A 57,671-nucleotide genomic window follows, 5' to 3' on the forward strand; every position below is an offset into this window, starting at 1 on the left:
AGCATGTTCATGCCTTTAAAATCGGGCTCCGCATCCTGCAGATCCGACTCAGGCACGCCTGTGTTGATATCGCCACCAGACAGTAACAGGCTGGTGCCGCCTTCTTCTGTCACGGTTTCTCTCAGGTCATCCAGCAAGGTCTTGCGGGCAGCCATACCGTATTCACCGTCACGGTTGTGCCAGAAACGGCCATGATGATCATTGGTATGAAGAATTGTCAGCTTGTAGGTCTGGTCTGATTGCCAGGTGTCGGCTTGTTCCTGGCTCGCACAGCCAGCCAATACCATTAGCAATCCCGCTGACAAGGCAGTGCGGGTAAACATTTTATTTTTCATTTCATCACCTTACACAGTCAACTCTCATGGCTCACCTCCTTTCCTTGGCGGTGGTTGTGGCCAAAAACAGTGCTCAGTGTAAAGTAATCAAATGCCAGGTGGCAGGCGATTTCACCATAGTGTTAATTGGATCACTATGCAATCGATATCATTTTTATTTTTGAATGGCATACACCAGGTTCATATCAGAAAACGCGACTTTCAGTATCTGACCCAAACACTGGAATCGAGATAACATACAGAACCCGGCATCATGACGTTACAGGATTGCTGATAAATACCTCCTATCTAAGGAAACATGCCCACCTCTCCAAAAAACACAAGCTTCCATACATCATGCCCCTAAATAAAACGAAAATGTTTGAACCGCTTTTTATTCACCAAACAGGCCATCAACCAAGATAATTAATCACATATTTATCATTTAAGCTTTCCCGGCAAACTTTTAACCCAAAAAAACGGTAATATTAGTTACACCTAATATTTAAGTTTATGGATATGGCCGTCGTTTAAAGATATTGAATTCAAATGTTGTTTCCCTGCCCCATCTTTCACATTTATATGCAACATAATGAAAGATCATGGTGATCAGATTCTGTTCCATCCATTGAGACCACTCATGAAACTAACCCTAAAACAAAAACTCATAGCCGCTAGCTTATCTGCCGTTGTTGTTATGGCTACCGCTCTGACCTGGCTGGCTGCAAGCCAACTTCATGAACAAACCCAAAACAGCATTTTTGACCGGGCTGACAGCCTGAGCAAAACAGCAACCAAAGGGATCAGCGACTGGATTAATATTCGACGTGATATTACCAGTGCCGTCAAACCTTATGTAACCGTTGCAGAACCTGTCCCTTACCTGCAACAGGCCCGAGATGCCGGCAGCTTTGATTTAACCTACTTCGGTACGCCAGCCGGAGACATGGTTCGTTCTAATCCGGAGCGCAACCGCGCTGGCTATGATCCCCGCGTCCGCCCTTGGTACACGGATGCTCAAAAAGCAGATCAACCGATCATTACCACGGCCTATCTGGATGCGATTACCAATGCGCCTATGGTGACACTGGCTGAGCCTGTGAAGCAAAATGGGCAGTTGGTTGCTGTCATCGGCTCTGATGTCCTGATTGATCAGATGATTTCAGATGTGATCAGCATGGATGCCGGTGATAATGCTTATGCAATGCTGCTCAATACTCAGGACAACACATTTTTAGCACACCCAAACAAAACGCTACTGCTTAAATCCATCAACAAATACGATTCGGCATTAAGCATGAGCATCATTCATCAAGCGGTCAGCACCCGAACCCTTGTCAATGAAACCATCAAAGGGAAGGAGAAGCTGCTCTACTTTACCGAAGTCCCTGGTACACCGTGGATTTTAGGTCTGGAACTGGACAAAGCGACGGAAGAAGCCAGCCAGAGCGAGCTGCTGACCCGGCTGATCCTTGCTTCAATCGTGATTACGCTGGCTGTGCTGGCGGCTGTGGCCTGGCTGGTCGGTTACCTGTTTCGTGATCTAGGCCGGGTGTCTGAAGCACTGGCTGAAATTGCGACGGGTGAAGGCGATCTGACCCAGCGTCTGGAGCCACGCAGCGATGACGAAGTCGGCCAGCTGGCCCATAATTTCAACCGTTTTGTCGGCAACATGCACGGCATGGTAATGCGCCTGCGGGATGTCTCTCAGTCACTGAACTCTCAGGCACATCAGACGGCTTCTCAGGCGGAAGAGCGCAGCACCCGCATTCGCCACCAGCAGGATGAAATCAACATGGTTGCGACCGCCATAAACGAAATGGCTGCAGCCACACAGGAAATCGCCGGCAATGCTGATAATACGGCCAAAACATCGGCAGAGACCGTTGAGGCTGCACAGCATGGTGCCGAGCAAGTCGATCAGAGTCAGAGTTCAACTACCAGTCTGGCCAGCGAAGTAGAAACGGCAACAGAGGTCATTAGTGAACTGAATCATCACTCGCAGAGCATCACCACGATTCTGTCAACCATTCAAAACATTGCTGAACAAACAAACCTGCTGGCACTGAATGCCGCGATTGAAGCCGCCCGTGCCGGCGAACAAGGTCGTGGTTTTGCTGTGGTTGCCGATGAAGTGCGCGTGCTGAGCCAGCGTACACATGCCTCGACACAGGAAATTCAGCAAATGATTGAAACTCTGCAAAAAACAACAGGCAGTGCCGTCGGTATTATGAGTGACAGTCGCCGTCTGGCGGAAACCAGTGTGGATGACGCTAATTCCGCTTCAGCCAGCCTGGCACAGATAATTTCTGCGATTACCAATATCAGTGATATGGCAACACAGATTGCATCGGCTGCGGAAGAGCAATCCTCTGTGACATCAGAAATCACCCGGAATACTGAAAGTATCCGGGACGTTTCTAACGATCTGGCTCAGGAAGCGAGTGTCGCAGCACAACAGGCCGCGCAGTTGTCTGAACTGTCGCATGAGCTACAACAGGAAATCAGCCGCTTTAAGCTGTAGTCTGCGACTCAGTTGCTTTCCAAAAAAACACCCCGAATCGGGGTGTTTTTATTTGAGGATACGCCTGCGTTTAGGCGGTTACGGCCTGGCGCTGCTGATGCTTCACAAACACTGCGATCAGCGCACTGGCAGCCAGAAAGAAACAATAATAGGAATGGCTGACAACCGCTAATGGCGACAGCCCAAAGACAGAACCCAGCAACAGCGCCTGCGCACCATAAGGCAGCACACCCTGAATAACGCATGAGAATATATCCAGCAAGCTGGCAGAGCGACGTGGCGTCACTGCATTTTGTTCTGCCAGTTCACGGGCAACGCCGCCTGCGACGATAATAGCCACAGTGTTGTTGGCCGTGCAGACATTGGTCAGGCTGACCAGCCCCGCAATGCCCATTTCGCTCGCTCTTTGCGACTGATCACCGCCTGATTTTTTACTGAAACCGCCGATCAGTTTACTGACTAACAGTGTCAGAAATGCCAGCCCTCCCTGACGACGCATCAGTTCGCTCATACCGCCAATCAGCAGAGATAACAGGAAGATTTCCTGCATGTTGCCAAACCCGGTATAGATATCTTTGCTCCAGCTAGCCAGACTGTAATCAGACACTGACAATAAACCCACACCGCCAGCCAGAATAATGCCCAGGCTCAGTACAACAAAAACATTAACACCGGACACAGCAAGTACCAGAATCGTGATATAGGGCAAGACCTTGAGCCATTCTATGCTGGTGACAGTCGGTGCTTCAGACGGTGAGGAGTGGAAAAGAAACAGCAAGATGGCCGCCAGCGCCGCTGGCAGCGCAATCGCGATGTTCTCGCGGAACTTATCGCGCATCGCACAGCCCTGAGAGCGGGTTGCGGCGATAGTGGTATCAGAGATAATCGACAAATTATCGCCGAACATGGCACCACTGAGCACCACACCGGCTGTCAGAGCGATATCCAGATCGGCCGTATCTGCAATACCCAACGCCACAGGCGCCACCGCTGCAATCGTGCCCATAGAGGTTCCCATTGCCGTGGCAATAAAGGCCGCGATGACAAAAATACCCGGCAATATCAGGCTGGGTGGCAATAAAGATAAACCGAGATTGACGGTAGCATCAACCCCACCCGTTGCTTTAGCCACTGCTGCAAACGCGCCGGCCAGCAAATAAATCATACACATGGCTATGATATCGCTGTGACCCACACCACGCATGAAATCTTCAATGGTTTTATTGAGCGCCTCTTTGCTCAACACAATAGCAATCAGTATTGCAGGCAAAGCCGCAACAGGGGCCGGTAACTGATAGAAGGCAAAATCAACACCCTGCCAGGTCAGGTAGCTGCCTACACCAATAAAGAGAGACAGAAAAACAGCCAAAGGCAGCAGTGCCAGAGCAGAAGGAGACGGTGAGTCTGAAAGTGTGTGTGGTTTGGCGTGCGACATTATCTCTACAGGGTATTATTCCGAATTGGTCGCATAGCCTAAAACTTACATCCAAACGTGTCAACATCCAGACGTCTAAACATCTATATGCAATTAATAGTCAGAATATTTATCCTGCCCCCTGTCACCTGTGCCTTGCCCGTCTAGCTAGCATTCTCGTCCTATGCCTTACATTCATTAAACCACTGATAACAATCAGCAATAAACCAAGATGAGCAAACAGACTGAGCTTTGGTCTGCGATGAGATAGCCAATCACCGCTATGGAAAAGGTGTCGGCTGCATCAGGCCTGCCCCAGATAATGTCCTTTACTTATCATGGTTATCCTCATCGAGGATTAACCTGAGTGACTGATAAAACAACTCAGAAAAATCAACACTGTGGTGTCTGTCATCCGTCATGTGGTTGACTGAAATACGAAGGCGATCGGTGTTTTTTATCGGCTGACATGAAAAAAATGCAGCCAGCTTCTGCCTTAATACTGCCGACTGGCACTCAATCACGACCATGTGGCTGTTATCGGAAGAAATCACTGTTACACCGTTCAGATTGAGCAGGGCCTGGATTCTGGGTGAGATATGGATAAAAGCCTTATTGAAACATTGCGGCGGAGCGGAGGACAGCCGCTTTTCCAGCGCGATTAAATCCAGCAATGAACGAGCTCCTGAGCTGGCTGTTTCCAGCGTACTGCTGAGAACCTGATTTAACGGATGGGAACGTTTAATACCTATCAAAGCAATACCAATATGTAACCCGGCATGCTTATGAAGAGGTGCAAAGAAGACATCAGAGTGTTTAATAAGATCGCTATGGTGCACGGTAGCAAATGTCTGCGCACCATCTACTGCCAGTATTGAATGACCATTCAACTGACTTAAATCCAGAAGATTGCCTGTCACTGGCGACAGATGCGTCACCAGCTGTATCTCAGGACACTCACTGCTCGTATTCATTTCAGAGAACAATTGAAATAAATGATGGTATTGCGGATAGTGCTGCTCACCCTTAGTATCAATATTGATCCCAAGATTATTTAACTGGCAAGCAAATAACAAATTGACCAGACACTCCGTTGTATTGGTAAACATGAATACATCATGCTCAGGGCAATATATGTTTTTCAGTTTTTCCTTAACATCCAATTTCAGTTGGTAATACGTTTTATAGTATGCTTTTCCTTTCAGATCCGCTCTAAACGATTTGACGAGATCCGGGTGTACAGACGAGGAGTCTGACAACATGATTGTCTCAGTCACTTTATTTATGCCCTTCTAAGCGCTGACTGATAATATCAATAATTAGGTCATCATTTCGGCTCAAACGTGACACGTTCATGCTGTTTTCTAATCCAACCAGCTCATCGCCTATGACATAACCTTCAGAAGCATTCGATAACAAAGTAAAATCATTGTCATCATTGCCGAAACAGATAAGGTTAGAGTGCTCGATTCCGCTGACTAAACTCAGTGCTTTGTATTTATCTGTAAAGTAGCAATTCAGCTCTGCGGTATCATCACCATGAAAGTTAAATGCGACCCCATCTCTGATATCTTTATACAGTGGCATGATTTTTTTCTGAATATTCGCTGAGCGACAAGATATTTTTATCACCCCCTGATCCCACCACGGGCTCTCTTTGTCCAGCGTCAGTTTATCTTCATAGGCAAGCATTTCCGGATACAATGACTCGTCACCATGAATCGCAAACTTATCCCCGTACTCCAGAAAGTAGCTCACACCATTTTCTTCCAGGAACTGAACAATGGTATTCACGTCTTGTTGCGACAAACCGGACACAAAAGTCTGCTTCTGTGTTTCATCTAATATGATAGAACCATTACAGCAGATAACAGGGACTTCACTGATCAGATCGCCTAATGCTTTTCTGGCTCCTCTGGGAGCACGGGATGTAGCAAATGCCAAACGGGATGACGGATCTTGTTTGATTTTTTGGAGCGCTGCTTTCATTTTGTTACTGACGACTCCGCCGTCGGCAATCGTGCCGTCAATATCAAACACCAGCATGTTGGGAAGTGCCTTATTGATTTTCTTTGCTGATTGCCTGACTAATCCATCTCTGATCAAAGAAGGAATAACATCAATAGCAAAAATACTGCCCACCGCCATGCCATTTGCCAAGTGTTCTCCATCAACCCAGGCTATCTCTTCAATTTCAGAACATGGCTTTGGCAGACCAAATATTGTCACAGTATCAACATCAATCTCCACCAAGGCATCTTCAAAAGCACTCTTTCGTGTAAAAGTACCCAAATACTCAGCTCTCACCAGGCTTACGCCAAGCTCTTCACCTAACTCCCGCTCAAGGCATTCCTTTTTTGTTTCACCGGCTTCGGGTTTACCCCCTGGAGAGATAAACATATCTGTCCCTTTTTTTCTGACCAGTAATATTTGTCCTGCCCGGCATATAGCCGCAGCATATTTTCTTATCGTTTTCATTTTCAGCGTCACTTTTCGCAAATCAATAAGAGTGCTGTATTAACAACACTCTTAGATGGATAATGCATTGTTAAACATATGGATACAGATGTATCAATACATTCAGGAAGCTTGTCTCAATTCTTGGTAGTTTTTAAGGCTACCTGACAGAAAATGAATGATGTCATCACACAGACTTTCCTTTTCAGCCAAATATTCCAAAATCGTTTCATCGGAAGCAATGGTCGCTGAATCGCCAAAAATCGACACACCTTCCAGTGATTTTGTCGACAGTCCTAATTGCAGTAAACGGTACTTTACTTCATCTTGTGACTGAGCCATATGATAAATAGGGCTGTTATACGTAATACCAAACCGTTTCATATAATCAACGAAATAGTCTTTCGCCACTAAACGTTGCTCTGGAAATTCTTTTTGATATTCAACGATGCCATCGTTGATCACTTCAATACCATTCCTTGTACAATAATCAATAACGTGGGCATGAATCGCCATTTTTTCACCCAGTAATATCAGGTTCTTCTTGTACCTGGCAAAATCGCTTTCAATATTCTCTATCGCAATACTTCTGAAACTACCACTAATATCAACCACTTGATGTGTTACTACCAAATCACCAAATCTGTTTTTTAATTCTTCCACACGTAAAGGCAATAGTTTTCTATGTAGCCCACAACCACTATTGGCAGTAAATAAGTGAACCGGAATGCCGTTTAACATTAAATAACTGGCGGCAAGAGTACTGTCTCTTCCACCGGTAAACATAACGAGTTGCGGGCGTTTCCCGTCTTCATAATTTGTCTTTATATCCATTGTTACATCCTTGTTATATGACCAAAACAACGGATGCTATATTCAACTATGACAATAGTCAACAGAGTGCACTTATTGATAATTAAGACGTTATTTTACCCATTGATAACAATTTAAATATTAAATAACTATAATCATGGAAATCAGATATTTAAACACAAGTTACTTTGCTGTGTTTCATGTCACTAATAAAGCTCCGATAATATATTGTTTCATTTTTACGTTTTTTATCAGATGCAATAGTTGTTACAACTGTAAGCTCATGTTAAACAAAATATTCTCCTTCATCTTATCCTTTCCGTCTTAACACCCGCTGCAAGCACCTCAAAGTGACAAATTTTCAACCAAAAAAGCGTCAATAATCAGTCATGTTAAAAAGTTAAATTTCCATATACAACCGTCGTATAGCTATATAGAATTCTCCGTACTGTTTTTCCTCATTTGTCACATTTTTTGTGCAACGAAAAGTAAAAACATTGATATCAGCTTCTGTTCCATCCATTGAGACTCATCATGAAACTGACCCTAAAACAAAAACTCATAGGAGCCAGCTTATCTGCCGTCGTGGTTATGGCAACCGCGCTGACATGGCTGGCCGCAAACCAACTTTATCAACAGACACAAAACAGCATTTTTAGCCGTGCCGACAGCTTGAGCAAAACAGCGACTAAAGGGATCAGTGACTGGATTGAGATCCGTCGCAGTATCACCAGTGCTATCAAACCTTACCTGGAAACCTCAGATCCTGTGCCATACCTGCAGCAGGCTCGCATTGCCGGTGGCTTTGATGAAATGTATTTCGGCACGTCCGCCGGTGACATGTTCCGCTCCTACCCTGAGCGAAACCGGGCAGGTTACGATCCCCGCCAGCGTCCCTGGTATATAGATGCCAAATCGGCTAACAAACCTATTATTACAACCGCCTATCGTGATGCCATTACTAACGCGTTACTGGTGACTCTGGCTGAGCCTGTCAAAAAGAATGGCCAGCTTGCAGCCGTTATTGGCTCCGATGTACTGATTGATCAACTGATTTCCGATGTGATCAGCCTGGATGCAGGTAAAAATGCCTACGCCATGCTCATCAACACCCAGGATAATACGTTCCTGGCCCACCCTAATCAGTCTTTGCTACTGAAACCTATCAATGGTTACACTGAAGACCTGAGCATCAGCCAGATTCAGCGCTCGGTAAGCAACAGAACGGTATTGAATCAGACGATTCAGGGTGCGGATAAACTGTTGTACTTTGCGCAAGTTCCCGGCACGCCATGGATTCTTGGCCTGGAAATGGACAAGGCCACCGAAGAAGCCAGCCAGAGTCAACTGCTGAGCCGCCTGATCATCACCTCCATCCTTATTACTTTGATCGTTCTGGCAGCTGTTGCCTGGCTGGTCGGATTCCTGTTCCGCGACCTGAGCCGTGTGTCTGATGCACTGGCCGAGATTGCAACGGGTGAAGGTGATCTGACCCAGCGCCTTGAACCACGCAGCGACGACGAAGTCGGCCAACTGGCACATAACTTCAACCGCTTTGTCGGTAACATGCATGGCATGGTAACGCGTCTGCGCGATGTTTCTCACTCGCTGACGTTGCAGGCACATCAAACGGCCTCACAAGCAGAAGAGCGCAGCACTCGAATCCGCCACCAGCAGGATGAAATCAACATGGTGGCAACTGCCATCAATGAAATGGCGGCTGCCACACAGGAAATTGCCGGTAATGCTGATAACACGGCACGTACCTCGACCGAAACGGTTCAGGCGGCAGAGCACGGTGCCGAGCAGGTCGACCAAAGCCAGCATTCTATTACCAATCTGGCCGGCGAAGTGGAAACAGCGACAGACGTCATTGGCGAGCTCAATACCCATGCGCAGAGCATTACCACGATTCTGTCGACCATTCAGAATATTGCTGAACAAACCAACCTGCTGGCGCTCAACGCTGCCATTGAAGCCGCCCGTGCAGGTGAGCAAGGTCGCGGGTTTGCCGTAGTGGCAGATGAAGTGCGGGTACTGAGCCAGCGTACCCATGCTTCTACGCAGGAAATTCAGCAAATGATTGAAACCCTGCAACAAACGACAGGACGTGCTGTCGGCATTATGGGCGACAGTCGCCGTTTAGCTGAAACCAGTGTGGATGATGCCAATGCCGCTTCTGCCAGTCTGGCGCAAATCATCTCGGCAATTACCAATATCAGTGACATGGCAACTCAGATAGCTTCTGCCGCAGAAGAACAGTCTTCTGTGACCTCTGAGATCACGCGTAACACTGAGGGCATCCGGGATGTCTCTAACGAGCTGGCTCAGGAAGCAAGTGAAGCGGCACAGCAGGCTTCTCAGCTGTCAGAGCTGTCTCACGAGCTACAGCAGGAAATCAGCCGCTTTAAGTTATAAGAGCCGTTAAGCGGATAAAATAAATAGAACAAAGAAAACAAAAAAGGGGGTGTCAGTCATGACACCCCCTTTCGTTGTTCTCTGATCGTTTGTCTCAGGTCGTCTCCGGTAGTCACCCTGATCAGGTTCTGCCAGTAACAGCCTTATGCAATGTCGATGGCTTCGAAACTTTTCACCAGATCATCAAGCTGTTTGATCTGAGCAAGGAAGGGCTCCAGCTTATCCATAGGGAATGCAGAAGGGCCATCACAGCGAGCGGCATCCGGGTTGGGGTGCGCTTCCATGAACAGACCGGCGATTCCCGCCGCCATACCTGCACGCGCCAGCGTAACAGTTTGCTCACGGCGACCACCGGAGGCGGCACCCAGTGGATCACGGCACTGCAGTGCGTGGGTGACGTCAAAAATGATCGGACTGCCCTTCGAGGCTTTCTTCATGACATCAAAGCCCAGCATGTCCACGACCAGGTTATCGTAACCGTGCAGCGCACCACGCTCGCAGAGAATAATCTGGTCGTTGTTACATTCAGCAAACTTCTCAACGATATTACCCACCTGACCCGGGCTCATAAACTGAGGTTTCTTCACGTTGATAACGGCACCGGTTTTTGCCATCGCTTCAACCAGATCGGTCTGACGAGCGAGAAATGCCGGCAGCTGAATCACATCCACCACCTCGGCAACAGGCTGGCACTGATATTGTTCATGAATATCAGTGATGATTTTCACGCCAAAGGTATCTTTCAGCTCCTGAAAGATTTTCAGGCCTTCTTCCATACCGGGACCACGATAAGAATGGACCGAAGAACGGTTCGCCTTATCAAAGGAAGCCTTAAATACATAAGGAATGCCCAGTTTTTCCGTTACTTTGACATAGTGCTCACAGATCTGCATCGCAAGATCACGCGACTCCAGCACGTTCATGCCACCAAACAGCACAAAGGCTTTGTCGTTAGCGACATCAATGTCGCCAATACGAACCACTTTCTGTTCCATGATGCTACTCTTCTTCTCTGTCATTTAGTCTGTTCCGCAGGCTATCAGTGAAGGACCTGCGGGTTTGCATTCAAGACTTTCACTTGCAGTTTCAGCAATTCTGCGGCCGGATCTTCCGGACACTGCTCAATAAAATAGGCATAGTCCATAGCAGCGGCATGACTACACTCTAATTGCTGATAAATATAGCCGCGATCGCGAATTTCATGGGGATCACCCGGCCGCAGCGACAGGGCCAGATCGCTGCAGCGTAATGCATCAGCGTATTGCTCTTCTCGCAGCAAAGCACTTTTTAGCACCGTCAGCCATCGTGCCAGCACATCCGTATGGCTGGTGGTGGTGAGATAGCTTTCGCGCCAGGGTGCCAGCGGGCCTTTGTGCCCACGCAGCCAGGCACTGAGTGTCTGGCGGCTGACAAATTCACCGTCAAACGGATTAATAAACTGAGGCTCACTGTTGGGCCAGTCGACACGCAGAATATACTGAGTGGGAAAAGCCACACCGGTGACAGGTAACTCCAGATGCTGAGCCAGATAAATCATAATGGCTCCCAGACTGACCGGAATGCCTTTACGACGCTCAATCACCTTGTCCAGATAGGCATTTTCAGCCGCATAGTACTGATGGCGATCACCACAGAACCCCCACTCGCGGTAAAACAGGCGCAGCAACCCTTCTAATCGCAGATGGGGATTGGTTTCTGACATCAGTGCCGCCTCGACATCTTTTGCCATTTTTTGTAATTGATGGCGTACCCAGGCAACTGGAAAATCCGGCTCCAGATCCACCATGATCTCAATAGCTCCCTCTACCAGTGCAGACGCTTCGAAATCTCTGTCTTCATCTGAGAAATACATGTCTTTACCCCAGCAACGGCATTTTAGTCACCGCCAGTTTGCCGGCCATTGCCAGCCAACCTAAAGCACCGAAAAAAGCAAAGGTTTTAAACACTTTGTTCTTGCCGTATTTCAGCGCGAAAAAGCCAAGCGCAATGTAGGCCAGCACACAGGTCAGCTTTTCATTCAGCCAGCCTGCGCCTGCTGTGAAAGGAGTAAAGCCAGTGTACACCACCAGTGCGACGCCACTCAGCAACAAAAAGGTATCGACCACATGGGGCGTTACTTTCAGGGCTTTTTTCTGCATCAGTGCTGAATCTGCCATCATCAGGCCAAATCGCACTACAAATAACAACACGCTCATGGCGATAATGGTCAGGTGAAAATGTTTTAATGCTATGTACATCTGGTTTTTCTCTTTATCGTTTCCTTCGAATCATGAATGGCCAGACGGCCTCAGACAGACCAGCAGCCTAAGCTTACCCTGTCTTGTCCTGCATAATCCTGAGCGGTTATCACTTGTTGATAACCTAAATTAGAAAAAATGCCCCGTACGGCCTCGCCCTGCTGATAGCCATGCTCCAGCAGTAACCAGCCACCAGGCGTTAAAAATGTCCGGCTTTGTGAACAAATATGACGAATGTCCGCCAGGCCAGCGTCTTCTGCGACCAATGCGGTTCGGGGTTCGAATCGCACATCCCCTCTTGCGAGATGCGGATCGTTGGCATCAATATAAGGGGGATTGCTGACAATAACATCAAAACGTGCATTTTCCGGCAATGGATTAAACCAACTGCCGCATAAAATACGTACATTCTGCAATTGCAACGCACGCCGATTTTCTTCCGCCAGTGCCGCCGCTTCCGGGCGCAAGTCGATGCCAGTGAACTGACAATCCGGGCGCTCAGAGGCCAGAGACAGAGCAATCGCCCCGGTTCCCGTACCTAAATCAAGTACCGACGCCGCTGCAGGCATTTTCTCCAGCGCCGCTTCCACCAGTCGTTCCGTATCCGGACGCGGGATCAAAGTATGGGGCGCCACTTTCAGCGGCAGTGACCAGAACTCACGTTCACCTGTGATATAGGCGACCGGTTCGCCCGATTCACGACGCGCCAGCAGCGCTGAAAACGCAGCGGACTGCTCGTCAGTCAGCACTTTTTCAGGCCAGGTCAGCAGGTAGCTGCGGGGCTTATCCAGCACATGACACAACAAGACCGCAGCATCAAGCTGCGGACTGTCAGAGCCGGCGTTCATCAGTTGCGTTACCGCTTGCTTAAGTGCAACGTCGATGGCGGGATTCATCAGTGCTGATCAGCCATGGCAGCAAGCAAATCCGCCTGGTGTTCCTGCACAACAGGATCAATCAGGCTTTCCAGCTCGCCTTCCATCACTTCGTTCAAGCGATAGAGGGTCAGGTTGATCCTATGATCAGATACCCGGCCTTGCGGATAGTTATAGGTACGAATGCGATCGGAGCGATCGCCAGAGCCCAGCAGGTTACGTCTTGTGCTGGCTTCTTCAGCATGACGCTTCTCTTCCTCGGCCTTGATAATACGGGCCGCCAGCACAGACATGGCTTTCGCTTTGTTTTTGTGCTGCGAGCGCTCATCCTGACACTCAACCACAATGCCGGTTGGCAAGTGGGTAATACGAATGGCAGAATCCGTGGTGTTAACGTGCTGACCACCGGCACCGGAGGCGCGGAAAGTATCAATTTTCAAATCACCGGCATTAATTTCCGGGATTTCCGCTTCCGGGATTTCAGGTAAAATTGCCACAGTACAGGCAGAAGTATGAACACGGCCCTGGGATTCCGTCGCGGGAACACGTTGAACACGATGTCCGCCTGACTCAAATTTCAGAATACCGTAAGCTCCTTCCCCGCTGATCTTGGCGATCATTTCTTTATAGCCACCGTGTTCAGCCTGATTCGAGCTCATCACTTCCACCCGCCAGCGGCGGCTTTCAGCAAATTTGCTGTACATGCGGAACAAATCACCGGCGAAAATACCGGCTTCATCACCGCCAGCACCGGCGCGGATTTCGATGAAACAGTTGCGCTCGTCATTGGGATCTTTGGGCAGCAGCAAAACCTGCAACTCGTCTTCCAGACGCTCGATAGTCTCTTTCGCCTGCTTGATTTCTTCCTGCGCCATTTCGCGCAATTCAGGATCCTCTTCCCCGGCCATTTCTTCCGCGGTTTCCAGATCAGTCAGCACCTGCTGGTAAGCACGAAAACACTGACTCACTTCCTCTAGCTGCGAATATTCACGAGACAAAGCCCGGAATTTATCCTGATTGGCAATGATAGTGGCATCACCCAGCAAATGCTGCACTTCCTCGTGGCGTTCAACCAGGGATTCTAATTTCGCTAAAATGGACGGTTTCATCATGTGTACAACATCAGATCCTAACAAGGATCCGCCTTAAACCGGTTCGGCAAGGCGCGATCATAAAAATTAATGCATGTGAAAAACGCTGAGTCAGTCAGCCGACTGGTCTTTCAATGCACCTAAGCCAAGCGTTTCACGAATAAGGGCCAGTTTTTCAGGCTCGCCATCATGGGCGGCTTGCTGCATGGCCTTGGTCGGCGCATGAATGAGCTTATTCGTCAAACGGTTGCTGAGCTCTGCCAGCACTTTTTCCGGTGCACTGCCGTTAGCCAGCGCTTGCAGGCTGCGGCTCAGTAAATCATTTTTAATGTCATCGGCGTAACAACGGTACTGGCGGATACTGTCTACCGCTTCCAGTGAGCGTAACCAGCGCATGAATGCGGCACTTTCTTCACTGACTATCGCTTCTGCCTGGATCGCCGCCACTTTTCGCTGCTCGCGATTGCGTTCAACAATACTTTCCAAATCGTCCACTGAATATAAATAGGCATCATCAAGCTCACCGACCTCAGCTTCGATATCCCTGGGTACAGCAATATCGACCAGCAACATGGGTTGATGACGGCGCTTTTTCAGCGCTTTCTCAACCATTCCTTTGCCCACAATCGGCAGAGGACTCGCCGTTGCACTGATAATGATATCTGCATTATGAATATGGTCCGGAATCTCCGGCAAACTAATAACTTCAGCGCCAAATTCATCAGCCAGCACCTGAGCACGCTCCGGGGTGCGGTTAGCTATCATCAGACTGCGGCAACCGTGTTCAACCATGTGCCGGGCTACCAGCTCTGTGGTCTCACCGGCACCGATAAGCAGCACTCTTGCCTCGCTCATCGACTCAAAAATCTGTTTGGCCAGGGTGCAGGCGGCAAAGGCAACCGACACCGCATTGCCACCGATATCCGTTTCGGTTCTGACGCGCTTTGCCACTGAAAAGGCTTTCTGGAACAGTTTCTCCAGCATGCCATCCATAGTGTCATGGTCGCGGGATTCAGAATAGGACTGCTTGACCTGTCCCAGAATCTGCGGCTCACCTAACACCAGTGAATCCAGACCACATGCCACCCGCATCAAGTGACGCACCGCGGCCTGTTCTTCGTGGAAATAGAGGCTGGACATCAGCTCTTCCGCTGACAGATTATGAAAGCGGCTGAACCAATCAATCATCACACCTGGCCCGCTGTGACTGACATCACAATAGATCTCAGTACGGTTGCAGGTAGAGACGATCACACCACTGTTGACTTCCGGATGCTGAGCCAGAGTCTGCAAGGCTTCGGTCAGTTTTTCCGGCGAAAAGGCAACACGCTCGCGCAGGTCTACAGACGCTGTTTTGTGATTGATTCCTAATGCAAGCAAGGTCATGGAGATGGTGTTACCTACTACCCGATGATAAAGATCCAGCAGGTCATTTTACTTGATGACCCTGCGTAATAAAAGGATATGACTCGATTCTGTCTGCCAGCGCATCATTTTATCGCGCTGACGTCAAAACAAATCCTGACTTTACAGACAAATACCGGAAATGTCATGAATCAGTTTGCTTCCCCTTACTGATTCCGCCGTTCGTTCATGAAAGAGATTTCATCAGACAAGTCATGCTATTATTCTTTTACTTTCACATTATTCACTTACCTGTCGAATAAGGACATGTTATGCGAATGGCGTTTGCGCCTCTTTTTCTGTTCTCGTTTCAGTTACCGCCTATCTTGGCGCGAAAATGTCAGCAGCATAAAACACAACTTCTGGCCTTGCTGGCTCTGTGGGTAGCAGGCTGTACCACGACGCCGCACACGGGTAAAGTCACCGACTGGAACAGCCACAGGCAAGCATTGTCCGCAGTCACTGCCTATCAGGCAACAGGCAAGCTGGGCTACATCAGCCCGGCGCAACGTTTCAGTGCTAACCTGAACTGGAAAACCGATCCTGGTGCCGATCATCTGCTGCTGACTAACTTTCTCGGCACCACATTGCTGAAACTGGACACCCAACCCGGACGTGCGGTGCTGATTGATAATGAAGGCCAACGCCATCAGGGCAGCGATGCGGCTCAGCTGGTCTTATCTCTGACCAATATTGCCTTACCCGTTAACCAGATGCGGGACTGGCTGCTCGGCCTGCCAACAGGCGCAGATACCTATCAGTTAAATGCAGAAAACCGCGTGGCTTACTTAGTCAAACAAGTGGGCAATCAGCGATGGCAACTGGACTATAACGCCTATGATGAAACAACGTCGCCCGCTTTGCCTTCCCGGTTAGTCCTTTCGCAAGGCAAACAGCGAGTTACCCTGATAATCAACCGTTGGCAAACCCAAAAATAATTGACGCGCATTCAAAAAATGATCACACACACTACAAGCTGGCCAGCACCCGCTAAACTTAATCTGTTTCTCTACATCACAGGGCAACGTCCGGACGGTTATCATGAACTGCAAACCCTGTTTCAGTTTTTAGATTACGGTGATACCTTGACCATAACGGCGCGAGCCGACAATCAGATAACCCTGAGTCCGGCTATCGAAGGCGTACCATTAGCGCAAAATCTGATTTACCGCGCCGCAGATGCCCTGCGCAAAAAAGCCGGTCTGCAGGCCGGAGCAGATATCAACATCCAAAAGATTTTACCTATGGGTGGTGGTCTGGGCGGCGGTTCATCGAATGCGGCGACAACTTTGGTCGCATTAAACTATTTGTGGCAAACCGGACTAAGCGCTGACGAGTTGGCCGAGATTGGCTTGGCGCTGGGGGCAGATGTGCCCGTGTTTGTCCGTGGTTTTAGTGCCTTTGCCGAAGGGATCGGCGAAAAGCTTCAACCCGCTCAACCAGAAGAGAAATGGTATCTGGTCGCCAAGCCTGATGTTGCCATTGCAACCGCAGATATCTTCACTGCGACGGACTTAACCCGAAACACACCAATACGGCCTTTATCTGTGTTATTAGCCGGCAATTACGAAAACGATTGCGAAAAAATAGTCAGAAGAATTTACCCTGAGGTTGATAAGGCGCTTTCGTGGCTGTTAGAATACGCGCCGTCGAGATTGACCGGCACTGGCGCTTGTGTTTTTGCTGAATTTAGCTCTCAGCAAGCGGCTACTGCAACCCTGAAAAAATTACCCGACTGGCTCCAAGGTTTTGTCGCCAAAGGGGTGAATCATTCACCTTTGATGACCGCCCTGAGCGGACATACTGCGGAAAGTCAGTAAATACAACTTGGACGCAATTGAGGTTTACCCCGTGCCTGATATGAAGCTGTTTGCTGGTAACGCTACACCAGAGCTAGCCCAACGCATCGCTGACCGTCTTTACATTTCACTTGGAGACGCGACAGTGAACCGTTTCTCCGATGGTGAAGTCTGTGTTCAGATTAATGAAAACGTTCGCGGCAGCGACGTCTTTATCATTCAATCGACTTGCGCCCCAACCAACGATAACCTGATCGAACTGGTCGTTATGATCGACGCACTGCGCCGCGCTTCTGCTGGTCGTATCACAGCGGTTATCCCTTACTTTGGCTATGCCCGCCAAGACCGTCGCGTCCGTTCTGCTCGTGTGCCTATTACAGCGAAAGTTGTTGCTGATTTCCTGTCCAATGTGGGGGTTGACCGTGTGCTGACTGTCGAGCTGCATGCCGAGCAAATCCAGGGCTTCTTTGATGTGCCGGTAGACAACATCTTTGGTTCGCCCGTTCTGCTGGAAGACATGCTGGCAAAAGAGCTGCAAGATCCAGTCGTCGTTTCTCCAGACATCGGTGGTGTAGTCCGTGCTCGTGCAACGGCCAAACTGATGGATGACACAGATATTGCTATCATCGACAAGCGTCGCCCACGCGCCAATGTGTCACAGGTTATGCACCTGATTGGCGATGTTGAAGGCCGTGACTGCATCATTGTTGATGACATGATCGATACCGGCGGCACCCTGTGTAAAGCTGCCGAAGCACTGAAAGAGCGTGGTGCTAAACGTGTATTCGCTTACGCAACGCATCCGGTATTCTCAGGCAACGCGCCGGAAAATATCAAAAACTCTGTGATTGATGAAGTGATCGTCACTGACTCTATCCCACTGTCTCAGGCAATGCTGGATACAGGCAAAGTCTCTGTTCTTACTCTGTCAGGCATGCTGGCTGAAGCCATTCGCCGCATCAGCAATGAAGAGTCTATCTCTGCGATGTTCGAGCACTGATAGCTCAGTAAACGCGATGACAGTCAACACGCCCCGCCCTGTGCGGGGCGTGTTTGTTTTTATTTATCTCTGCAGCAGTGTTAACATAGCGCGCGATTTGATCCCGATGACATAGAGAGACCAGCGTGAGTCAAAAAATCCGTTTACTGGTTGGCCTGGCAAATCCAGGTCCGGAATATGCCAAAACACGCCACAATGCGGGGGCCTGGGTCGTGGAAGAGTTGGCACGGATCCACAACATCAGCCTCAAAAACGATCCCAAATATTTTGGTTTAACCGGCAGGATCCAGCTGAATGGTGATGATCTGCGTTTACTGATCCCCACCACCTTTATGAACCTGTCTGGTAAATCCGTTTCGGCACTGGCGAATTTTTTTCAGATCACCCCGGAAGAAATTCTGGTCGCCCATGATGAGCTGGATCTGCCCCCAGGCGTCGCCAAGTTCAAACAAGGCGGCGGTCACGGTGGCCATAACGGGTTAAGGGATATCATCAGCAAACTGAGTAACAACAAAAGCTTTTACCGTCTTCGGGTGGGCATTGGTCATCCCGGCGACAAAAATAAAGTGACTGGCTTCGTATTGGGTAAAGCCCCCGCCAGCGAACAATCTCAGATTGACGCTGCAGTAGACGAATCCGTTCGCTGTCTTGATATCTGGCTGAAAGACGGCCTGACCAAGGCGCAAAACCGGCTACATTCATTCAAAGCCGAATAAGTTAATACAGACTTTTTCATCATCCCGCACTATGCCGGATGCCGGAAACATCACTAAAGGGTTTCAAGCCATGGGTTTTAAATGTGGTATCGTGGGCCTGCCGAACGTAGGTAAATCCACACTTTTCAATGCGTTGACAAAAGCGGGTATCGAAGCCGCTAACTTCCCGTTCTGTACTATTGAGCCGAACACGGGTGTGGTTCCTGTACCGGATCTGCGTCTGGATAAGCTGGCTGCCATCGTCAACCCGGAACGTATCCTGCCTACCACTATGGAATTCGTGGATATCGCCGGTCTGGTTGCCGGTGCATCCAAAGGTGAAGGTCTGGGTAACAAATTCCTGGCCAATATCCGTGAAACCGATGCGATTGGCCACGTTGTTCGCTGCTTCGAAAACGACAATATCGTGCACGTTGCGGGCAAGATCAACCCATTAGCAGACATCGAAATCATCAATTTGGAACTGGCTCTGGCAGATCTGGACACCTGTGAGCGTGCCATTCAGCGCCAGGCCAAACGCGCCAAAGGCGGTGATAAAGAAGCGAAATTCGAAATCACAGTGCTGGAAAAAATGCTGCCAACACTGACTGAAGGCGGCATGGCACGTTCAGTCGAGCTGGCCAAAGAAGAAAAAGCCGCGATTGATTACCTGAACTTCCTGACTCTGAAACCGACCATGTATATCGCGAACGTCAGCGAAGACGGTTTTGAAGGCAATCCGTTCTTGGATATGGTGACTGAGCACGCCAGCAAAGAAAACGCCGTTGTTGTGCCAGTCTGTGCGGCTATCGAGTCTGAAATTGCTGAACTGGATGATGCGGATCGTGAAGAGTTTCTGGCAGATCTGGGCATTGAAGAGCCGGGCCTGAACCGTGTTATCCGATCGGGCTACGAACTGCTGAATCTGCAGACTTACTTCACGGCAGGTGTCAAAGAAGTTCGCGCCTGGACTATCCCTATTGGTGCAACCGCACCTCAGGCTGCCGGTAAGATCCACACCGACTTTGAAAAAGGCTTTATCCGTGCCGAAGTGGTCGGTTATGAGCACTTCATCGAGTTTAACGGTGAAAACGGCGCGAAAGAAGCCGGTAAGTGGCGTCTGGAAGGTAAAGATTACATCGTTAAAGATGGCGACGTCGTCCACTTCCGCTTCAATGTATAACTTGAAGTCAAAACCTCTGCAAAACATCTGATAAAGGGCCGGCTTCTGCCGGCTTTTTTATTTTCACTGTCCCGCTTACTTCTTTTTTACCCTTGAAATCACACATCTAGCATGGCATTCGGCCATTTCGTCCAAATAACCATCGAACAGGCAGATTTTACGGGGATAATTAAAAAAACTATTGACGCTCAAAGCTGGTATACGCATAATGCGCCCCGTTCCCGAGACAGCAACCCTGTATTGGACAGCGCCTGCGCTGGCTGTTTCGGACACGTTGGCTACGTAGCTCAGTTGGTTAGAGCACATCACTCATAATGATGGGGTCACAGGTTCGAATCCCGTCGTAGCCACCATATCACCACTTGAAATGGTGATAAAAAACAGTAAGATGCGGAAGTGGCGAAATTGGTAGACGCACCAGATTTAGGTTCTGGCGCCGCAAGGTGTGAGAGTTCAAGTCTCTCCTTCCGCACCATTTTAGGGCTATCGCCAAGCGGTAAGGCAGCGGCTTTTGATGCCGCCATCCCCTGGTTCGAATCCAGGTAGCCCTGCCATCTTACTCAGCGTGGACATGTTTGTCGGCGTTATAAAAATTGAATGGCTACGTAGCTCAGTTGGTTAGAGCACATCACTCATAATGATGGGGTCACAGGTTCAAATCCCGTCGTAGCCACCATAAATTCATCATTCGACGATGAATGGTTCACCCAGCGTATTGCGGTGGTGGCGGAATTGGTAGACGCGCTAGCTTCAGGTGCTAGTGCCCGCAAGGGCGTGAGAGTTCAAGTCTCTCCCTCCGCACCAATCTCTGAGGTGAACAGTTAAGAAGTGGACAAGTAACCATTTCTTGCTTGAATTGCACAATTCTTTGTGACATTCTGCAGGGCTATCGCCAAGCGGTAAGGCAGCGGCTTTTGATGCCGCCATCCCCTGGTTCGAATCCAGGTAGCCCTGCCACATTACTTGACGTAGGCAACGCCGGCGTTTAACACAAAGTGGCTACGTAGCTCAGTTGGTTAGAGCACATCACTCATAATGATGGGGTCACAGGTTCAAATCCCGTCGTAGCCACCAATCTCACAACAATGTGAGAAAAAGATGTCATTCCACGCGGTGGTGGCGGAATTGGTAGACGCGCTAGCTTCAGGTGCTAGTGTCCGCAAGGACGTGAGAGTTCAAGTCTCTCCCTCCGCACCAATGACATCCTTGCCTTGACAGGCAGACAATTTGCGGAAGTGGCGAAATTGGTAGACGCACCAGATTTAGGTTCTGGCGCCGCAAGGTGTGAGAGTTCAAGTCTCTCCTTCCGCACCATTTAGGGCTATCGCCAAGCGGTAAGGCAGCGGCTTTTGATGCCGCCATCCCCTGGTTCGAATCCAGGTAGCCCTGCCATGTTTCAGGTTTCGATAAATGTGTCGGAATCTCCCCTGTAACAAGGGACCCGGGTGAATTTCACCCTGAAAGAAAAGTCACACATGCGGTGGTGGCGGAATTGGTAGACGCGCTAGCTTCAGGTGCTAGTGTCCGCAAGGACGTGAGAGTTCAAGTCTCTCCCTCCGCACCAGTGACTTTTCAGATGTTTACACATCATACAATTTGCGGAAGTGGCGAAATTGGTAGACGCACCAGATTTAGGTTCTGGCGCCGCAAGGTGTGAGAGTTCAAGTCTCTCCTTCCGCACCATTTTAGGGCTATCGCCAAGCGGTAAGGCAGCGGCTTTTGATGCCGCCATTCCCTGGTTCGAATCCAGGTAGCCCTGCCATATTTTACAGTATGGGTGTCAGCCGGTGCTGTGATACAGAGTTATATTGCAAACGAAATACCATGTGCGGTGGTGGCGGAATTGGTAGACGCGCTAGCTTCAGGTGCTAGTGTCCGCAAGGACGTGAGAGTTCAAGTCTCTCCCTCCGCACCAACTTTTTAGTTGTGAGTGAAAGTTAACACAACTTAGATCTGAAAAGATCACCAGCAGGGCTATCGCCAAGCGGTAAGGCAGCGGCTTTTGATGCCGCCATTCCCTGGTTCGAATCCAGGTAGCCCTGCCATTAACAACACGCTGTTTAATTAGCGTTTTGAAAATGGCTACGTAGCTCAGTTGGTTAGAGCACATCACTCATAATGATGGGGTCACAGGTTCGAATCCCGTCGTAGCCACCATTTTCATCCCCTACCATGGTTGAAAATGGCAAAGAGTCAATACACGCGGTGGTGGCGGAATTGGTAGACGCGCTAGCTTCAGGTGCTAGTGCCCGCAAGGGCGTGAGAGTTCAAGTCTCTCCCTCCGCACCAATTGACTTTTGAAATAACTTTGAGACTTTAGGGCTATCGCCAAGCGGTAAGGCAGCGGCTTTTGATGCCGCCATTCCCTGGTTCGAATCCAGGTAGCCCTGCCATATTGATGCTGACCTTTAGTGTCAACAAAGTTAGAGACACAGTCTCTTTCACCATGTTGCGGTGGTGGCGGAATTGGTAGACGCGCTAGCTTCAGGTGCTAGTGTCCGCAAGGACGTGAGAGTTCAAGTCTCTCCCTCCGCACCAACTTCCTGTTCAAACAGGAGGTTGTAAAATACTTTGGTATTACTCGCTGTAATATCGATAAAGAAACCAGCGCTTAGGCTGGTTTTTTTGTACCTGAAAAACACAGCCCGCTCCAACGCCTCTCTTTGTTCAGGTCTCTTTTCACACGCAGTAAAAAAGCCACACAGCGGTGGCTTATAAAATCGAATAAAAACAATAAACTTACAACCCTAGCGCATACTTCAGCACTTGATGTTTCAGCGGTCCGGTATGCTCGGCCAGTTTCAGGCCAAGATTTCGCAGCAAGGAAACGGGTTTCAGATCATTACTGAAGGCACAGTAAAACACATCCATCCCGGTCTGCATCATCAGGTTATCGGGTCTTCGCCGCCTCTGGTAGCGCTGAAGAACCGGCTCTCCGAACCAGTGTTCTCCACCGTGCGCCATTTCTTCAAGCAGCACATCAACGTCTTTAAAACCGAGATTCACTCCCTGCCCCGCCAGCGGGTTAATGGTATGCGCGGCATCTCCCAGCAAAACAATCCCGTCTTTATAGTAAGACTGGGCGTGGCGTCGTGTCAGCGGGAAACTGCCTTTGTTCCGCACACGAACCGCACCGAGTTCAACAGGAAATTCACTCCGCACCGCTTTTTCCAGTTGCTCCGCCGACATGGCTGATAACTGTTTGATCCGCTGAGGGCTGTCATACCAGACTAGCGATCCGTTGTGACCCGGCATCGGCAGAAAAGAGCGAGGACCATGCGGCGTAAACTGCTGCCAGGTAATATCCTGCTGGGGCAAAGCGGTTTCAACATTGATCAGCATGCAATGCTGACGATAATCCCAGGCTGTAATGCCGATATTGGCCTGCTGACGAACGCGGGAATTGGCACCATCAGCCCCAACCAACCAGCGGGTTTGCAGCACCTGACCGTTGTCCAATGTGACCTGGTACCCTTCATCAGCACGCTGAAAATGCGCTAAACGGGCAGGACAAATCAGTGAAAGATTGGAATATGCGTCAAACGCCTGCCACAGACCCAGCTGAATCAAACGGTTCTCCACCATAAAGCCCAGCTCAGCTAACCCAAGGTCAGCGGCATGAAAACGGGTGCGGCATTCCGGGTGCTCCCAGGTTTCCAAACGCCGGAAAGGACACATCCTCATGGCCTGGATATGTGGCCATGCCCCCAGACGGTTCAGCAGAGTGACCGACTGGGCAGAAATGGCTGACACACGCAGATCCATCTCCTGTGCGGAGTCAAAAGCCACCGGAGGCTGACCTTCAATCACCGCCACTCTGCGTCCCTGCCGGGCCATTCCCAATGCTGCCGCCGCACCCACCATGCCGCCGCCAGCAATCACAATATCAAACTGTTCCATGCAGGTATCTCATCTCATTACTCTGCCGACATTCTAACGGCTTTACGCGGGTTTACTACACTCAACACTTTCTGCGCTCGCTTTTCTGTCATCTTTGGCACTGAAGCTTGATCTGTGCCAATAGCCACCGGCCAGAGATGCGCCTGCTGCTGATTTTATAATCAGCATGGATGATCTGGTCACGCCGTGTCGAAAGCAGTACAATACGCGGCTTGCTATTTAAGGCGGCCCCAGAGGCGATCTCTGACGCTGCAAACGCAACGTAAATGCACTGAATTAACACTACGAGTGAAGAGTTAGACATGGCGAAGAAACTGCTTATCAAAACCTGGGGTTGTCAGATGAATGAATACGATTCATCCAAGATGGCCGATCTTCTCAACGCCAATGGCGGTTATGAATTAACAGAAGAACCAGCAGAAGCCGATGTACTGCTACTTAACACCTGCTCTATTCGCGAAAAGGCACAGGAAAAAGTCTTCCACCAGCTGGGCCGCTGGAAAACGCTGAAAGACAAAAAGCCAAGCCTGGTGATTGGCGTTGGCGGCTGTGTCGCTACTCAGGAAGGGGATTCCATCCGGGATCGTGCTCCCTATGTCGATGTGATCTTTGGTCCGCAAACGCTGCACCGTCTGCCTGAAATGATCAGCACATCACAGTCTTCCGATGCGCCGGTCATGGATATTTCTTTCCCGGAAATCGAGAAATTCGACCGCCTGCCTGAACCACGGGCCGAAGGCCCTACCGCGTTCGTGTCTATCATGGAAGGTTGCTCCAAATACTGTACTTTCTGTGTGGTGCCATACACCCGTGGTGAAGAAGTCAGCCGCCCGCTGGATGACGTGCTGTTTGAAATCGCTCAGCTGGCAGAGCAAGGCGTGCGTGAAGTAAACCTGCTGGGCCAGAATGTGAATGCCTTCCGCGGTGAGACACACGATGGCGAGATCGCTTCATTTGCTGAGTTATTGCGCCTGGTGGCAGCAATTGACGGTATCGATCGCATTCGCTATACCACCAGCCACCCGATTGAGTTCACCGACGACATTATTGCCGTTTATGAAGACACGCCGGAAGTGGTCAGCTTCCTGCACCTGCCGGTTCAGAGCGGTTCCGACCGTATCCTGGCGATGATGAAGCGGCCTCATACTGCCATCGAGTATAAATCCAAGATCCGCAAGCTGCGTAAAGCTCGCCCGGATATCACCATCAGCTCCGACTTTATCGTCGCTTTCCCGGGTGAGTCCGATCAGGACTTCCAGGACACCATGAAACTGATCCGCGATGTCGACTTTGACATGAGTTTCAGCTTCATTTATTCAGCCCGCCCGGGGACACCAGCGGCCGATTACCCTTGTGATTTGTCTGAAGACGTGAAGAAAGCGCGTTTGTATGAACTGCAGCAGCAGATCAATGCGCAGGCAATGCGCTACTCCCGCCAGATGCTGGACACTGAACAGCGCATCCTGGTGGAAGGGCCATCGAAAAAGAACATCATGGAGCTGCGCGGCCGTACCGAGAACAACCGTGTGGTGAACTTTGAAGGTTCAGTGGATTTGATCGGCCAATTTGTTGATGTCAGAATCACGGATGTATTCAATAATTCCCTGCGTGGTGAACTAGTCCGTACTGAAGCAGACATGAATCTGCGGATCGCTATGTCTCCCAGCGAGGTCATAGAGAAAACCCGTAAAGAAGATGAAATAGGTGTAGGCGTTTATACTCCTTAATAAGAGGACAGAAATTTCTGCCTGTGCCCAACTATTCCGGCCATCCGTCACAGTGGATGGCCCACAGAGAGGCAAATCTTGAGCAAAATTATTACTGTTGAACTGAATCTCGAACCCGCCGATAACCACCGCCTGGCCAGCCTTTGCGGTCCTTTCGACGACAATATCAAGCAGCTGGAACGCCGTCTGGGCGTTGAAATTAACCACCGCAGTCACAATTTCAGCATAGTCGGTCAGCCGCACACTGCCGAAGCCACAGCCAATATCCTTAAGAATCTGTATGTTGACACCGCTCCGGTGCGCAACGTGATCCCGGATATTGAGCCTGAGCAGATTCATCTCGCCATTAAAGAATCGGGTGTGCTGGAACAAGATGTGAGCTCAAGTATCCCTTACGGCAAAGAAATTCATATCAAGACCAAGAAAGGCGTCATCAAGCCGCGGACACCAAACCAGGCGCAGTACATTGCCAATATGGTTGGTCACGATATCACCTTCGGTATTGGTCCTGCCGGTACGGGGAAAACTTATCTGGCTGTTGCCGCTGCGGTTGATGCGCTGGAGCGCCAGGAAATCCGCCGTATTCTGCTGACCCGCCCTGCCGTAGAAGCCGGTGAAAAACTGGGCTTCCTGCCGGGGGATCTGAGCCAGAAGGTCGATCCGTATCTGCGCCCGCTTTACGATGCCTTGTTCGAAATGCTGGGTTTTGAGCGGGTAGAAAAGCTCATTGAGCGTAATGTCATTGAAGTGGCACCGCTGGCGTACATGCGCGGCCGGACACTGAACGATGCCTTCATTATTCTCGATGAAAGCCAGAATACGACAGTAGAGCAGATGAAAATGTTTCTGACCCGTATCGGCTTTAACTCGCGTGCCGTGATCACAGGTGACGTGACCCAGATCGACTTGCCGCGCGGGGCGCGATCCGGGCTGCGCCATGCCATTGAAGTGCTGGCCGATGTGGATGAAATCAGCTTTAACTTCTTCCAGGCAACTGACGTAGTACGTCACCCTGTTGTAGCTCGTATCGTCCAGGCGTATGAAGCCTGGGAGAGCGAAGATCAGAAACAACGAAAACTGGCTGAACAACGCCGTCGCGACCAGCAGGAAGCGCGTCAGGCCAGTCCTGAAACGGAATAATCATACAGATGGCTATTTATCTGGATTTACAGCTTGCCACCGCTGATGAGAGTGGCATGCCGACTGAGGCTGACTTTCAGCGCTGGCTGGAAGCGGCGGTGACTCCGTTTCAAACCGAAGCCGAAGTGACTGTGCGCTTGGTTGATGAAGCCGAAAGCCAGGCACTCAACAGTGAATACCGGGGGAAAGACAAGCCCACCAATGTGCTGTCTTTCCCGTTTGAAGCGCCTCCGGGTGTAGAACTGGAGCTGTTGGGCGATCTGATTATCTGTCGTCAGGTGGTTGAAAGTGAGGCGCGGGAGCAGAGTAAACCCTTGTTTGCCCACTGGGCACATATGGTTGTACACGGCTCACTTCATCTGCTAGGTTATGACCATGTTGATGACGAAGAAGCCGAAGAAATGGAAGCCCTGGAAACCGAGATAATGCAAGGTTTAGGGTTTGCCAATCCTTACGAAGCTGACCAATACTAACATCAGCTTCTGGCTGTCTTTGGCTAAGATACTGTCGGCTGCGCCTGTGGCGACGCCGACCTTCCGTGGCTCTGTCCACATATTTGAATAGAAAGCAATGAACGAAGATAACCCCCAAAATTCTGACGGTCCGAGTCGAAAGACCTTCTTTGAACGTATTGGCCAGCTCTTTCAGGGCGAACCTCAGAATAAGGAAGAACTGGTCGATGTGATCCGTGATTCCGAAGAAAATGATCTGATTGATCACCACACACGCGACATGCTCGAAGGTGTGATCCAGATTTCTGAGATGCGGGTTCGGGATATCATGATTCCCCGCTCCCAAATGACCACCATAGAGCGTTCACAGAAGGTTGAAGACCTCATTGATATCATTGTTGATGCCCAGCACTCTCGCTACCCGGTCATCAGTGATGATAAAGACCACGTTGAAGGTATTCTTCTGGCTAAAGATCTGCTGCGCTACCTGCGCCCGGACAGCGAGCCATTTGACCTCAGCGCCATTCTGCGCCCGGCAGTTGTTGTGCCGGAGAGCAAGCGGGTAGATCGCCTGCTGAAAGAATTTCGGGAAGAACGCTACCACATGGCCATAGTGGTCGATGAGTTTGGTGGCGTATCCGGCTTGATCACTATCGAGGATATTCTGGAGCAAATCGTTGGTGAAATCGAAGATGAATTCGACGATGAAGAAGAACAGGACATCCGTCAGTTAAGTAAGCACACCTGGAATGTGAAGGCATTAACCACTATCGATGACTTCAATAAACTGTTCCAGACCAACTTCAGTGCTAACGATATCGACACCATAGGCGGATTGGTCATGACCAGCTTTGGTCACCTGCCAGCCCGTGGTGAAGTGGTCGAACTGGAAGGCTATGCGTTCAAAGTCACCGCCGCAGACAGCCGCCGGGTCATACAATTACAAGTGACAGTGCCGCAGGAGGCACACCAACCAACGATGACGCCCTGATGAGACGAATCGACAATCTAAACCTGACAGGACGGCTGCTACTGGCCGTCCCTTCCGGCGCACTGGCAACCCTGTCTTTCGCCCCTTATAAGCTCTGGTATCTCGCCCCGCTCTCCCTGATTATTTTCTTTACCCTGCTGCAGAATCAACGCCCTAAAACCGCCTTCTGGACAGGTTTATCATGGGGGTTAGGATTATTCGGCAGTGGCGTTTGGTGGGTACATGTCAGCATTGCCGACTTTGGCGGCATGCCCGTCATTGCGGGTCTGTTCCTTATGGCGCTGCTGGTTGGTTATCTGGCGCTCTACCCTGCCTTATTTGGCGCCTTGTTTGCCCGGTTCGGGCTGGGTCGGCCTTTCCACCAGCTGATGTTGCTGGGCCCGGTGTTCTGGCTGCTGCTGGACTGGGTCAGAGGCTGGTTGTTTACCGGTTTTCCCTGGTTGTGGATGGGTTACGGGCAAATTCACGGCCCGCTGGCCAGTTTCGCGCCGATCCTGGGGGTTGAAGGTCTGACGCTCGCACTGGTGCTGAGTTGTGGTGCGCTGGTTGCCGCCGGCTATTACCGTAACTGGCGCCCCCTGACCGTGCCGGTTCTTGTCTTGCTGCTGGCGTATCAGGCGAAAGGCATTGAATGGGTTCAGACTGAACCGTATAAACCGGTCAAGGTCGCGCTGGTGCAAGGCAATGTCCCACAGGCACTGAAATGGCAACCTGAGCAACGCTGGCCAACCCTGATGAAATACTTAGATCTCACCCGTGAAAACTGGGATGCTGATATTATCATCTGGCCGGAAGCAGCAATTCCCGCGCTGGAAAAACAGGTAGAGACCTTCCTCAGTCATCTCGATGAAGCCGCCCGTTTAAATCAAAGTGCGGTAATTACAGGTGTGCTAGATAAAACCGAACAGGGTGAGTTTTTCAACAATATACTGACGCTGGGTATCAACCGTGACGGTCAATACCACTACGATACTGCCAGCCGGTACAGCAAGCACCATTTGCTGCCGTTTGGTGAATTTGTGCCTTTCGGCGACTTACTGCGTCCGATTGCCCCGTTTTTCAACCTGCCGATGTCATCATTCAGCCGCGGCAGTTTTGTCCAGACCAATCTGGAAGCCAAGGGTTATGCCCTGGCTCCGGCCCTGTGTTATGAAATCGCCTTCAGCGAGCAGGTTCGCCAGAATGTGGGCATGGGCACCGACATGCTGCTGACCCTGTCCAATGATGCCTGGTTCGGCCGCTCCATTGGCCCGCACCAGCACATGGAAATCGCCCAGATGCGGGCTCTGGAAACAGGTAAACCCTTACTGCGTGCCACTAACACGGGCGTGACAGCCGTTGTCGATCACCAGGGTCAGATTATTGCAGAGCTGCCACAGTTCGAAACCGGCGTACTGCGTGCCACTGTAACCCCGACCAAGGGTCTGACGCCCTACACGACACTGGGCAGCTGGCCATTGTACTTGTATTTACTCTGGTCCGTTGCTGTTTCCTGGCTACTGCTTAAACGCCGCCGGGGCGATTTCAGAGACACTACCCCGCAAGAAGGCGTCCATTAAATCAAACACAGATCCAACCAGACAGGGAGCAACAGGCTCCCTGTCGCTTGTCAGCGGCAGCTGCTTTACGGCGCCAGAGGCTGACGGGTGAATTGGGTGTGTCCACACTTAGTACAGGGCTCAATCGTCCGCACGTGCGTGTACTGTTCATGATGTCCGCACTGCTCGCAGACCAGATTACCCAGGCCAACCACTTCACCGGCTTTATAGATGCCCTGATGCTTGATATCGTCCATGACCTCTAACCATTCCAGCTGTGTCTTATCTGTCACCTCAGCCAACCCTTCCCAAATCGTCTCGGTCACCAGTTTGTAAAACGGACTTTCAGAGAAAGGGGTCGGGCTTTCCTGCACGTTTTGCCCGAATTCTTTCAGATCCCGTTTGAAATACGCACGTATCAGCGCCAGTTCATCTTTGGTCATGTCACTGGCCGCGGTGCGATACTTTTCACTGGTATCAATCCAATGTTTCAGTTCATCAGGGCTATGCTTGAGGGCTTCCGTGATCTCTTCCAACATGGATTCATACGCATCTTTTTCTTTAGCCATGTGAGTTTCTCCTAGGCTTGATCCGCCGGACATAGGCACCCTGACACATAGCGCCGGGTCAGTAACCAGTCCGGCACGGGCAATCCGTGGCTGAATAATGATAATAACCGGCCTATTCGGCCTCAGCTATTGTTGCTACCTTTACCTTTAGTTATTCTATGTCGATTATTTTGACTGTGTTTGTATTAACTCACAACGATTCCGGAAGTCATCGATGCAAGAACAATACCGTCCACAGGACATTGAACCTAAAGTTCAAGCACATTGGGACAACAACCAAACCTTTGTTGTAAGTGAAGACCCTAATAAAGAAAAATTCTACTGTCTCTCCATGTTCCCGTACCCAAGTGGACGTCTGCACATGGGCCACGTGCGTAACTACACCATCGGTGATGTGATTTCCCGTTATCAGCGCCTGCAGGGCAAGAATGTAATGCAGCCAATCGGCTGGGACGCATTCGGTCTGCCAGCAGAAAATGCCGCGGTGAAGAACAACACCGCCCCTGCGCCGTGGACTTACGAAAACATCGACTACATGAAGAACCAGCTGAAATTACTGGGCTTTGGTTACGACTGGAACCGTGAGTTTGCTACCTGCACCCCGGAATACTACCGCTGGGAGCAGGAATTCTTTACCAAGCTGTATAGCAAAGGCCTGGTCTACAAGAAAACCTCTTCCGTAAACTGGTGCCCGAATGACCAGACAGTGCTGGCCAACGAGCAGGTTGAAGACGGCTGCTGCTGGCGTTGTGATACACCAGTAGAGCAAAAAGAAATTCCGCAGTGGTTTATTAAGATCACGGCTTACGCCCAGGAGCTGCTGGACGATCTGGACAACCTGGAAGGCTGGCCTGAGATGGTCAAAACCATGCAGCGCAACTGGATTGGCCGCTCTGAAGGTGTTGAGCTGTCCTTCGCCGTTGAAGGCCAGGACACACCACTGGAAGTCTATACCACACGTCCGGACACCCTGATGGGGGTGACTTACGTCGGCATTGCCGCCGGTCATCCTCTGGCTGATCTGGCCGCCAAGAACAATCCTGCACTGGCTGCCTTCATTGAAGAATGTAAGAACACCAAAGTGGCAGAGGCCGAACTGGCTACCATGGAGAAGAAAGGCATGGCCACTGGCCTGTATGCCGTTCACCCTCTCAATGGCCGCCGTGTGCCTGTCTATGTCGCTAACTTTGTGCTGATGGACTACGGAACAGGCGCAGTGATGGCCGTACCTGCCCATGATCAGCGTGACTTTGAATTCGCCACCAAGTACGGGCTGGATATCGTTCCTGTTATCAAGCCGGCCGACGGCAGCGAACTGGATATCAGTGAAGCAGCTTACACCGAAAAAGGCGTGCTGTTCGACTCTGGTGAATTCAACGGTCTGGATTTCCAGGCGGCGTTCGATGCGATTGCCGCCAAGCTGGAAACCGAAGGTAAAGGCAAGAAAACCGTCAACTTCCGCCTGCGTGACTGGGGGGTTTCCCGCCAGCGTTACTGGGGTGCACCGATTCCTATGGTTACCACCCCGGACGGCGAAGTCCATCCTGTCCCTGCCGATCAGCTACCGGTGATCCTGCCGGAAGATGTGGTGATGGACGGCGTGACCAGCCCGATCAAAGCAGACAAGAGCTGGGCAGAAACCACCTTTAACGGTGAACCGGCGCTGCGCGAAACCGATACCTTCGACACCTTTATGGAATCGTCCTGGTATTACGCGCGTTACTGCTCACCTCAGGCGGACGAAATGCTGAATTCTGATGCCGCCAACTACTGGCTGCCGGTTGACCAGTACATCGGCGGTATTGAACATGCCTGTATGCACCTGCTGTACTCACGTTTCTTCCACAAACTGCTGCGCGACAGCGGTATGGTGACGAGCGACGAGCCGTTCAAACAGCTTTTATGTCAGGGTATGGTACTGGCAGATGCCTTCTACTACACCAGCGAAAAAGGCGCCAAAGTCTGGGTATCGCCAACAGAGGTGACTCTGGAGCGTGACGAAAAAGGCCGCATTACCAAAGCCACTGACGAGCAAGGTAACGAACTGGTGCACTCAGGCATGACCAAGATGTCGAAGTCGAAGAACAACGGCATCGACCCACAGGAAATGGTCGACAAGTACGGCGCGGATACCGTTCGCCTGTTCATGATGTTCGCCTCGCCAGCTGATATGACGCTGGAGTGGCAGGAATCTGGCGTTGAAGGTGCCAACCGCTTCCTGAAACGAGTCTGGAAACTGGTCTTTGAACATTCGGCAAAAGGTGCGGTCGAAGCACTGGATGCTTCAGCACTGAACGCCGATCAGAAAGCGCTGCGCCGTGATGTTCACAAAACCATCGCCAAAGTCAGCGATGATATTGGCCGTCGTCAGACGTTCAACACAGCTATTGCGGCTATCATGGAGCTGATGAACAAGCTGGGTAAAGCACCACAAGACAGCGCCCAGGATCGTGCCCTGCTGGACGAAGCCCTGAAAGCGGTTGTCCGTATGCTGTACCCAATCACCCCGCATATCTGTTTTGAACTGTGGCATGCACTGGGTGAGTCTAAGGTGGATCATGCTGACTGGCCGGTTGCCGATGACAACGCTATGGTGGAAGATGAGAAGCTCATCATAGTTCAGGTTAACGGTAAACTGCGCGCCAAACTGACTGTCGCGGCAGATGCTGGTAAAGATCAGGTAGAAGCGCTGGCACTGTCAGACGAGAACGTCACCAAATTCACCGACGATAAAACTATTCGCAAGGTGATTTACGTGCCGGGCAAGCTGCTGAACATTGTTGCCAACTAACAGGCATACCAACAACGCCTTCCCAGTGGGAAGGCGTTTTCTCTTTCACTCTCGAATTTGTTACTAAGGAGTAGACACGGTGAGCGCAGCGTCATCCCTACTGTCCCGTTTCCGTCTGGTCTTTGTCGTCGTACTGGCGCTGGCCACTGCATCATGCGGCTTCCATTTACGTGGTAACTACATGCTGCCCGACGATATTGCCCGCCTGTCTCTGACCAGCTTTGATAAATACGGCCCGCTGACCCGTATGGTGAAATCCCAGTTCAAACTGCACGGTATTGAAGCCGTTCCGCCATCGTCTCAGGTGCCCAATCTGCATCTGATCAGTGAATCTCAGGGGGAGCGTACCTTATCCTTATACCAGAACAGCCGTGCCGCCGAGTACGAACTGACCTATACCGTCAACTATCAGGTGGTGGTGCCTGAAAAAGGGGCCAAGCGTTTTACCACTAAAGTTAACCGCAGCTTTCTGGATAACCCGTTAACCGCACTGGCAAAATCGGTGGAACGCGATATGTTGCTCGATGAAATGCGCCAGCAGGCCTCGCGCCAGATTATGCGTCAGCTTGCCCGTCTGACCGCCGACCTGAACCAGTCAGACTCTGACAATGCAGAGCGTTCTGCCAGCGACGCCAATGGCAGTGTCACAACAATTGAGACAGAAACCGATGCCGATAAACAGGCCGCAGATCGGATGTTCGACACCATGGACAGCGCGGCGCAATGAGGATCTACCCGGAACAGCTGGCTGAGCGATTAAAACAGGGGTTAGCCTCCGCTTATCTGCTTGCTGGCAACGAACCTTTGCTGTTACAGGAAACGGCTGACCGGGTGCGGCAACAGGCCAAAGACGCCGGTTTTCTCGAGCGACACAGCCACAGCATAGATAATCAGCTGGACTGGAATGAAGTACTGGATAATTGCCAGGCGCTGAGTTTGTTCTCTTCACGCCAGATCATCGAACTGACCATGCCGGACAGCGGTATCACGGCGACTCAGGCCAAATCACTGCAAACAGTGATTGATGCTTTACATCCGGATATCCTGTTGCTGGTGCAGGGCCCGCGTCTCAATAAAAAACAAGAAAGCAGCGCCTGGTTTAAAGCGCTCACGACTCAGGGGATATATGTGCCCTGCAATACGCCTGATGCCCGTCAGCTACCCCGCTTCATCCAGCAGCGTTGTCAGCAACTGGGGCTGAATGCCGATGCAGAAACCATACAGATACTGGCTCAGTGGCATGAAGGTAACCTGCTGGCACTGGCACAGAGTCTGCACAAACTCACCCTGATTTATCCTGACGGCACCCTGACCGTGCCCCGGATTCAGGAGGCGCTCAGCCGCCATAACCACTACACCCCGTTTCAGCTGCTGGATGCCTTACTGGCCGGTCAGGCAAAACGCAGTCAGCGCATTGTGCGTCAGCTCGAAGCCGAAGGGGTGGAAGCTATTATTATTCTGCGTACCTTGCAACGTGAACTGACCCAGCTGTACCGCATGCAGGAAATGGGTAAACAGGGAATCCCCCTGAACCGGATCCTCGAAAATTTTCGGGTTTGGCAAAACCGGCGTGAACTCTATGTGGGCGCCTTGCACCGATTACCCTTACCTGCTCTGCTAACAGCTATCCAACAACTCAGTCAGCTTGAACGCCAGGCTAAAACCGACTATGACACCAGTATCTGGCCCGGTTTAAGCACATTATGCGCCATGATGTGCGGACTGAGTAAGGGCTTACCTTTGCAGTCCCACTGACACCGCTGGCAAATTATTGTTAAAACTGGCTGATGCTCAAAAAATCTGTACATCACTGCACCACGCAAGCGTCAGCCAGAATTGAGCATGGTATACTCCAGCGTTAAAATGTGAACCCGATCGACCCACCTGACTCTAATAACAAGAGAAGACTGAATTGAGGGAGACCCCTTTGCAGCTACAAGAACTACACGACTTCGTCATTGACAAAATTGATGACATGAAAGCCCTGGACATAGTCACTCTGGATGTGCGCGGCAAATCCAGCATTACTGATCTCATGGTCGTTTGTACCGGTACTTCAAACCGCCACGTCGCTTCGATTGCAGACAATGTCAACACTGCCTCCAAACTGATAGACTTCCCGCCGTTTGGTATCAGTGGCGAAGAAGACGCTGAATGGGTCGTGGTTGATATGGGAAGCGTCATGCTGCACATCATGCAAGAAGATGCGCGTCAGCTTTACCAACTGGAGAAGCTTTGGGGCTAACTGACGGATGAAGTTGCAACTGATCGCGGTCGGCACAAAAATGCCTAAATGGGTAGAAACCGGCTTTGAGGAATACCGCCGCCGTTTTCCTAAAGATATGCCGCTGGAACTGATTGAAATTACAGCCGGCAAACGGGGTAAAAATGCGGATATAGCCCGTATTCTGCAAAAAGAAGGCGAGGCTATGCTGGCTGCCGTTGCCAAAGGCAACCGCATTGTCACCTTAGATATTCCGGGTAAACGCTGGGACACAGAACAACTGGCCGATCAGATGGAAAGCTGGAAACTGGACGGCCGGGATGTGTCTATACTGATTGGCGGACCTGAAGGTCTGGCACCGGCCTGTAAAGCCGCTGCAGAACAAAGCTGGTCCCTGTCTCCGTTAACGCTGCCACATCCGCTGGTGCGTATTGTGATGGCCGAAAGCCTTTACCGGGCCTGGAGCATCACAGCCAACCACCCATACCACAGGGAATAGACGGCATGCGCAGAAAGCGACTTCAGATCCGGGATCATCAGGCCGAATCGTCTCTGTTTTTCAGACGAGCGGTCTTCTCCTTTGTCGGTATCTTTGCTTTGATTGGTGTGCTGATTGCGAACCTGTATCACATTCAGGTTCGTGAGTTTGAAGATTATCAGACCCGCTCCAATGACAACCGCATCAAAATTGTCCCTGTCTCGCCTAACCGCGGCATGATTTACGACCGTAACGGCGTATTACTGGCCGAAAACAGGCCAGTGTATTCGCTGGAAGTGGTCACAGAGAAAGTCCCGGATCTGGATGATACCTTTGGCCGTCTGAAATCACTGCTGGGGATCACAGAGGAAGAGATTGAACGCTTTGACAAAGAGCGTCGCCGTACCCGGCGCTTTAACTCTGTACCGCTGCGTAACCAGCTGACCGAAAAAGAAGTCGCCCTTTTCTCCGTTAATCAGCACCGTTTTCCGGGTGTGGAGGTTAAAGCCTACCTGAAACGTTACTACCCTTACGGCGACGCGCTCACCCATGTGCTTGGTTATGTGGCAAAAATCAATGACAGGGATCTAGAGATGCTGGACAGGGAAGAGCGCCTTAACAACTACAAGGCCACCCGGGATATCGGCAAGCTGGGCATTGAAAAATACTATGAAGAGTTGCTGCACGGCACCTCTGGCTACCAGGAAGTCGAAGTCAACAGCCGCGGCCGTATCATCCGCACCCTGAAATATGTACCGCCTGTGCCGGGCAAAGATCTGCGCCTGAATCTGGATATTGGTCTGCAGTTGTATGTTAAAGAGCTGCTGACTGAAAAGAAAATCGACCCGGAAACCGGTGAAGAATACACCAAGCTGAAACGGGGTTCTGTGGTGGTGATGGATCCAGAAGATTCCTCCGTGCTTGCGATGGTTTCCAGCCCGAGTTATGACCCTAACCTGTTCGTACATGGCATTTCTTCGAAACAGTACAACGAATTACTCAATGACAAAGACAGGCCGCTGGTGAACCGGGTTACTCTGGGGATTTACCCGCCGGCCTCAACCGTCAAACCGGCGATTGCTGTGGCAGCCTTAGCCGAAGGCGTCATCACAACACGGACGACACGCAACGATCCTGGCTACTGGAAAATCCCGAACACCAACAGCCGGCCATTCCGTGACTGGCTGCGCTGGGGTCACGGCAAAGTCAGTATCCACAAAGCCATTGAAGAGTCAGTCGATACCTTTTTCTATCAGATTGCCTATGACATGGGGATCGACAGGTTATCATCATGGATGAGCAAGTTTGGCTACGGTGAATATACCGGGATTGATATTGCGGAAGAGAGCAAAGCAAACATGCCTACCCGCGAATGGAAACAGGCACGTTTCCGCCAGCCCTGGTATCAGGGCGACACCATTCCTGTCGGGATCGGGCAAGGGTACTGGACATCAACGCCATTGCAGATAGCCAAAGCGACCACAGTACTGGTCAATGACGGTGTTGTCCGGGCGCCGCATTTGCTGAAAAGCATTATGGATGCCGATGGAGAAATCCCCGCCAAGTACGAAGTTTTTCCACCCATTTCCGGTGTCGATCCTAAATACTGGCAGGTCGCCAAAGATGGTATGTACCGGGTACTGCATGGCAACCGCGGGACGGCAAGACGCGCTTTCTACGGCGCAGAATACAAAGCTGGCGGTAAATCCGGTTCAGCCCAGGTTTTCGGACTGGCTGAAGATGAAGAATATAATGCCGAAGAGCTTGAAGAACATCTGCGAGACCACGCGCTGTTCACCGCTTTTGCCCCCTTTGAGCACCCTGAATACGTAGTGGCAATGGTGCTTGAAAATGCCGGTGGCGGTTCCAGTAATGGTGGCCCGGTCGCAAGGCAGATTTTTGACCATATGCTGCTCAATCAAGATGACAAAGATAAATCGACATTGGCTGAGGTTTCGCAATGAGTATCATGGCTGCGGCAGGCAGCAAAGCCACCTTGAGTGATCGCCTGCATATCGACGTTCCTTTATTATTGGGGATCCTAACGCTGATGGGATTCGCCCTGGTCGTCATGTACAGTGCCAGCGGCCAGAACCTTGACATGATGGAACGCCAGGCGGTCCGTATGCTGCTGTCTCTGGCGGTGATGTTCATCCTGGCCCAGATTGCCCCTCGCCACTATGAAGCCTGGGCTCCCTATCTGTTCGGGGTCGGCTTACTGCTGCTGGTGGGAGTACTGCTGGTGGGCGAAATTTCCAAAGGGGCACAGCGCTGGCTGGATCTGGGCGTCGTCCGTTTCCAGCCTTCTGAATTGATCAAACTGGCTGTCCCCTTAATGGTGGCCCGTTTTATCGGAAACCACCCGCTGCCCCCCAGCCTGAAAAATATTATCATCGCAACCCTGATGATTTTCGTGCCAACCATTCTAATTGCCAAACAACCCGATCTGGGCACATCGATCCTGATCGCCGCATCCGGGGTATTTGTGCTTTTTCTGTCCGGCATCAGCTGGCGGATTATTATTTTTGCCGGCATGCTGATCGGTGCGTTCATCCCGGTGCTCTGGTTCTTCCTGATGCATGATTATCAGCGCACCCGGGTGCTGACACTGTTTAACCCTGAGTCCGATCCACTCGGCGCGGGTTATCACATCATTCAGTCGAAAATTGCCATTGGTTCAGGCGGTATTACCGGTAAAGGCTGGCTCCACGGTACCCAGTCACAGCTGGAGTTTTTGCCGGAACGCCATACCGACTTCATTTTTGCCGTCATCGCAGAGGAATGGGGACTGTCCGGGGTCATCGGCCTGCTGGCCCTGTATCTGTTCGTTATCGGCCGCGGACTGCTACTGGCCAGCCGGGCACAAACCGCCTTTGGCCGTATGATGGCAGGCAGTATCGTATTGAGCTTTTTTGTTTATGTATTCGTCAATATTGGCATGGTCAGTGGCTTATTGCCTGTGGTCGGCGTTCCGCTGCCCCTGGTCAGCTACGGCGGCACCTCCATGGTCACCCTGATGGCAGGTTTCGGTATCCTGATGTCTATCCACACCCACAGAAAAATGTTGTCCAAGGCTAACTGATGCACACAGTGTCCAAATCACTCGCTTTTTCACTCAGTGTCACCCTGCTCATGGCAGGGTGCAGCACGACTCACTCCGATCGCTATCAGATAAAAGATGACCACGCGCCAGAGAGTTCCCCCACCCTGGATCACATTGAAGATGCACAGCCAAGGTACGAGCCCAAAAGTCTGGCCGGCAATAAAGATTACACGCTGAGAGGCCAGGCCTACGCCATTGTACCGGCCGAGCAGCCTTTTAGTGAAGAAGGGCTGGCCTCATGGTACGGCAAAAAGTTTCATGGTCACAAAACGTCTAACGGCGAAATTTATGACATGTATTCGATGACAGCGGCGCATAAAACCTTACCGTTACCCAGCTATGTCAGAGTCACCAACACCAGCAATGGCAAAAGTGCCATTGTCCGGGTCAATGACCGCGGCCCGTTCCATGAAGGGCGTATCATAGATCTCAGCATGGCAGCGGCCACCAAACTGGATGTGGTGGGTCACGGCACGGCGCCGGTCAAAATTGAGCTGCTGCAGATGCCCAAACCAGACTCTACTGCTGAATGGCAAAGCGCAAATCCCAAATGGTTCTTTGTGCAATTGGCAGCATTCAGTGATCTCAATAAAGCCCAACTCGCCGCTCAGAAGCTCAAATCAGAGTTCAACACCCAGGTTGATGTAAAAAAAGCCGAGTCCGCCGCCGTCTTTCGGCTTCGCCTGGGTCCGTACCTCGACTCAGGTGAAGCCGAGATACAAAGAAATAAAGCCAGGGCGAGCCAATTCCCGGAAGCATTTGTCGTTTCTGAACAACGTGAGTTGAACTAATTTGTCAGGGCAAAGTCTGACAAAAGAATGTAAAAATTTCACAAGATCCCTCAATGAACCACTATTCCTCTGGTTGAGAACTGTTTAAACAAGCTCAATCTGATATAGTGGTTCCAATTTTTTGATATCCGTAACCCAAGTAACATATATCATGAATAAATCTGCTGCATTTTTTCGCTCTGTCGCTGTTTCAACCGCTTTACTGACTAGTCTTTCAGCGGCCGCGGCGCCCGCCGTTGTTCCAGAAGCCCCGCAGATAGCCGCTAAAGGTTATGTCCTGATGGATTACCATTCAGGCAAAATTCTTGCCGGGCAACAAGAATACGATAAGATTCCACCTGCAAGCCTGACTAAAATGATGACCAGTTATGTGATCGGTCAGGAAATCAAACGCGGTAACATCTCTATGGATGATACTGTTGTGATCAGCAAAAATGCCTGGGCAAAAAATTTCCCGGGTTCATCAAAAATGTTCATTGAAGTGGGCAGCGAAGTAAAAGTCGCTGACCTTAATCGCGGCATTATTATTCAGTCCGGCAATGATGCCTGTGTGGCCATGGCTGAACATGTCGCCGGTTCAGAAGACTCGTTCGTTGATCTGATGAATGGCTGGGCGAAATCGCTGGGCATGGATTCAACACACTTCGCCAATGTACACGGCCTGGACAACGACAAACTGTACACCACACCTTATGATATGGCCTTGCTGGCACAGGGTCTGATCCGTGATGTGCCGGATGAGTTTGCCATCTATAAAGAAAAATCATTCCGTTACAACGGCATTGAACAGTTTAACCGTAACAGCCTGCTGTGGGACAAAAGCCTGAATGTTGACGGCCTGAAAACCGGCCACACGGACAATGCGGGTTACAGCCTGGTCAGTACCGCCACTGAAGGTCAGATGCGCCTGATTGCGGTTGTGATGGGCACCAAAAGCGCCAATGCCCGTAAGGCTGAGAGTAAGAAGTTACTGAACTACGGTTTCCGCTTCTTCGAAACCGTTTCGCCGCATAAAGCGAACGAAACTTTTGTCACCGAAAAAGTCTGGATGGGCGACAACGATGAAGTCTCCCTGGGCGTCAATCAGGATACTTTCGTGACCTTGCCTCGCGGTTCCGCCAAAGATCTGAAAGCTAACTTTGTGCTGGAAAAAGAGTTAAAAGCGCCTATCCGTAAAGGCGACGTGGTAGGTAAACTTTACTACCGTCTGGGCGATGAAGACGTGGCTGAATACCCGCTTCTGGCGCTCAACGACGTTAACGAAGGCAGTATTTTCAGCCGCTTAATTGACTACGTAGTCTTACTCTTTAAAGGCTGGCTAAGCTAAGTCACCGCTTTTGATAAAGGACAGCCTCGCTGTCCTTTTTCTTTTTGCCGCTGCGGCCTGCTTCCCAGCCCCTATGCTTGACTTGTGTTATGGACTGCGAGCCATTAATATGCTGCCCTAAATTGTGATATACCGCATACCTTCCTGGGAGTTCAGCATGCAACAGCAAGAACAGCCAAAACTTAAAGATTTACTCGAGTTCCCTTGTCAGTTTTCTTTCAAGGTAATGGGCTTTAACAAGCCTGAGCTGCCTGATTTGGTGGTGGAAGTTGTCCAGCGTCATGCGCCTGGCGATTATACCCCAACCGTTAAACCAAGCGGAAAAGGGACCTACAGTGCCGTGTCTATCACTATCACAGCGACCCATATTGAGCAGGTTGAAACCCTGTATAAAGAGCTGGGTGAAATCGACATTGTTCGTGTCGTGCTCTGATACCTGGTCCTACCGAGCAATTGGCGGCTGAAATTTTAGCCGCCACGATTTATAATGCACCATTATTGGTCTCGAATGGCTCTCAACTGAGACCGACAGACAACATGGGTGAAATGTGCAACGAAATCTCATTGTCCGCAATCTGGGCCTGACAGACTATTCTGTTACTTATGAGGCCATGCATCACTTTACCGCCAACCGTGATGACGACACTGTCGACGAAATCTGGCTGGTTGAGCACCTTCCCGTCTTTACACAGGGTCAGGCTGGCAAAGCTGAACACGTGCTCAATCCCGGCGACATCCCGATTTTTCAGAGTGACCGTGGCGGACAGGTGACCTATCATGGTCCCGGACAACAAATGATGTATCTGTTGATTGACCTGCGTCGCCATAAACTTGGCGTCCGCGAACTGGTCACGCACATTGAAAACACCGTAATCAACACGCTATCCCGCTTCGGTGTAGCATCCAACGCCCGTCCTGATGCACCTGGCGTGTATGTCGACGGTAAAAAAATCTGCTCACTCGGCCTACGTATCCGTCGCGGCTGTTCTTTTCATGGTCTGGCTCTTAATGTCGACATGGATTTAACACCTTTTCTGCGTATTAATCCCTGCGGTTATGCGGGTATGGAAATGACTCAGCTGGCCAGGCTAAATGGCCCTACAGAACTGGCTGACGTGCAACCTGTACTTGTCGATGAGTTAGTGAAACTGCTCGATTACCAGAGCATAGAGTGGACAACGGAAAGCAATTAATCATGAGCAAACCGATCGTAATTGAACCTGGTGTCAAATACCGTGACGCCGATAAAATGGCCCTGATTCCTGTACGTAACATGGAAGCAGAGGAAAAGCCTCGCGAAATGCTGCGTAAGCCAGAGTGGATGAAGATCAAGCTCCCGGCCGACACTCAGCGTATTCAGGAAATCAAAGCGGCGATGCGCAAGAACAACCTCCACTCCGTGTGTGAGGAAGCCTCTTGCCCTAACCTGGCAGAGTGTTTCAGTCACGGTACTGCGACCTTCATGATTCTGGGTGCTATCTGTACTCGTCGTTGTCCGTTCTGCGACGTGGCCCACGGCCGTCCTCTGCCTCCGAATGCCGAAGAGCCGGTACAGCTTTCTCAGACCATTGCCGACATGAAACTGCGCTATGTGGTTGTCACCTCGGTTGACCGTGATGATCTCCGTGATGGTGGTGCCCAACACTTTGCTGACTGTATCCGTGAGATTCGGGTGAAAAACCCTGACATTAAAATCGAAACTCTGGTACCCGACTTCCGTGGTCGTATGGATCATGCACTGGAGATCCTGCGCGATAACCCGCCGGATGTCTTCAACCACAACCTGGAAACCGCACCGCGCCTGTACCGCAAGGCCCGCCCGGGTGCCAACTACCAGTGGTCACTGGATCTGCTGAAAAAGTTTGGTGAGATGCATCCTGAAGTGCCGACCAAGTCAGGCCTGATGATGGGACTGGGTGAAACCAAAGAAGAAATTGTGGAAGTACTGAAAGATCTTCGCGCTCACGGTGTCACCATGCTGACACTGGGTCAGTACCTGGCACCAAGCCGACATCACCTGCCGGTTGAGCGTTATGTGCCGCCGTCAGAGTTTGATGAGCTGAAAGAAATCGCGCTGGAACTGGGCTTTACTCATGCTGCCTGTGGCCCGTTTGTTCGCTCATCCTACCATGCCGATCTGCAGGCAAAAGGCGAAGTAGTGAAATAAAACGCGTGATAGCAAAGAATACTCTTTCTCTTATCCGTACATAAGAAAACGCTTCGGCAATCCTTTCAGATGCCGAAGCGTTTTTTTGTCGTTCTCGTTTTGTCAGTTAACTTTTGTTAAGAATCAGAAAAAAATTACTTCTGATTATCTTTGTCAATCACAGCGGCTAATACCGGAGCAATACTTTCTAATGCCTCGTCTGTGATCGGTTTTCCGTCTTCATCTGTCACTGTGATCGAAGTCCGGTTACCCAAATCCCCCAACTGCAACTTATATTCGCGGTTTTCCAACTGCAGAGGCTGAATGCCTAAATCGACCCAGAAGCTGTCATCCGGGTTACGGAAGCTCACATCGATCGTGCCTTGTGAGCGATTACGCCCGTCGACAGTAAAGCCCAAGGTCTGCAACAGACTTGGCAGGCGTTCCCAGAACACGTTGTAAGGCGCGCGGGCGATAATCACAGGCAAGCCGCTACGATCCTGGCCCATAGTGATTGGGATCTGCTTCACCAGCTCCTCGGCACGTAATCTTGCTTTCTCTCGCTCATAAGCATCGTACTTGGCCATCACCAGGTTGGTCATCAGAATGCTGTAACGCTCCTGATTAACCATACTGACAGGTTTCTCTACACCGGCTTCACGCCAGTCGAGCAGTTTGATGGTATACAGGTTCTGGTCGTTGGCACTGTCACGAGAAATCCGATAGCGACTGCTTATCTCAGTATCTTCATCTTCGTTGTTCCAGTTCACCCACCCGGTTTCAAGCGTCCGGGCCGTATTCACATCAAGAGCAATATTACGCTCAGTTGCCATACGTTTGGTCAGAGTCCACAACTCGTCCAGTTCAGCCGAATTCACTAACTGCAAACTAACGGTACCATCACTGTTGTGCACAGTTCTGGCACCAGGGATCAGGGCCAGAACTTGCTGAGGAGGACGAATATCTACAGCCCTGCCAATCGCGCCCGGGTATTCTTTAGACGGTATCGCATACTCGTTCGACAGCGTCGCTGCTGAGCCGCTAGGGCTGTTCCAGCTGCTTAACGGCGCTGTTTCCAGATAATTAAAATCCTGGTTAGCCTGTCGGCGTCGCTCTGCACTGCCAGAACAGCCAGCCAAAGCAGCCACCATGACAGCTGTAACTGCCAGCCTGTAATTCACATTCATGTAGAGTTCTTACGTTCCTATGCGGTAGCCAGTGAAGGCAGCAGTTTCGCATCTTTCAACGCTTGCAACACCACAGGTTCAGCCTCTTTGCTCAGTGGCGTTAATGGCAAACGCAGTGTGCCGTGCTGAATCAGTCCAAGCTTTTGTGCTGCCCATTTCACCGGAATGGGATTGGACTCAACAAACAGGTGCTTGTGCAGCGGCATCAGTTTAGCATCAATGGCTTTCGCCTCGTCCAGTTCTCCTTTTAAGGCCAACTGGAACATAGTTGCCATATCTGGTGCTGCAATATTCGCCGTCACAGAAATCACGCCGTGACCGCCGCGTGCCACAAATTCCAGACCTGTTGCATCATCACCGCTGAATTGGAGGAAATCTTTGCCACAAAGTTCCCGTGTTTTTTCCACTCGGGCTAAATCACCTGTCGCATCTTTGACGCCGATAATGTTATCCAGCTTAGACAGGCGGGCAACCGTTTCAGGCAACATGTCTACCGACGTACGACCTGGTACGTTATACAGAATCTGAGGCAGATCGGTGGCTTCTGAAATCGCTTTAAAATGCTGATACAAACCTTCCTGAGTCGGTTTGTTGTAATACGGTGTGACGGTCAGGCAAGCTGCCACGCCCGTACCCGAGAATAGTTTGCTAAAAGTGATGGCTTCATGGGTGGCATTAGCGCCTGTACCGGCAATAACAGGGATACGTCCCTGAGCAAAATCGACTGTCTTCAGCACGACTTTGACGTGCTCTTCAACAGTCAGAGTCGCTGACTCACCTGTGGTACCAACAGCGACAATCGCGTCTGTACCCGCTGCAATATGATATTCAACCAAGGATTTCAGGCTGGCGTAATCAACTTCGCCGACTTCATCCAAGGGCGTAACTAGCGCTACCATGCTACCAGTAAACATGTCGATCTCCCTTTTTTATTGATTTCTCATGGTACTTTTCAGTGGCAGTAAACACAAGCAAGTAGAATGTAAAATAGCTGTCATAGCTGGCCATATCCTGTTCGTTAATTCTGTCCTGTGATCCCCTGTCAAAAGTGGATTAAACCAGTGGCTTGCACCATTGCCAGCGAATTTAACAACAAAATATACCAATCATAACAATATCATCATTTGCGCAGGTAACTTCATGGCAGGAGATAAGTTGGCTGTGCTACCATGCAAACATAAAGGTCATCAATGTGAAACTGTATGGAACACTACCTCGTCATCACCGCAATCGGCTCAGATCGCCCGGGTATTACTGATGAAATTACCCGACATATCTCACTCAGCGGCTGCAATATTGAAGACAGCCGACTGGCTATTTTTGGCAGTGAATTTACCTTCATACTTTTACTGTCAGGAACGGCAGCATCGATAGCCAAGGTTGAAGCAACCCTGCCACTTCAGGCCCAGCAGTTTGATCTGCTGACCGTTATGAAAAGAACCACCAAGCACGAGCACCGCTTTTATCCCTATACCGCCGACTTCCACATTGAAGGCAATGATGCCCCGGGTCTGATAGAAAAGTTCACCCATTTCTGTGCCAGCCGCCAAATAGACATTTCAGCACTCAGTGCTCACTCCCAGGAAGAAGTAGGTAAAGGTGAAGAAGACCAGCTCACCTTACAGCTCAGTACTAATCTGCCTGAAGGTTGCAATCTGATGTCTTTGCAGGAAGAATTTGAAGCCCTGTGCCAGACAGTGCAAGTCACAGGCACAGTGACATTTACCGGCCATTTACCCAAGTAACCTCCGAATGATAAGGAACGACACATGCAAACCTTGACTGCAGGTACTCCTGCACCTGACTTCACTCTGCCAGATCAGAATGGTGCGCCTGTCAGCCTGAAAGACTTCAAAGGTAAAAAAGTACTCGCTTATTTTTATCCTAAGGCCATGACCCCGGGCTGCACCGTACAAGCCTGTGGATTACGCGACAGCAAATCGGAGCTGGATGCGCTGAACGTCGCTGTACTGGGTATCAGTATTGATCCGGTCAAACGCCTGCCTAAATTCATTGAGCGCGACAACCTGAACTTCACTCTGCTCTCTGATGAAGATCATGCTGTTGCCGAACAGTTTGGCGTATGGGGCGAGAAAAAGTTCATGGGCAAAGTGTACGATGGCCTGCACCGCATCAGCTTTCTGATTAACGAAGACGGTGTCATTGAACATGTCTTTAATAAATTCAAAACCAAAGATCACCACGAAGTCGTGCTGGCTTATCTGAACGGCAACAGCTAGTCCTGCGGACACTCAGCAAAGGCCGTCAGCTCGGCCTTTGTGCTTTCAGCGTCATTGCCCTGAATTGGTCACTTTTCGGGCCCCGATAACCATGGCTATCCCTCCCAGAATCGCCATCGAAGCGACCAGCAATCGTAGTGTCACGGGCTCCGATAACATCAGCACACCACCGACAGCCGCCAGAACAGGCACGCTGAGCTGAACGGTAGCCGCTATCATTGCGCTCAGCGAAGGTAAGACAGTATACCAAATCGCATAACCGACGCCTGAGGCTAGCCCACCAGAAAGCACGGCATACCACACCCCGAGCACATCCAGCTCAGTTTTCGCCCATATCAACCAGCATGCCAGACCAAATGGCACAGCACGCAAAAAGTTCCCTGCCGTCGTCTGGAGCGGATCTGTGGCACCTTTACCTCGCAGGGTATAGGCTCCCCAAGCCACCCCCGCCATCAGCATCAGAACAGCTCCCTGCCAGGAAGGCGCTGACACCCCGGGTAACAAAAGTACCACCAGCCCTGCCAGGGCAAGTGTAAAACCAATCACTTGCAAGGAAGTCAGCCTTTCACCTTTGCTCAGCGCAACGGCCATCATGGTGATTTGCACCGCAGCAAACAGCAATAATGCACCAGTCGCTGCTGTCAGGCTGAGATAAGCAAAAGAAAAGCCGGCTGCATAGATGAAGAGTGCCAGCGCAGACAGCCAGTTGCCGCCCACACTCGCTTTGTGTTTCTTACCTGAATGACGGTAAGCGTGAATGAGCCATAAAAACAGAGCCCCCGCCAGTAAACGAATCAGAGTAAAACTGGCGGGATCAATTGTCGTGTCAGACAAGGCCACCCGGTTAAGCAGTGAATTGGCAGCAAACGCCAGCATCGCCAGCCCAGTCAGCAGTAATATCTTCACGGATATATTCACGCAACCTCCCTGTGCGATGACGAACTGCGTGATGGTTAATCGGTTTCTTCGCCATAATCTGTGGCCGGTAAAGCATTCCAAACGGCCTTCACCAGTGTGGCTAACGGAATCGCAAAGAACACCCCCCAGAAGCCCCATAACCCGCCAAAGACCAGCACGGAAATAATGATAGCGACCGGATGAAGATTCACCGCTTCAGAAAAGAGGACAGGAACCAGCACATTACCATCCAGCGTCTGAATAATGCCGTAGGCCACCAGCAGCCACCAGAAGTCTGGCGTCAGCCCCCACTGGAACAGCCCGACCATAGCGACAGGCAAAGTCACCGCTGCCGCGCCTATATATGGAATCAATACCGAGAAACCCACCAGCACAGCCAGTAACAAGGCATAACGCAAATCAAGCAGCGCAAAAGTGATGTAACTGACAGTACCGACAATAAAAATTTCAGTGACCTTACCGCGGATATAATTCGAAATCTGCTGGTTCATTTCAGCGCCGACCTTACTGGCCAGGCGACGGTTGCGAGGCAGTATGCGGCTGAAAGCACTGAGCATCTCATCCTTGTCTTTCAGCAAGAAAAAGACCAGTAAGGGCACCAAAATCAGATAGACAGCCAGTGTCGCCAGGCTCAACAGCGATGCCACTGAGCCTTTCAGAGCACTCTCGCCCATACCCAGCACTTTTGCGCGAAGGCTGGTCATCACAGTCGTTATCTGCTCCGGCTGAACCAGTTCAGGGTATCGCTCTGGCAGGCTGGACACATAATGCTGCAGATCGTTAAACATACTCGGCATATCAGAAAGCAAATTACTGATCTGATGCCAAATAACAGGAATCAACACGAAAACGGCCATCACCATTAACCCGGCGAACAGCAATATGACCAGAGTGACGGCCAGCGTTCGTGGCACTTTCATCCGGGTCAGATACATCACCGGCCATTCCAGTAAGTAAGCGAGCACTATTGCAGCAAGCAAAGGCGCGATGAGGTTGCCGAAAAAATAGATGGTGATGAAGCCCACCAAGAGGATCGCCACCAAACTGACCGCGTGGGGGTCAGAAAATCTGCGCTGATACCAGCGACTAATCATTTCGAGCATATGAGCGTCACAACCTTCTAGTAACGGTAATCACAAGTAACTGTGGGTTATCTGATTGAATATGAACCTGAAACCCATGATTCAACAAATAGCGTGGTATATCTTTTCTTGAGCCGGCATCACAGATATGTATCTCCAACGGCTGCCCGGCTTTGAGCAGACGGCAAGTGCGCTTTGCCGTCAGTAAGGCCAGCGGGCAACGGGTATCGGTTAAATCCAGCTTAGGTATTTCCATTCTCAGGCACAGGCGGTTATTATCCAACAAGTTATTGTAAATAACATTATGACGACAAGAAAGAAACACCCTGGAACTTTTGTTGTCATACCTGTAAGCGCGCAGATTGATTAACTGCAAATCCCGCAGCAACCGGAATATCAACATACGAATGAAGATGATCACCTTTTCTAAGCTTCGATTTGTCAAAAAGCCAGTTTGTTTGCTGCTGTGTGCTCTGCTTAGCACAGTGCCAGTGAGCTGGGCTGAGGCTTCTTTGGAAGATCTGCCCGAGATCGGAACAACGGCCGCCGCGACACTGACCATCGAAAAAGAGCTGGAGTACGGTGATGCTTATATGCGCTTGCTGCGAGCCAGTAAACCTATCATTAATGACCCTTTACTGTCCGAATATGTCAAAGATCTGGGGCACAGATTAGTGGCCAATGCGCAGGATGTGCGCACTCCGTTTGAGTTTTTTCTGATTCAGAACCGGGAAGTGAACGCCTTTGCTTTTTTTGGCGGCCACGTTGCCCTGCACAGCGGACTGTTCTTGCATGCCCAAAGTGAAAGTGAGCTGGCCTCTGTGATGGCGCACGAAATTGCCCACATCACTCAGCGCCATCTGGCCAGAAGCATGGAAGATCAAGCCAAGAAATCACCTGCCACTATGGCTGCTCTGATTGGCTCACTCATGCTGGCGATTGCCTCACCGGAAGCAGGTATTGCTGCCATGCAGGCGACCACCGCCGCCTCAGTGCAAGGCCAGATAAACTATACTCGCAGCAATGAGATGGAAGCAGACCGCATTGGCATTGCGACCTTAGCCAAAGCCGGGTTTGATGTTCAGGCTATGCCGGGCTTTTTTGGTCGTTTAGCCGACCAGTACCGATACGCCAGTACGCCACCTGCTATGTTGCTGACTCACCCATTACCGGAATCCCGTATTGCTGATACCCGAAGCCGCGCTGCTCAGTATCCGCCTCGCCGTGTAGCCGTTTCGGAAAACTATCTGCTGGCTCAGGCCAGAATCATCGCGCGATATGCCAATCTGGACAGCCGAAATGCGCTGGACTGGTTCAACCGCAAAGGAAAAGAGGCACACGGCGCCACCCTGATGGCAGTAAATTACGGCAAGGCTGTAGTGTATATGGACAGCGGAAAATATGACCAGGCACGTGAATTGCTGATGCCGCTGCTGCAGGCCGAGCCAGGTAACCGTTTCTTTATTGATTCTGCAACCGATTTAGATTTGTTCCAGAAACGCTATGACAGTGCCATTAACCGGTTACAGCACGCGCTTAAGTCCAACCCGGAAAATGCCGTCCTCAGGCTCAACCTGGCCCACGCCCTCCTTGAAGCAGGCCGGGCGAAAGACAGCCTGTCGCTGTTAAGCCGCTTTACCTATGATAATCCAGCCGATATCAACGGCTGGGGGATGCTGGCCGAGGCTTATGCCGGCATCGGACGCAGAGACGGTGAGCTGGCAGCGCGTGCGGAAGTAATGGCATTACGCGGCGACTGGGAAAAAGCGATCCAGAATTATATTCAGGCCAGCCAGATAGTCGATGTCGGCTCGCTGGATCAGGCCAGATATGACGCACGCATCGATCAGCTGCGTCTGGCACGAGCCAGATTTGCCGATCTCTGATCAAAGCGGCACGTCACCTTAATATCCGTTATTTAGCCCGCTGATTCTGGCGGGCTTTACCTTAACAACTTTACCTAACAATTAGATACCGACAATCCGGGAGCTATTATGTCTGTCACCATTTATCACAATCCACGCTGCTCAAAAAGCCGGGAAACCTTAAACCTGCTTGAAAGCAAAGGCATCCAGCCAGACATTATTAAGTATCTGGAAGAGACGCCTTCCGCTGAGCAATTAGCCGAGCTGCAGCGAAAGCTGGGATTTGACTCTGCCCGCCAGATGATGCGCACCAAAGAAGACATCTACAAAGAACTGAATCTGGCCGACGACTCAGTCTCTGAGCAGGCGCTGCGTGACGCTATGGTTGCCCACCCCAAACTGATTGAGCGCCCTATCGTGGTCAAAGGTGACAAAGCGGCGCTTGGCCGTCCGCCTGAGCAAGTACTGGATATCCTCTGATGCTGCCCATTCTGGTGCTCTACTATAGCCGCCATGGCAGCACCCGCCAGCTCGCCAGACAGATAGCACGAGGCATTGGCCAGATTGAGGGGTGTGAGGCGGTACTGCGTACCGTCCCTGAGATACGTGCAAACGGCGAGCTGGAAAACGCTCAGGACAACGGCGATCCCTTTGTGACTGTCGCTGATCTGGAGCAGTGCCAGGGGCTAGCCCTGGGCAGCCCTGTTCGCTTTGGCAATATGGCCGCGCCACTGAAACACTTCATCGACAGTACCAGTGCGCAATGGCTCTCGGGCAGCCTGATTGGCAAACCTGCCTGCGTGTTTACCGCATCGTCTTCAATGCATGGCGGACAGGAGACAACACTGCAGTCCATGCTGTTACCGCTTCTGCATCACGGCATGCTGGTATTAGGACTGCCTTACTCCGAACCACTGCTGCATACCACCCAGTCTGGCGGTACTCCCTATGGTGCCTCACACCTCAATCAGAACGACGGACTGACACCAGATGAAGCCGCTCTGGCGCAAGCGTTAGGCAAAAGGCTGGCACAAACGGCCAGGCAATTACATCAATAAGTATTATCCAGTCGCACCTGCGCAGTTTTAGGATACGGATACCAATATGAAACCGATGAGCCCTTCAACACAGAAATTACGCTACTTCGCACTGACAGCCAACCTGTCTCTGCTACTGTGGGTTTTTCTGTGGCAGAGCGTGATTTCGCCCCACCCGCACCTGAACAACTATGTGGTTGCCGGGATGTGGATACTGCCTTTGCTGCTGCCTCTCAAAGGAATGCTGCAAGGTAAGCCTTACACCCACGCCTGGGCAAACTTCATTCTGATGTTCTATTTTCTGCATGCCCTGACGCTGCTTTGGATTGACGGCGGAGAGCGCTGGCTGGCCTTGATTGAACTCGGACTGGCCACCGCGGCTTTTTTCGCCAACATTCTGTTTGCACGGACACGGAGCCGGGAATTGGGCAACAAGCTTAAAAAACTGTCTCAGGTTGAGCGGGAAGAGCGGGAAGCCCACGGCGATAAGTAAAGACAATGAGATGAAAAAAGCCCCCGGCACTCAGCCTGGGGGCTTTTTTACGATAATTTTCTGCAATAGTATCAGGCGTTTGGGTTCCAGTAATACAAACCGATGCTGGATGTTGCAGCCTGAGTGCCAGACACATCCAGCTGAGACAAGGGCTCAGACGCCGATCCTTCTCTGGAGGTCGGCACTATCATACCTTCCTGCTTCGCTGGAGTTGTATCCTCTGCGGATTGATTATCAAAGGCGACATCACGCACCAGCGACGCAGCCGGCTGTGCCTGAATCCTGGGTTCCATACTCAACTCGCGGGCAAACACCTGTTCGTTGCTCAACAGCTGAATCGCAAAGCGGACCTTATCACCCTGCAAATGGCTGGCATTCACAGAGGCCACTGAGCTGAGATCTTTCAGCAGTTTCTCAAGCTGAAAAAAGTCTTCAACCCGGCGCACATTAGCCACGTCAATGGCAAAACCGCCTTCGGTGGCACCACCCAGCTGGACGGCATAGCGTGATGCCAGATTGTCGGCAACCTGATCCATCATCGCCGTAATGGCCGCCACACTGTCTCCACTGTTACGCCCCTCGAGTGATGCTGAGTTGCCATCCAGCATGGCTGCCGGTGAACTCGGATACAGTTGCCAGGCCAGCTGCATGCTGTCGCTGCGACGCTGAACACGCGCAATCAGTACTGCATCGGGCTGATAACGAGCGCTGGCATTCGCAATTGGCTGCGAAAATCCGCCCCACAAATCCGGCACACTAATAGCGGTCACGTCCTGAAAATCACCGATGGGCAGCAGCACTGGCACACCACGGTGCGCCGCCGCCAGGTTCAGACTAGCTTGCAGGCTATTACCGGACTGATCCCACACTATCGCGCGATCACGATTAGCCTCTTCCACCAGCCAGACAAGCACAGTGGGTCGTTGCTCAGACCAAAACGTGGCACTGGCCTGAGTCAGCAGTGTACGGATTTTCTCGCTGTCAAAACTGATTTCCAGCACCGGCTGTCCCTGCTCATTGCCGTAACCCAGCTGGCTGACATAAGAGCTGCTGTTTTCCAGCGCTTTCCGGATAACGTCATTGCTGACGATGTCTCGCTGCCCGGACACTTTCACCAGCACTTGTTGTAAGGCGGCAACCCGTGCGGTTCGCTCCGTTTGCCGGTCGGAATCAGGCAGAGGCACCTGCGCCTGATATAAAGTATTCACTGTAGCCGCCTGCAGCGGCAAAGCCATGAGCGCTACAAGAAAAAAAGCAACACGCCACATAAATCACTCGTCGAATATCATTGTAAATAAAGGATGAGAATCATCCTGTTGTGAGAGTTATGACTGCAGTGAGCCATAACCTGACGTCAGCAAATTGACAGGGCTCACTATACCTTAGCTAGCGACAAATGACGTTATTTACCATAAAAAAATACCAAAAACGGGGACAAGTTAGCTTTCTTTCTTCAGACAGATTAACCTTGCATCAGAGGTTCTCGTCCTGAACAAACTTACTACGCGTATCGCAAGATGAAATCATAGACAGTCCGCCAGCTTTAGCCTTTCACGCCACACTAATAACAAGACTATAAAATTAATATTCAGGATCATTGGGGAAACGTTTGCGCTTGTGCTAGCATTGCGCGATTTTTTTATACCAAGGGAGATTCGTGACAATGATGCAGATATTACAAGGTGTGCAGATGCTTTTTGTAGCATTTGGTGCGCTGGTTCTGGTGCCGCTTTTAACCGGACTGGATCCCAACGTCGCGCTGTTCGGCGCCGGTATCGGCACCTTACTTTTCCAGGTCATCACCAAACGCAGTGTCCCCATCTTCCTTGCTTCCTCTTTTGCTTTCATTGCTCCCATCCTTTACGGCGTCCAAACCTGGGGGATCCCTGCGACACTCGGTGGCCTGATGATGGCCGGGGTGATCTACCTGATCATGGCCAGTGTGATTAAAGTCCGCGGGGTCGGCATTATCCATAAACTGCTTCCGCCTGTGGTGGTCGGCCCCGTCATCATGGTGATCGGGTTAGGGCTGGCACCTGCGGCAGTCAACATGGCGCTGGGAAAAAGTGGTGATGGCGCCATCCAGATTGTAAACGGCGATGTGGCTTTGTGGATTGCCAGTATCTCGCTGCTCGTGACTATTCTGGTCAGCGTACTCGCCAAAGGCATTTTCAAGCTCGTGCCTATCATCTCAGGTATTCTGGCCGGTTATGCCACCAGCCTGGCATTCGGTGTGGTCGATTTCACACCGGTACAGCAAGCAAGCTGGCTGGCCATGCCGAATTTCACCATGCCAGAATTCAATATCAATGCCATTCTGTTCATGATCCCTGTGGCGATTGCCCCGGCTGTTGAACACGTCGGTGACATGCTGGCCATTTCGAATGTGACGGGCAAAGACTATCTCAAAAAACCGGGTCTGCACCGCACCATGGCCGGTGACGGCGTGGCAACCATTGCCGCATCCATGTTTGGCGCGCCGCCTAATACCACTTATTCAGAAGTCACAGGTGCCGTTATGCTAACCAAAGCATTCAACCCGGCCATCATGACCTGGAGCGCTGTCACTGCCATCATTCTGGCTTTTGTCGGTAAGCTGGGCGCCACACTGCAAACCATACCTGTGCCTGTGATGGGAGGTATCATGATTTTGCTGTTCGGCTCTATCGCGACAGTAGGGCTGAATACTCTGATTAAGCATCAGGTCGATCTGCACAAATCACGCAATCTGGTGATTGTGGCTGTGACTCTGGTGTTCGGTATTGGCGGCATGGCGTTTGGCATTGGCGAATTCAGCCTGCAGGGCATCAGCTTGTGCGGTATCGTTGCCATTGTCCTGAACCTGGTGCTGCCGAAAGACTTGGGTGAAAGCAAAGTGGTGGATAATGCACAAATGGGTTCTAACGACGTCTGATCCCATTATTCTGAGCCAATAGACAGAGTCAAAAAAACCGGCGAACTGCCGGTTTTTTTATGCGCGTTAACTGCTGTTACTTAGTGCCAAAGATTTTGTCACCGGCATCACCCAGACCTGGGACGATATAGCCTTTGTCGTTCAGCTTCTGATCGATAGCCGCTGTGTACAGCTCTACATCCGGGTGCGCTTTCTCAAGAGCCGCAATGCCCTCAGGCGCTGCCACCAGCACCAGCACTTTAATGGCATTACAGCCGTGCTCTTTCAGCAAATCAATAGTGGCAATCATAGAACCACCGGTCGCCAGCATAGGATCAACCACCAGCGCCATACGCTCATCAATGTTTGATGCCAGCTTATGGAAATAAGGCACAGGCTCCAGCGTTTCCTCATCACGATAAATACCGACAGTACTGATGCGGGCACTTGGCATATGTTCCAGCACACCGTCCATCATACCCAGGCCGGCACGCAGGATCGGCACCACTGTCACTTTCTTACCTTTGATTTGATCAACCTCAACCGGGCCATTCCAACCTTCAATGGTAATTGTCTCTGTTTCGAAGTCAGACGTCGCTTCATAAGTCAGCAGGCTTCCCACCTCAGTCGCCAGCTCGCGGAACCGCTTGGTGCTGATGTCGGCTTCACGCATCAGGCCAATTTTATGCTTCACCAGCGGATGTTTTACCTCAACGACTTTCATCTTGGACTCCTACACAACAAAATTTCAAAAAAATCGATCTATTATACACTAGTCCATAGTCTTACAGGTAGGGAATAGCAGCTTATCTGCTTAGCATTCTCCCACCAGGAATATTTGACGCAAACGTTTTCCTTTCCGCCCTGACTGCTGTTATCATACTGCGGATTTTGCGATTTAACCGGTGAGGATCTGTTGTGAGCGGTAATCATTCTTCTCTTAGTTACAAAGATGCAGGTGTCGATATTGATGCAGGGAATGCCTTGGTTGATCGAATCAAAGGTGTAGTCAAACGCACAACTCGTCCTGAAGTCATGGGTGGTCTGGGTGGATTTGGCGCCCTGTGCTCACTGCCGACCAAGTACAAAGAACCTGTACTTGTTTCTGGCACAGACGGGGTAGGAACCAAGCTGCGTCTGGCGATGGATCTGAAAAAGCACGACACCATTGGTATCGACCTGGTCGCCATGTGTGTGAACGATCTGATCGTACAGGGTGCAGAACCACTGTTTTTCCTCGACTACTATGCAACGGGCAAGCTGGACGTAGACACAGCAGCAAGCGTAGTGAGCGGTATCGGTGAAGGTTGTGTACAGTCTGGCTGTGCATTGATCGGTGGTGAAACGGCAGAAATGCCGGGCATGTACCATGGTGAAGATTACGACGTAGCCGGATTTTGTGTCGGTGTCGTGGAAAAGTCTGAGATCATCGATGGCACCAAAGTGAAAGCAGGCGATGCACTGATTGCCGTCGCATCCAGTGGCCCGCACTCAAACGGCTATTCTCTGATCCGTAAAATCCTTGAAGTGTCTCAAGCCGATCTGACTCAGGATCTGGAAGGTAAACCTTTAGCTGACCACCTGCTGGAGCCAACCCGCATTTACGTGAAATCCGTACTGAAGATGATGGAAAGCTGCGAACTGCACGCCATCTCTCACATTACCGGTGGCGGTTTCTGGGAGAACATCCCACGCGTACTGCCACAAGGTACAAAAGCGATCATTGATGGCAAAAGCTGGGAATGGCCGGCTGTATTCAACTGGCTGCAAACCGCGGGCAATGTGGAAACGCATGAAATGTACCGTACCTTTAACTGTGGTGTTGGCCTGGTCATTGCCCTGCCTCAGACACAGGCGGAGCAAGCTGTTGCCCTGCTCAACGCTGAAGGTGAGAGCGCCTGGCTGCTGGGAACCATTGCGGATGCTGCCGAGGGTGAAGCCCAGGTGGAGATTCGCTAAACAATGAAAAACATTGTTGTCCTCATATCAGGCAGCGGCTCTAATTTACAGGCCATCATAGATGCCTGTGAAAACGGCGTGATAGATAACGGCCGCATTGCAGCCGTTATCTCCAATAAATCGGACGCCTACGGGTTGGAGCGTGCGCGACTGGCCGGTATTGCGACGGCCCATCTCGCTGCAAAAGATTACGCCGACCGCGACAGCTTTGATCGCGCGCTGGCAGATCTCATCGATGGGTATCAGCCGGACTTAGTGGTGCTGGCTGGCTACATGCGTATCCTGAGTGGCGACTTTGTCAGTCACTACCATGGCCGTATGCTGAACATCCACCCCTCCCTGCTGCCTAAGTATACCGGTCTGCACACTCACCAGCGTGCGCTGGATGCCGGCGATCAGGAACACGGCACCAGTGTGCACTTTGTCACGGAAGAGTTAGACGGTGGCCCGGTTATTCTGCAAGCCAAAGTGCCGATTTTTTCAGATGATACGGCTGAAGATGTTATGGCGCGGGTTCAGCAGCAAGAGCACAGAATTTACCCATTGGTGTGTCAGTGGTTCCTGCAAGGACGAGTGATCATGCAAGATGATGCTGC

At 50.9% G+C, this 57,671-nt stretch carries 52 protein-coding genes, 19 tRNA genes and 2 pseudogenes (2 of these 73 cut by a window edge); 53 read left to right on the forward strand and 20 right to left on the reverse strand.

Annotation, left to right across the window (positions count from 1 at the left end):
- Positions 1-335, reverse strand: partial view of a bifunctional UDP-sugar hydrolase/5'-nucleotidase UshA gene (ushA, locus tag KCG43_RS05855; RefSeq protein ID WP_218383835.1) — the beginning only. The gene continues 1,333 nt to the left of window position 1, outside the view; 335 of the gene's 1,668 nt are visible here — the first part of the coding sequence; the start codon lies at positions 333-335; the stop codon falls past the left edge of the window.
- A gap of 619 nt (positions 336-954) precedes the next feature.
- Here ushA and KCG43_RS05860 point away from each other — a divergent pair.
- Positions 955-2,838, forward strand: a complete 1,884-nt coding sequence (locus tag KCG43_RS05860) for a methyl-accepting chemotaxis protein (protein WP_218383838.1) — start codon at positions 955-957, stop codon at positions 2,836-2,838.
- Between the two features lie 70 nt (positions 2,839-2,908).
- Here the strand turns inward: KCG43_RS05860 and KCG43_RS05865 are convergent, their stop codons facing one another.
- The 4 genes from KCG43_RS05865 to KCG43_RS05880 form a co-directional block, all read right to left on the reverse strand.
- Positions 2,909-4,273 (reverse strand): Na+/H+ antiporter NhaC family protein, encoded by a 1,365-nt coding sequence (locus tag KCG43_RS05865; protein WP_192014608.1) that lies wholly within the window; start codon positions 4,271-4,273, stop codon positions 2,909-2,911.
- A 308-nt stretch (positions 4,274-4,581) separates the two neighbouring features.
- A complete protein-coding gene (locus tag KCG43_RS05870; RefSeq protein WP_255557881.1) occupies positions 4,582-5,514 on the reverse strand; it encodes a DUF6024 family protein in 933 nt (310 codons plus the stop codon).
- Between the two features lie 16 nt (positions 5,515-5,530).
- Positions 5,531-6,730: an HAD hydrolase family protein gene (locus KCG43_RS05875; protein WP_192014606.1), complete on the reverse strand. Its 1,200-nt coding sequence runs from the start codon at positions 6,728-6,730 to the stop codon at positions 5,531-5,533.
- Positions 6,731-6,832: 102 nt separating this feature from the next.
- Positions 6,833-7,543, reverse strand: a complete 711-nt coding sequence (locus tag KCG43_RS05880; RefSeq protein ID WP_218383842.1) for a hypothetical protein — start codon at positions 7,541-7,543, stop codon at positions 6,833-6,835.
- A 570-nt stretch (positions 7,544-8,113) separates the two neighbouring features.
- Between KCG43_RS05880 and KCG43_RS21500 the strand changes: the two are divergent.
- Both KCG43_RS21500 and KCG43_RS21505 read left to right on the forward strand, forming a co-directional pair.
- Positions 8,114-8,767: pseudogene (locus KCG43_RS21500) on the forward strand (cache domain-containing protein); the annotation flags it as partial.
- Positions 8,762-9,940 (forward strand): annotated as a pseudogene (locus KCG43_RS21505) (methyl-accepting chemotaxis protein); the annotation flags it as partial. The pseudogenes KCG43_RS21500 and KCG43_RS21505, both read left to right, overlap by 6 nt.
- A 143-nt stretch (positions 9,941-10,083) precedes the next feature.
- Here KCG43_RS21505 and kdsA read toward each other — a convergent pair.
- From kdsA to hemA, 6 genes are all read right to left on the reverse strand, one after another.
- A complete protein-coding gene (gene kdsA / locus KCG43_RS05890; protein ID WP_218383897.1) occupies positions 10,084-10,935 on the reverse strand; it encodes a 3-deoxy-8-phosphooctulonate synthase in 852 nt (283 codons plus the stop codon).
- A 44-nt stretch (positions 10,936-10,979) separates the two neighbouring features.
- Positions 10,980-11,792, reverse strand: coding sequence for a SirB1 family protein (locus KCG43_RS05895; RefSeq protein ID WP_046221536.1), 813 nt, complete (start codon positions 11,790-11,792; stop codon positions 10,980-10,982).
- A 4-nt stretch (positions 11,793-11,796) separates the two neighbouring features.
- Complete coding sequence (locus tag KCG43_RS05900; RefSeq protein WP_192014604.1) at positions 11,797-12,177, reverse strand: SirB2 family protein; 381 nt, start codon at positions 12,175-12,177, stop codon at positions 11,797-11,799.
- A gap of 50 nt (positions 12,178-12,227) precedes the next feature.
- Positions 12,228-13,073, reverse strand: a complete 846-nt coding sequence (gene prmC, locus KCG43_RS05905) for a peptide chain release factor N(5)-glutamine methyltransferase (RefSeq protein WP_218383846.1) — start codon at positions 13,071-13,073, stop codon at positions 12,228-12,230.
- Positions 13,073-14,161, reverse strand: coding sequence for a peptide chain release factor 1 (gene prfA, locus KCG43_RS05910; RefSeq protein ID WP_192015032.1), 1,089 nt, complete (start codon positions 14,159-14,161; stop codon positions 13,073-13,075). The genes prmC and prfA overlap by 1 nt, the downstream gene beginning before the upstream one ends.
- 93 nt (positions 14,162-14,254) lie before the next feature.
- Positions 14,255-15,529 (reverse strand): glutamyl-tRNA reductase, encoded by a 1,275-nt coding sequence (gene hemA / locus KCG43_RS05915; RefSeq protein WP_192014602.1) that lies wholly within the window; start codon positions 15,527-15,529, stop codon positions 14,255-14,257.
- Positions 15,530-15,819: 290 nt separating this feature from the next.
- Here hemA and lolB point away from each other — a divergent pair, with 290 nt between their 5' ends.
- The 24 genes from lolB to KCG43_RS06035 all read left to right on the forward strand — a co-directional run bounded on the left by lolB (position 15,820) and on the right by KCG43_RS06035 (position 22,762).
- Complete coding sequence (gene lolB / locus KCG43_RS05920; protein ID WP_225445033.1) at positions 15,820-16,485, forward strand: lipoprotein insertase outer membrane protein LolB; 666 nt, start codon at positions 15,820-15,822, stop codon at positions 16,483-16,485.
- Between the two features lie 18 nt (positions 16,486-16,503).
- Positions 16,504-17,367 (forward strand): 4-(cytidine 5'-diphospho)-2-C-methyl-D-erythritol kinase, encoded by an 864-nt coding sequence (gene ispE, locus KCG43_RS05925; protein WP_218383849.1) that lies wholly within the window; start codon positions 16,504-16,506, stop codon positions 17,365-17,367.
- Between the two features lie 31 nt (positions 17,368-17,398).
- Entirely contained in the window at positions 17,399-18,346 is a 948-nt protein-coding gene (locus KCG43_RS05930; RefSeq protein WP_218383851.1) for a ribose-phosphate pyrophosphokinase, read from the forward strand.
- A 125-nt stretch (positions 18,347-18,471) separates the two neighbouring features.
- A complete protein-coding gene (pth, locus tag KCG43_RS05935) occupies positions 18,472-19,062 on the forward strand; it encodes an aminoacyl-tRNA hydrolase (protein ID WP_192014600.1) in 591 nt (196 codons plus the stop codon).
- 70 nt (positions 19,063-19,132) lie between these two features.
- Complete coding sequence (gene ychF / locus KCG43_RS05940) at positions 19,133-20,224, forward strand: redox-regulated ATPase YchF (protein WP_192014599.1); 1,092 nt, start codon at positions 19,133-19,135, stop codon at positions 20,222-20,224.
- A gap of 276 nt (positions 20,225-20,500) precedes the next feature.
- Positions 20,501-20,577: transfer RNA gene (locus KCG43_RS05945), tRNA-Met, on the forward strand.
- A gap of 37 nt (positions 20,578-20,614) precedes the next feature.
- Positions 20,615-20,699: transfer RNA gene (locus KCG43_RS05950), tRNA-Leu, on the forward strand.
- Positions 20,700-20,703: 4 nt separating this feature from the next.
- Positions 20,704-20,778, forward strand: a tRNA-Gln gene (locus KCG43_RS05955).
- 45 nt (positions 20,779-20,823) lie between these two features.
- Positions 20,824-20,900: transfer RNA gene (locus KCG43_RS05960), tRNA-Met, on the forward strand.
- Positions 20,901-20,941: 41 nt separating this feature from the next.
- Positions 20,942-21,028, forward strand: a tRNA-Leu gene (locus tag KCG43_RS05965).
- A 78-nt stretch (positions 21,029-21,106) separates the two neighbouring features.
- Positions 21,107-21,181: transfer RNA gene (locus KCG43_RS05970), tRNA-Gln, on the forward strand.
- Between the two features lie 40 nt (positions 21,182-21,221).
- Positions 21,222-21,298 (forward strand) — tRNA-Met (locus KCG43_RS05975).
- A 36-nt stretch (positions 21,299-21,334) separates the two neighbouring features.
- Positions 21,335-21,421 (forward strand) — tRNA-Leu (locus tag KCG43_RS05980).
- A gap of 32 nt (positions 21,422-21,453) precedes the next feature.
- Positions 21,454-21,538, forward strand: a tRNA-Leu gene (locus KCG43_RS05985).
- Between the two features lie 3 nt (positions 21,539-21,541).
- A tRNA-Gln gene (locus tag KCG43_RS05990) sits at positions 21,542-21,616 on the forward strand.
- An 85-nt stretch (positions 21,617-21,701) separates the two neighbouring features.
- Positions 21,702-21,788: transfer RNA gene (locus KCG43_RS05995), tRNA-Leu, on the forward strand.
- Between the two features lie 34 nt (positions 21,789-21,822).
- A tRNA-Leu gene (locus KCG43_RS06000) sits at positions 21,823-21,907 on the forward strand.
- 4 nt (positions 21,908-21,911) lie between these two features.
- Positions 21,912-21,986, forward strand: a tRNA-Gln gene (locus tag KCG43_RS06005).
- Between the two features lie 66 nt (positions 21,987-22,052).
- A tRNA-Leu gene (locus KCG43_RS06010) sits at positions 22,053-22,139 on the forward strand.
- A 55-nt stretch (positions 22,140-22,194) separates the two neighbouring features.
- Positions 22,195-22,269, forward strand: a tRNA-Gln gene (locus KCG43_RS06015).
- A 35-nt stretch (positions 22,270-22,304) separates the two neighbouring features.
- A tRNA-Met gene (locus tag KCG43_RS06020) sits at positions 22,305-22,381 on the forward strand.
- A gap of 45 nt (positions 22,382-22,426) precedes the next feature.
- Positions 22,427-22,513: transfer RNA gene (locus KCG43_RS06025), tRNA-Leu, on the forward strand.
- 29 nt (positions 22,514-22,542) lie between these two features.
- Positions 22,543-22,617, forward strand: a tRNA-Gln gene (locus KCG43_RS06030).
- A 58-nt stretch (positions 22,618-22,675) separates the two neighbouring features.
- Positions 22,676-22,762 (forward strand) — tRNA-Leu (locus KCG43_RS06035).
- Positions 22,763-22,963: 201 nt separating this feature from the next.
- Here KCG43_RS06035 and KCG43_RS06040 read toward each other — a convergent pair.
- Positions 22,964-24,124, reverse strand: a complete 1,161-nt coding sequence (locus KCG43_RS06040) for a 2-octaprenyl-3-methyl-6-methoxy-1,4-benzoquinol hydroxylase (protein WP_218383853.1) — start codon at positions 24,122-24,124, stop codon at positions 22,964-22,966.
- A 302-nt stretch (positions 24,125-24,426) separates the two neighbouring features.
- Between KCG43_RS06040 and miaB the strand changes: the two genes are divergently transcribed.
- The 5 genes from miaB (at position 24,427) to lnt (ending at position 29,993) form a co-directional block, all read left to right on the forward strand.
- A complete protein-coding gene (miaB, locus tag KCG43_RS06045) occupies positions 24,427-25,851 on the forward strand; it encodes a tRNA (N6-isopentenyl adenosine(37)-C2)-methylthiotransferase MiaB (RefSeq protein ID WP_218383858.1) in 1,425 nt (474 codons plus the stop codon).
- Positions 25,852-25,926: 75 nt separating this feature from the next.
- Positions 25,927-26,991 (forward strand): PhoH family protein, encoded by a 1,065-nt coding sequence (locus KCG43_RS06050; protein ID WP_192015030.1) that lies wholly within the window; start codon positions 25,927-25,929, stop codon positions 26,989-26,991.
- Positions 26,992-26,999: 8 nt separating this feature from the next.
- Positions 27,000-27,464: an rRNA maturation RNase YbeY gene (gene ybeY, locus KCG43_RS06055; RefSeq protein ID WP_218383859.1), complete on the forward strand. Its 465-nt coding sequence runs from the start codon at positions 27,000-27,002 to the stop codon at positions 27,462-27,464.
- A gap of 97 nt (positions 27,465-27,561) precedes the next feature.
- Positions 27,562-28,434, forward strand: a complete 873-nt coding sequence (corC, locus tag KCG43_RS06060; RefSeq protein WP_192014595.1) for a CNNM family magnesium/cobalt transport protein CorC — start codon at positions 27,562-27,564, stop codon at positions 28,432-28,434.
- Positions 28,434-29,993: an apolipoprotein N-acyltransferase gene (lnt, locus tag KCG43_RS06065; protein WP_192014594.1), complete on the forward strand. Its 1,560-nt coding sequence runs from the start codon at positions 28,434-28,436 to the stop codon at positions 29,991-29,993. The genes corC and lnt overlap by 1 nt, the downstream gene beginning before the upstream one ends.
- Before the next feature lie 65 nt (positions 29,994-30,058).
- On the opposite strand, the gene KCG43_RS06070 is transcribed toward lnt, so the two are convergent.
- On the reverse strand, positions 30,059-30,541 hold the full coding sequence (locus KCG43_RS06070) for a zinc ribbon-containing protein (protein ID WP_027253806.1): 483 nt from the start codon (positions 30,539-30,541) through the stop codon (positions 30,059-30,061).
- 214 nt (positions 30,542-30,755) lie between these two features.
- On the opposite strand from KCG43_RS06070, the gene leuS reads away from it, so the two are divergent.
- The 12 genes from leuS (at position 30,756) to lipA (ending at position 43,422) form a co-directional block, all read left to right on the forward strand.
- Positions 30,756-33,332, forward strand: coding sequence for a leucine--tRNA ligase (leuS, locus tag KCG43_RS06075; protein WP_218383860.1), 2,577 nt, complete (start codon positions 30,756-30,758; stop codon positions 33,330-33,332).
- Positions 33,333-33,411: 79 nt separating this feature from the next.
- Positions 33,412-34,059, forward strand: a complete 648-nt coding sequence (gene lptE / locus KCG43_RS06080; RefSeq protein WP_237794733.1) for an LPS assembly lipoprotein LptE — start codon at positions 33,412-33,414, stop codon at positions 34,057-34,059.
- Positions 34,056-35,087 carry a DNA polymerase III subunit delta gene (gene holA / locus KCG43_RS06085; RefSeq protein WP_192014592.1) on the forward strand — a complete coding sequence of 344 codons (1,032 nt, stop codon included), beginning with the start codon at positions 34,056-34,058 and terminating at the stop codon, positions 35,085-35,087. Before lptE ends, holA begins: the two co-directional genes overlap by 4 nt.
- Before the next feature lie 172 nt (positions 35,088-35,259).
- Positions 35,260-35,577 carry a ribosome silencing factor gene (gene rsfS, locus KCG43_RS06090; protein WP_192014591.1) on the forward strand — a complete coding sequence of 106 codons (318 nt, stop codon included), beginning with the start codon at positions 35,260-35,262 and terminating at the stop codon, positions 35,575-35,577.
- Between the two features lie 7 nt (positions 35,578-35,584).
- Positions 35,585-36,055 (forward strand): 23S rRNA (pseudouridine(1915)-N(3))-methyltransferase RlmH, encoded by a 471-nt coding sequence (gene rlmH / locus KCG43_RS06095; RefSeq protein ID WP_192014590.1) that lies wholly within the window; start codon positions 35,585-35,587, stop codon positions 36,053-36,055.
- Between the two features lie 5 nt (positions 36,056-36,060).
- Positions 36,061-37,998, forward strand: a complete 1,938-nt coding sequence (mrdA, locus tag KCG43_RS06100) for a penicillin-binding protein 2 (protein ID WP_218383862.1) — start codon at positions 36,061-36,063, stop codon at positions 37,996-37,998.
- Positions 37,995-39,116, forward strand: coding sequence for a peptidoglycan glycosyltransferase MrdB (gene mrdB, locus KCG43_RS06105; protein WP_192014588.1), 1,122 nt, complete (start codon positions 37,995-37,997; stop codon positions 39,114-39,116). The genes mrdA and mrdB overlap by 4 nt, the downstream gene beginning before the upstream one ends.
- Positions 39,116-39,928: a septal ring lytic transglycosylase RlpA family protein gene (locus KCG43_RS06110; RefSeq protein WP_218383863.1), complete on the forward strand. Its 813-nt coding sequence runs from the start codon at positions 39,116-39,118 to the stop codon at positions 39,926-39,928. The genes mrdB and KCG43_RS06110 overlap by 1 nt, the downstream gene beginning before the upstream one ends.
- A gap of 151 nt (positions 39,929-40,079) precedes the next feature.
- The gene (locus tag KCG43_RS06115; protein ID WP_218383866.1) at positions 40,080-41,255 is read left to right on the forward strand and encodes a serine hydrolase; all 1,176 of its coding nucleotides are present in this window, start codon (positions 40,080-40,082) and stop codon (positions 41,253-41,255) included.
- Positions 41,256-41,412: 157 nt separating this feature from the next.
- Positions 41,413-41,688: a DUF493 family protein YbeD gene (gene ybeD, locus KCG43_RS06120; protein ID WP_192014585.1), complete on the forward strand. Its 276-nt coding sequence runs from the start codon at positions 41,413-41,415 to the stop codon at positions 41,686-41,688.
- Positions 41,689-41,803: 115 nt separating this feature from the next.
- On the forward strand, positions 41,804-42,448 hold the full coding sequence (gene lipB, locus KCG43_RS06125; protein ID WP_192014584.1) for a lipoyl(octanoyl) transferase LipB: 645 nt from the start codon (positions 41,804-41,806) through the stop codon (positions 42,446-42,448).
- A gap of 2 nt (positions 42,449-42,450) precedes the next feature.
- The gene (gene lipA / locus KCG43_RS06130; protein WP_192014583.1) at positions 42,451-43,422 is read left to right on the forward strand and encodes a lipoyl synthase; all 972 of its coding nucleotides are present in this window, start codon (positions 42,451-42,453) and stop codon (positions 43,420-43,422) included.
- A gap of 134 nt (positions 43,423-43,556) precedes the next feature.
- Here lipA and bamC read toward each other — a convergent pair whose 3' ends face one another.
- Positions 43,557-44,588, reverse strand: a complete 1,032-nt coding sequence (bamC, locus tag KCG43_RS06135; protein WP_192014582.1) for an outer membrane protein assembly factor BamC — start codon at positions 44,586-44,588, stop codon at positions 43,557-43,559.
- Positions 44,589-44,605: 17 nt separating this feature from the next.
- Positions 44,606-45,502 (reverse strand): 4-hydroxy-tetrahydrodipicolinate synthase, encoded by an 897-nt coding sequence (gene dapA, locus KCG43_RS06140; protein WP_027253793.1) that lies wholly within the window; start codon positions 45,500-45,502, stop codon positions 44,606-44,608.
- A 288-nt stretch (positions 45,503-45,790) separates the two neighbouring features.
- Between dapA and KCG43_RS06145 the strand changes: the two genes are divergently transcribed.
- Both KCG43_RS06145 and bcp read left to right on the forward strand, forming a co-directional pair.
- On the forward strand, positions 45,791-46,333 hold the full coding sequence (locus KCG43_RS06145; RefSeq protein ID WP_192014581.1) for a glycine cleavage system protein R: 543 nt from the start codon (positions 45,791-45,793) through the stop codon (positions 46,331-46,333).
- Positions 46,334-46,357: 24 nt separating this feature from the next.
- A complete protein-coding gene (gene bcp / locus KCG43_RS06150) occupies positions 46,358-46,828 on the forward strand; it encodes a thioredoxin-dependent thiol peroxidase (RefSeq protein ID WP_192014580.1) in 471 nt (156 codons plus the stop codon).
- A gap of 51 nt (positions 46,829-46,879) precedes the next feature.
- On the opposite strand, the gene KCG43_RS06155 is transcribed toward bcp, so the two are convergent.
- The 3 genes from KCG43_RS06155 to KCG43_RS21510 are packed head-to-tail and all read right to left on the reverse strand — an operon-like array spanning position 46,880 to position 49,231.
- On the reverse strand, positions 46,880-47,746 hold the full coding sequence (locus tag KCG43_RS06155) for a DMT family transporter (RefSeq protein ID WP_370630667.1): 867 nt from the start codon (positions 47,744-47,746) through the stop codon (positions 46,880-46,882).
- A gap of 35 nt (positions 47,747-47,781) precedes the next feature.
- Positions 47,782-48,849 carry an AI-2E family transporter gene (locus tag KCG43_RS06160; protein WP_218383871.1) on the reverse strand — a complete coding sequence of 356 codons (1,068 nt, stop codon included), beginning with the start codon at positions 48,847-48,849 and terminating at the stop codon, positions 47,782-47,784.
- A gap of 7 nt (positions 48,850-48,856) precedes the next feature.
- Positions 48,857-49,231 carry a sulfurtransferase TusA family protein gene (locus KCG43_RS21510; RefSeq protein WP_370630669.1) on the reverse strand — a complete coding sequence of 125 codons (375 nt, stop codon included), beginning with the start codon at positions 49,229-49,231 and terminating at the stop codon, positions 48,857-48,859.
- A gap of 10 nt (positions 49,232-49,241) precedes the next feature.
- Between KCG43_RS21510 and KCG43_RS06170 the strand changes: the two genes are divergently transcribed.
- The 4 genes from KCG43_RS06170 to KCG43_RS06185 all read left to right on the forward strand — a co-directional run bounded on the left by KCG43_RS06170 (position 49,242) and on the right by KCG43_RS06185 (position 52,223).
- Entirely contained in the window at positions 49,242-50,714 is a 1,473-nt protein-coding gene (locus tag KCG43_RS06170) for a M48 family metallopeptidase (RefSeq protein ID WP_218383873.1), read from the forward strand.
- 108 nt (positions 50,715-50,822) lie between these two features.
- Positions 50,823-51,173, forward strand: a complete 351-nt coding sequence (gene arsC, locus KCG43_RS06175) for an arsenate reductase (glutaredoxin) (RefSeq protein ID WP_192014578.1) — start codon at positions 50,823-50,825, stop codon at positions 51,171-51,173.
- A complete protein-coding gene (gene wrbA / locus KCG43_RS06180) occupies positions 51,173-51,751 on the forward strand; it encodes an NAD(P)H:quinone oxidoreductase (RefSeq protein ID WP_192014577.1) in 579 nt (192 codons plus the stop codon). Before arsC ends, wrbA begins: the two co-directional genes overlap by 1 nt.
- A 46-nt stretch (positions 51,752-51,797) precedes the next feature.
- Positions 51,798-52,223, forward strand: coding sequence for a DUF2069 domain-containing protein (locus KCG43_RS06185; protein ID WP_192014576.1), 426 nt, complete (start codon positions 51,798-51,800; stop codon positions 52,221-52,223).
- A gap of 71 nt (positions 52,224-52,294) precedes the next feature.
- Here the strand turns inward: KCG43_RS06185 and KCG43_RS06190 are convergent, their stop codons facing one another.
- Positions 52,295-53,431, reverse strand: a complete 1,137-nt coding sequence (locus KCG43_RS06190; RefSeq protein WP_370630668.1) for a DUF2066 domain-containing protein — start codon at positions 53,429-53,431, stop codon at positions 52,295-52,297.
- 455 nt (positions 53,432-53,886) lie between these two features.
- On the opposite strand from KCG43_RS06190, the gene KCG43_RS06195 reads away from it, so the two are divergent.
- Positions 53,887-55,137, forward strand: a complete 1,251-nt coding sequence (locus tag KCG43_RS06195; protein WP_192014574.1) for a uracil-xanthine permease family protein — start codon at positions 53,887-53,889, stop codon at positions 55,135-55,137.
- A 76-nt stretch (positions 55,138-55,213) separates the two neighbouring features.
- Here KCG43_RS06195 and upp read toward each other — a convergent pair whose 3' ends face one another.
- A complete protein-coding gene (upp, locus tag KCG43_RS06200) occupies positions 55,214-55,840 on the reverse strand; it encodes a uracil phosphoribosyltransferase (protein WP_192014573.1) in 627 nt (208 codons plus the stop codon).
- A 194-nt stretch (positions 55,841-56,034) separates the two neighbouring features.
- On the opposite strand from upp, the gene purM reads away from it, so the two are divergent.
- Together purM and purN are read left to right on the forward strand one after the other, a co-directional pair.
- Entirely contained in the window at positions 56,035-57,075 is a 1,041-nt protein-coding gene (gene purM, locus KCG43_RS06205; protein ID WP_218383881.1) for a phosphoribosylformylglycinamidine cyclo-ligase, read from the forward strand.
- 3 nt (positions 57,076-57,078) lie between these two features.
- Positions 57,079-57,671, forward strand: the 5' portion of a protein-coding gene (gene purN / locus KCG43_RS06210; RefSeq protein WP_218383882.1) for a phosphoribosylglycinamide formyltransferase. The gene runs 52 nt beyond the window's last position; the window shows 593 of its 645 coding nt (coding positions 1-593); it begins with the start codon at positions 57,079-57,081; the stop codon falls past the right edge of the window.

The sequence above is a fragment of the Photobacterium sp. WH24 genome, from assembly GCF_019204055.1.
Classification (GTDB): Bacteria; Pseudomonadota; Gammaproteobacteria; order Enterobacterales; family Vibrionaceae; genus Photobacterium; species Photobacterium arenosum.

Excerpts from the sequence above, each read along its gene's own strand:
- bcp (WP_192014580.1), top strand. The coding sequence starts at position 46,358 with ATGCAAACCTTGACTGCAGGTACTCCTGCACCTGACTTCACTCTGCCA.
- KCG43_RS06070 (WP_027253806.1), bottom strand. The coding sequence starts at position 30,541 with ATGGCTAAAGAAAAAGATGCGTATGAATCCATGTTGGAAGAGATCACG.
- leuS (WP_218383860.1), top strand. The coding sequence starts at position 30,756 with ATGCAAGAACAATACCGTCCACAGGACATTGAACCTAAAGTTCAAGCA.
- dapA (WP_027253793.1), bottom strand. The coding sequence starts at position 45,502 with ATGTTTACTGGTAGCATGGTAGCGCTAGTTACGCCCTTGGATGAAGTC.
- arsC (WP_192014578.1), top strand. The coding sequence starts at position 50,823 with ATGTCTGTCACCATTTATCACAATCCACGCTGCTCAAAAAGCCGGGAA.
- lipA (WP_192014583.1), top strand. The coding sequence starts at position 42,451 with ATGAGCAAACCGATCGTAATTGAACCTGGTGTCAAATACCGTGACGCC.
- KCG43_RS06040 (WP_218383853.1), bottom strand. The coding sequence starts at position 24,124 with ATGGAACAGTTTGATATTGTGATTGCTGGCGGCGGCATGGTGGGTGCG.
- KCG43_RS06110 (WP_218383863.1), top strand. The coding sequence starts at position 39,116 with ATGCACACAGTGTCCAAATCACTCGCTTTTTCACTCAGTGTCACCCTG.
- mrdA (WP_218383862.1), top strand. The coding sequence starts at position 36,061 with ATGCGCAGAAAGCGACTTCAGATCCGGGATCATCAGGCCGAATCGTCT.
- kdsA (WP_218383897.1), bottom strand. The coding sequence starts at position 10,935 with ATGGAACAGAAAGTGGTTCGTATTGGCGACATTGATGTCGCTAACGAC.
- upp (WP_192014573.1), bottom strand. The coding sequence starts at position 55,840 with ATGAAAGTCGTTGAGGTAAAACATCCGCTGGTGAAGCATAAAATTGGC.
- miaB (WP_218383858.1), top strand. The coding sequence starts at position 24,427 with ATGGCGAAGAAACTGCTTATCAAAACCTGGGGTTGTCAGATGAATGAA.
- KCG43_RS06195 (WP_192014574.1), top strand. The coding sequence starts at position 53,887 with ATGATGCAGATATTACAAGGTGTGCAGATGCTTTTTGTAGCATTTGGT.
- corC (WP_192014595.1), top strand. The coding sequence starts at position 27,562 with ATGAACGAAGATAACCCCCAAAATTCTGACGGTCCGAGTCGAAAGACC.
- KCG43_RS21510 (WP_370630669.1), bottom strand. The coding sequence starts at position 49,231 with ATGTTGATATTCCGGTTGCTGCGGGATTTGCAGTTAATCAATCTGCGC.
- prfA (WP_192015032.1), bottom strand. The coding sequence starts at position 14,161 with ATGAAACCGTCCATTTTAGCGAAATTAGAATCCCTGGTTGAACGCCAC.
- KCG43_RS05870 (WP_255557881.1), bottom strand. The coding sequence starts at position 5,514 with ATGTTGTCAGACTCCTCGTCTGTACACCCGGATCTCGTCAAATCGTTT.
- KCG43_RS05880 (WP_218383842.1), bottom strand. The coding sequence starts at position 7,543 with ATGGATATAAAGACAAATTATGAAGACGGGAAACGCCCGCAACTCGTT.
- KCG43_RS05895 (WP_046221536.1), bottom strand. The coding sequence starts at position 11,792 with ATGTATTTCTCAGATGAAGACAGAGATTTCGAAGCGTCTGCACTGGTA.
- KCG43_RS05900 (WP_192014604.1), bottom strand. The coding sequence starts at position 12,177 with ATGTACATAGCATTAAAACATTTTCACCTGACCATTATCGCCATGAGC.
- KCG43_RS06115 (WP_218383866.1), top strand. The coding sequence starts at position 40,080 with ATGAATAAATCTGCTGCATTTTTTCGCTCTGTCGCTGTTTCAACCGCT.
- prmC (WP_218383846.1), bottom strand. The coding sequence starts at position 13,073 with ATGAATCCCGCCATCGACGTTGCACTTAAGCAAGCGGTAACGCAACTG.
- wrbA (WP_192014577.1), top strand. The coding sequence starts at position 51,173 with ATGCTGCCCATTCTGGTGCTCTACTATAGCCGCCATGGCAGCACCCGC.
- KCG43_RS05865 (WP_192014608.1), bottom strand. The coding sequence starts at position 4,273 with ATGTCGCACGCCAAACCACACACACTTTCAGACTCACCGTCTCCTTCT.
- KCG43_RS06170 (WP_218383873.1), top strand. The coding sequence starts at position 49,242 with ATGATCACCTTTTCTAAGCTTCGATTTGTCAAAAAGCCAGTTTGTTTG.
- holA (WP_192014592.1), top strand. The coding sequence starts at position 34,056 with ATGAGGATCTACCCGGAACAGCTGGCTGAGCGATTAAAACAGGGGTTA.
- ybeY (WP_218383859.1), top strand. The coding sequence starts at position 27,000 with ATGGCTATTTATCTGGATTTACAGCTTGCCACCGCTGATGAGAGTGGC.
- bamC (WP_192014582.1), bottom strand. The coding sequence starts at position 44,588 with ATGAATGTGAATTACAGGCTGGCAGTTACAGCTGTCATGGTGGCTGCT.
- ybeD (WP_192014585.1), top strand. The coding sequence starts at position 41,413 with ATGCAACAGCAAGAACAGCCAAAACTTAAAGATTTACTCGAGTTCCCT.
- rlmH (WP_192014590.1), top strand. The coding sequence starts at position 35,585 with ATGAAGTTGCAACTGATCGCGGTCGGCACAAAAATGCCTAAATGGGTA.
- mrdB (WP_192014588.1), top strand. The coding sequence starts at position 37,995 with ATGAGTATCATGGCTGCGGCAGGCAGCAAAGCCACCTTGAGTGATCGC.
- lnt (WP_192014594.1), top strand. The coding sequence starts at position 28,434 with ATGAGACGAATCGACAATCTAAACCTGACAGGACGGCTGCTACTGGCC.
- ispE (WP_218383849.1), top strand. The coding sequence starts at position 16,504 with ATGATCACACACACTACAAGCTGGCCAGCACCCGCTAAACTTAATCTG.
- lolB (WP_225445033.1), top strand. The coding sequence starts at position 15,820 with ATGCGAATGGCGTTTGCGCCTCTTTTTCTGTTCTCGTTTCAGTTACCG.
- KCG43_RS05860 (WP_218383838.1), top strand. The coding sequence starts at position 955 with ATGAAACTAACCCTAAAACAAAAACTCATAGCCGCTAGCTTATCTGCC.
- KCG43_RS06185 (WP_192014576.1), top strand. The coding sequence starts at position 51,798 with ATGAAACCGATGAGCCCTTCAACACAGAAATTACGCTACTTCGCACTG.
- KCG43_RS05875 (WP_192014606.1), bottom strand. The coding sequence starts at position 6,730 with ATGAAAACGATAAGAAAATATGCTGCGGCTATATGCCGGGCAGGACAA.
- ychF (WP_192014599.1), top strand. The coding sequence starts at position 19,133 with ATGGGTTTTAAATGTGGTATCGTGGGCCTGCCGAACGTAGGTAAATCC.
- hemA (WP_192014602.1), bottom strand. The coding sequence starts at position 15,529 with ATGACCTTGCTTGCATTAGGAATCAATCACAAAACAGCGTCTGTAGAC.
- KCG43_RS06145 (WP_192014581.1), top strand. The coding sequence starts at position 45,791 with ATGGAACACTACCTCGTCATCACCGCAATCGGCTCAGATCGCCCGGGT.
- KCG43_RS06160 (WP_218383871.1), bottom strand. The coding sequence starts at position 48,849 with ATGCTCGAAATGATTAGTCGCTGGTATCAGCGCAGATTTTCTGACCCC.